Here is a 57,671-nt window from a genome sequence, read left to right on the forward strand (position 1 = left end):
AAAAAGAAAATTATTCCTGCTCTTACCGTATCAACATGTATAGTGCTTTATCCAGTCATACTCAAGTTACAGAATTATAATTGGGATGCCATATTTGCATATATTCAGTGCTGTTTTTTAAATATAGAATCTACGATCGAACTATGGGATACTAAAGGCAAGGTGATCCCAGTACGTTGTGTAGATATCTTAAACAATACTGAGTATATAAAAGCCATCTATTCGGGCATAATATTGTTAATATTAACACTACTTGCTATATGTATTATGCCAATGATTGTACTTACAACAGTCTTTCTAATCCATATGATCATCTCAGTGCTCACGATATAATAAATAAGATTATCAGTATTATAATTAATAAACATGGCTTATTATTGGACTAAAGATCATAAATATTATAGATTAACTACTCAAGACAATCTCTTTGGTACTACTGATCTTATATGTAGCTGGGGCACTCTGTACTCTAATCAAGGTAATTATAAAGTGATTCATTGTAACTCACAATATGAAATAGATACGCATATTAAACGTATTACTAAAATAAGAAAAGCAAGAGGGTATATCCTCATACATACAAATAAAGCATAAAATCTCCTAGAGTTTTAAATAAAACTATATGAATAAACAGGATGTTAATGAATATATATCCGGCATTATAGAACGTATTACTTATCATAATCCTGATAATGGATTTTGTGTGTTACGTATTAAGATAAAAGGTCATAGGGATTTAATCACCGTTACAGGTAATGTACCTTCTATACTAGTAGGGGAATATATAAAATGCAGTGGTATTTGGTATAACGATAGAAATCATGGTAAACAATTTAAGGCACATTTCATCAAAGCTTTGCCACCTAATACACTAGAAGGTATAGAAAAATATCTTGGCTCTGGATTGATTAAAGGCATAGGACCATATTTTGCTAAGAAATTAGTATTAGCATTTAAAGATAGAGTGTTTGAAGTTATTGAACATGAGCCATACCTTTTATCTACTGTAGAAGGAATAGGCAAGGTAAGAGCTAATCGCATTTGTAACAACTGGCAAGCACAAAAAGTTATTCGTGAAATAATGGTATTTTTACAATCACATGGAGTTGGTACTACTAGGGCAACTAGAATCTACAAAACATATGGAGATAAAGCGATTGAAATTGTATCAAATAATCCTTATCAATTAGCTAAAGATATCAGAGGTATTGGATTTATTTCAGCAGATACCATAGCTCGTAATTTAGGTATCGATAAGAATTCTTTAATCAGGGCCAAAGCAGGCGTAACCCACGCATTACTTGAAGCAACGTCAAATGGGCATTGTGGCTTACCTAAAAAGATATTACTGCAAAATATTCAAAAATTACTTGAGATAGAACAGGAAATAGTTGAGCAGGCTATAATAGAAGAAGTAGCATCAAATTCATTAATAATTGATACTATTAATGATGTAGAATCCATTTTCTTAACTAGTTATTACATATATGAGAAAAATATCGCTAAAATATTAGTCAATTTAACAAAAACTGCTGTTACTTGGGGCGAAGTAGATACCGATTCTGTTTTACCAATAGAGCAAGATCTAGGCATCACGCTTGCAACAAGTCAAAAAACTGCTATAGAGAAAGCATTGCAACATAAGGTAATGGTTATTACGGGTGGACCAGGAACAGGAAAAACCACATTAGTAAATTCATTACTGAAGACACTTACAACAAAGAAATTAAATATTAAACTATGTGCTCCAACTGGTAGAGCAGCTAAACGCTTAAGTGAAAGCACAGGGCTCGAGGCAACTACTATACATAGATTGCTTGAAATTGATCCTGCTTACGGCGGATTTAAGCGTAGCGAGGAATCGCCATTGTTGTGTGATTATTTGGTAATAGATGAAGCGTCAATGGTAGATATATCACTATTTCATGCATTATTAAAAGCCATTCCACCACACTCAGCATTACTAATAGTCGGGGATGTAGATCAACTGCCTTCTGTAGGTGCTGGGCAAGTACTCAAGGATATTATTAATTCTAAGGTTATACCGACGGTCAAGTTAACTGAAATATTTAGGCAAGCAGCAACAAGTAAGATTATTATTAATGCTCACCAAGTTAATAATGGTATTTTACCTGATCTTACATCTCCCAAAAAAGAATCAGACTTTTATTTTATAGAAGCAGAACATGGAGAAGATATCATTAATAAAATTATTATAATGATAAAGGATCGTATACCAAATAAATTTAATCTTAACCCTATAAATGATATTCAATTATTATGTCCTATGCAAAGAGGCGGGGTGGGAGCTAGATCATTAAATATTGAATTACAAAAGATACTTAATCCTAACTACAGTAGTGGCATAACTAAATTCGGTCAAATTTTTGCTATTGGAGACAAGGTTATGCAAACAGAAAATAATTATGACAAAGAAGTTTATAATGGAGATGTAGGGGTTATTAATAATATTAATGATCATGACCAAGAAATCACAATAAACTTTTATAACCGTGATGTGGTTTATGATTATAGTGATCTTGATCAAATTACCTTAGCATATGCTACTACGATACATAAATCTCAAGGTTCAGAATATCCTGCGGTAATCATTCCATTAACTATGCAAAGTTATATGATGCTTAAACGTAATTTAATTTACACTGCCATCACTCGCGGTAAGAACTTAGTAATAATAATTGGACAAAGAAAAGCACTAGCCATTGCCATTAAAGATAATAAAACTTCTTTACGTTATTCAAAACTGCAGGAATGGTTAATAACTTATTAAATGCAGAAGTTAAGATTTAATACTTAAAAGAAACTATGCAGGCTCCTGAGCAAGATAGCGATAAATAGTGGCTTTTGATAAATTAAATTCTTGCATCAGATTTTTGATTTTAATACCTTGTTCTCGTTTCTCGGAGGTGTCAGAAAGTTTGTGTAAGTTATAAAAATAGTTAAGAATAAAATTAATTAAAACAACTTACATGAGGCTAATATGAAGAATAATTTGGCAAAGAAGGAATATTTCAGGAAATTAAAAAGCAGATAGTAAATAAGATTTTAGAAAAAGAAATGGAATCTCATATAGGTTATGAGAAGCATTCTAAGAATACCAAGGAGTCAGATAATAGACGTAATGGCAATTATGAAAAGACTCTAATAGATCCCGAGGGTCATAAATTGATAGTAGAAGTACCAAGGGATCGGGAAGGAGAATTTGAACCTCAACTAATTCCAAAAGGAGTAAGGAGATTTGAAGGATTTGATGATAAAGTAATATCTTTATATGCTAGGGGAATGACTATTCGAGAAATACAAGGGCACTTAGAAGAACTATATGCCACCAAAGTATCATCTGAGTTAATATCAAAGGTAACTGATGGCATTTTAGAGGAAGTTACTGCGTGGCAGAATAGAGCACTTGATAGTGTATATCCTATAATGTAGATTGTATTCATGTTAAGGCAAGAGACAATCATATAATAATAAATAAAGCAGTTTATCTAGCTATTGGCGTGAATATAGAAGGCAAGAAGGAACTATTAGGTATTTGGATAGGCAAGAATGAAGGATCTAAATTTTGGATGCAAGTAGTAACAGAACTGAAGAATCGTGGTGTAGAACAAATATATGTTGCGTGTGTTGATGGTCTTAAAGGTTTTCCAGAAGCAATAAATAGCATTTTCCCAAAAACCACAGTACAACTGTGTATTGTTCATATGGTAAGAAACTCTGTAAAATACGTATCATATAAAGATTTAAAATTGGTAACAGCTGATTTAAAGGCAGTTTATTCTGCAATAAATGAAGCAGAGGGATTAAGAGAATTACAAAATTTTGCTAAAAAATGGGATGAAAAATATCCAGTTATTTTTGATATATGGCAGAGAAATTGGTCTGGAATAGCTCCGTTCTTTAGCTTTCCGGAAGACATTAGAAAGGCGATTTACACTACTAATGCTATTGAATCAACTAACCGTCAAATTCGTAAAATTATAAAAAATAAGGGGGTATTTCCAGATGATAAATCGATTCAGAAAATAATCTTTTTAGCATTGACAAATGCTTCTAAAAAATGGACAATGCCTATTAAGAATTGGGCCATGGCTTTAAATCAATTTGCTATACTTTGTGATACTAATTTACAAAATTGGGCAAATGGAGAAATCGTACTTACATAAAAAATCTGACAGACCCCGTTTCTCTTTCAAATTCCTTAATTGTTCATGTGTTAAGTATTGCTTCTTCCCAAACTTTACACCTCTCTCCTTTGCTTTTAAGATTCCATCCATTTGCCTATCGGCTCTAATCTCAGTTTCAAATTGTCCTATTGCTCCTAATACATTAAATATTAATCGACCAGTTGCATCTTTAGTATCGATATTTTGATCTAAAACTTTCAGAGAGACAGATTTCTGTTCTAAAATCTCAGCTATTTTACATAGATGTGCTGTAGAGCGTTAGCCTATCTAGTTTTGTGACAATGAATATATCGCCTTCACGTACATAATCTAATGCATTTTTTAGCACACTTCTTGTTCCGTCAAGACCTGATTTCTTTTCTTGAAAGATTTTATCACAATCTTTTAATTTATCTAATTGTACATCTAAGGACTGTCCTGATGAACTAACTCTTGCATATCCTACTTTTGCCATATTTATGTCTCATAATATTTTAAAGGTTATAAGAATAATATAATGAGACATTAATTAAGACAATAGTTTTGTTAGTCTCTTAAAGTATACTTTATAAGAAAGGCAAATTACTTTTTTGAAAGATTTAAATATATCTGATATTTGTTGATATTATTAATATATTAATTATGTCCTTGACAAGAATATATAAATTATCATATTATATGGTACGTTTAGGAATTTAAGGTTGCATTGAATTAATCTAAACCAAATAAAAATGAGGTAAGAAATGAGCTACATTGCTAATTGGTTCAATAATTCAACTAGAGTTGTAAGTAAGGCGAAAAAAACTGTTTCCAATTTTGCCAAGTTCATTAATAAGGTTGAGGCCAAGGTTGCTCACTTAGCAACGGATCTCACATATAAACTTGCTAATGGAAATGACATATATAAAGATCATGAACTTAAAATCATTAAAGAATTAGGTGATGACTGGAAAGTTCTATGTAAATCTTCTGATGATGCTGATACCAATCAAAATGGTTATAAGTCCGTTGTATTTATAAATCAAAATACTAAACAAATACTAATTGCTACTGCTGGCACAGTTCCTACAGACATATATGACTTAAAAGATGATGCTTATATAGGGCTTTGTTCGGGAGGGTGGTAAAAGAAGCTATAAAGTATAGAGATAATGATATATAATATTTTGGATTAGATTAACAATAAATTGATAATGCCATACAAAGAAAGAGCAAGAACAGGTTTACCAAGAAAAACAGATAAGCCAAAATATAAAGTAACCAATTGGTCGCAATATAACCAGAGCTTAAGACAAAGATGGATGATCAGCCTATATTTCCCTAAAGGGGATTTAGAATCTTTATTCATTAATGCCCAACCTTACGTAAAGGGAGACTCTGGTAGAACATCAACATACCTAACCCCATATATTCATCTTATTTACACATTATATCGTTTATTTGGTTTCGTGCAGAGTCAAATAACAGGTTACTTTGAGGATCTGTGGCGAAGTAAAGATCTTAAAATTCCAGTTCCAAGCTTTGGTCATTTATGTGATTTATTTTCAAAGATTCCATTAGAGGTAAAGCAGTTTTGCAATAAACTTGCTCAACGTACCAAGAATGGTGAGTCTATATCTCTGATACTAGATAGTACAGGTCTTAGATTTAGTACGGCTAGTAACTGGTATGCAATGAAATATAATAAAATCTGTAAGAATAAGCCATGGCAGAAAATGCATATTTCTATGAATCCTGAAATGAATATTTATGATGTTGAGATTACTGATTGCCATACTTCTGATATAGAGATGCTAGAGTCTTTAATACCAGAGAATATATCGGTAGATAGAGTAATTGCTGATGGTGCTTACTATAGTATTGAAGGAGTTGAGAAATTAAGTAATTGTGGTATTACACCAGTAATGCCTCCTCCACGTAATGCTAAAATATATGGTCAAGATAACACCATATGGCATGATAGGGTTGTAGGTTATATTAGTAAGAAAGGTAACATTTATGCATTTTATAAAAAATACTGTTATGGGATTAGGGCACGAATTGAAGCTCAAATTTCAAGAATTAAGAGATGTATTAGTTCATCTCTATTAACTAAAAAAATAGCATCACAAAAACGTGAAGCAATTGTTATTGCCAATATTATAAATTTATGGAATTCATTCGGTAAATGTGCTTCCGTAAAAATAGGATAATTCCGTCCAAAAAACCACAACAGATACCCTTCCGAACAAAGCCAATATTAAGCAGCTATTAGATGATGAGCATGTGATGGTAGGAGATAAGAAATATTCATGTCCGCTCAAATACATGAAACATGAGATACAAAATAATATACCAGGCTTTGTAGATGAGCAGCATATATAGCATAGGCAATTAAGATAGTGATATTAATAAAAGGATATGGTAAAGTAATTAGAAAATAGTTATGCCAAGTCCATATTCATATGATTTAAGAAAGGGAGTGATTCAATATATTGAGTCAGGGAAAAGAATAATAGAAGCAAGTCAAGTATTTAATATCAGCCGTAAAGTAATATATGATTGGAAGAAATTAAAGAAAGAAACAGGAGATGTTCAATTAAAAACTGGCTATCAAAAAGGGCATAGTCATAAAATAACAGATATGGAAGGATTTAAAAAATTTTTGGAATCTAATAAAGATAAAAGCAGTCGAGAGCTAGCCATCTTGTATCCTAGTAAAGTGTCAGCAAGAACTATAATAAACATGATTAGAAAAGTTGGTTACAGCTATAAAAAAACTTTTCTTCATCCCAAAAGAAATCATAAATTAAGAAATGAGTTTATAGAAAAGATAACCACCATAGACAAAGATAAACTAGTGTTTTTGGATGAATCAGGAATAGAAGATAATGCGTGTCGAGAACATGGCTGGAGCCCAAAAGGAAAAAGATGTTATGGTGAAAAAGTTTATCAGCACAAACACAGAATTAGTATGATTGCTGGCCTATTTAATAGCAATATTGTAGCACCTCTAATATTTGAAGGCAATTGTAATAAAGCTATTTTTGAGACGTATGTCAAGGATATACTCATTAAAGAATTAAGGGCAGGACAAGTCGTAGTAATGGATAATATTAATTTTCATAAAAACTCTAAGGTAAAAGAATTAATTGAATCGGTAGGGGCAAGTATTTTATTCCTTCCTACTTACAGTCCTGACCTTAATCCTATAGAACATTATTGGTTTAAAATTAAACATCAAATTAGAAAAGATACTAGTAACTTTACATATTTTTTTGATGCTGCTTATCACGTATTACAAAAAGTAACTACCTTACCTGCTTAAGCTATACCAGCAACTATTTCTAAGGTCAAAGCAGAAGTAAAAGAGCTGTGCTTAGAGAAAGAGTTAGAACATACAATGACTATGAGGTTATAAGGATTTGCAAGCATGACTAATAAAGAGCATAATCAACAACAGCAGCAAACAGACTTAGAAAATAGTGGCTCTAATGAGAGACCAAAACATGATGAGTTATTTAAAAAGGTTATAAGTGAACCTGTAGCTGCTCGTGAGTTTCTAGAACATTATTTGCCGGTTTCATTTAAGAACAAGATTAATCTAAATAGCGTAACAATAGAAAAAGAAAGCTTCGTTACTGATGATTTAAGAAAAAGACTCAGTGATGTTGTTTATTCTGTTTCTTTGAAAAATGATAATGTTAAAGGTAGTACTTCTGATAATGTAGATAATGACAAAGGCTTACGTATACGTACTTATAGAGCACCAGTCTAGTAGTGATTACTGGATAGCTTTCAGGCTTTGGCAGTATATGCTTCTTTTATGTGAGAGACATAAGGATGCAAAAAATAAGAATAATCAACAAGACACAGGTAAGTTACCTCTAATATGTCCTATAGTAGTATATGCAAATGATAAACCTTATAATGCACCTAGAAGCTTTTGGGAGTTATTTGAGGATAGTAAAACCGCTAAAGCTTTAATGTCAGATGAATACTTACTTGTTGATTTACAAAAACAAAGTGATGATGAGATAGAGAAAAAGAAACATCTTGGTATGATGGAGTATATGCTTAAACATATCAAGGCTCGTGATATCTTAAATCTTTGGCAAAGTTTACTTGAGAGATTTGAAAGTAGTATTGAAATAGATAAGGCAAATGGCTACATTTACATTAAGTGGTTATTGTGGTATAGTGATGCTAAGGTAGATGAAGATAAACAGCTAGAGCTTGCTCAGATCATAGCAAAGCATTTAAATAAAGCAGACCAAGAGGGACTTATGAGAACTATTGCTGATAAATATATTGATGAGGGCGTGCAAAAAGGAATGGTACAAGGCATGCAGATTGGAGAAGCTAGAGGCATGCAGATTGGTAGAAACGAAGGCATGCAGATTGGGGAAGCTAAGAGAACTATAGAAGTAGCTAAAAATATGCTTTCTAATAATTACTCTATTCCTGAGGTTGCACGTATTACCGGTTTGTCTATTTCTGAAATCAACGACCTCTTGAAATCCTAATTCTTAAGTCAAAGGGGCTTACCCCGGGTCTATCAGATTCATTGTGTAAGTAAGATTTCGCCATTTGGCCCAACTTTGTAAATTTGTATCACAAAGTATAGCAAATTGGTTTAAAGCCACTGCCCAATTCTTAATAGGCATTGTCCATTTTTAGAGGCATTTGTCAATGCCAAAAAGATTATTTTTTGAATCGATTTATCATCTGGAAATACTCCTTTATTTTTAATAATTTTACGAATTTGACGGTTAGTTGATTCAATAGCATTAGTAGTGTAAATCGCCTTTCTAATGTCTGCTGGAAAGCTAAAAAATGGAGCTATACCAGACCAATTTCGTTGCCATATATCATAAATAACTGGATATTTTCTATCCCATTTTTTGGCAAAATTTTGTAATTCTCTTAATCCCTCTGCTTCATTTATTGCAGAATAAATTCTCTTTAAATCAACGATTACCGCTTTTAAATCCTTATATGATACGTATTTTACAGAGTTTCTTATCATATGCACAATACACAGCTGTACTATAGTTTTTGGAAAAATACTATTTATCGCCTCTGGAAGACCCTTAAGACCATCAACACACGCAACATATATTTGTTCTACTATTAGCAACGGAAGTAAAATGATACAGAGCAACGGATAAAAATTGATACAGTATTAAAATACACGAGTTTCGTATTAATAGAGGAACTGAATAGCTGATAGTAACTGGGTTACGAGGATATTAGTAATATTGTTTTTGTTATAAAATGTACTTAAAACTGCATAAATTTTTAGTAAATTGTCTTTTTTGACTATAACTATTAAATTGTAAAACTTGTCACACCTCTTACAAACCTTGAAAGGATAAGCATTATAGCATATTCATTAACCATAATTTAGGCATCTTAATACGAAACTCGCGTTAGATAGTACAGGTCTTAGATTTAGTACGGCTAGTAACTGGTATGCAATGAAATATAATAAAATCTGTAAGAATAAGCCATGGCAGAAAATGCATATTTCTATGAATCCTGAAATGAATATTTATGATGTTGAGATTACTGATTGCCATACTTCTGATATAGAGATGCTAGAGTCTTTAATACCAGAGAATATATCGGTAGATAGAGTAATTGCTGATGGTGCTTACTATAGTATTGAAGGAGTTGAGAAATTAAGTAATTGTGGTATTACACCAGTAATGCCTCCTCCACGTAATGCTAAAATATATGGTCAAGATAACACCATATGGCATGATAGGGTTGTAGGTTATATTAGTAAGAAAGGTAACATTTATGCATTTTATAAAAAATACTGTTATGGGATTAGGGTGCGAATTGAAGCTCAAATTTCAAGAATTAAGAGATGTATTAGTTCATCTCTATTAACTAAAAAAATAGCATCATAAATAAAGCAGTTTATCTAGATATTGGCGTGAATATAGAAGGCAAGAAGGAACTATTAGGTATTTGGATAGGCAAGAATGAAGGATCTAAATTTTGGATGCAAGTAGTAACAGAACTGAAGAATCGTGGTGTAGAACAAATATATGTTGCGTGTGTTGATGGTCTTAAAGGTTTTCCAGAAGCAATAAATAGCATTTTCCCAAAAACCACAGTACAACTGTGTATTGTTCATATGGTAAGAAACTCTGTAAAATACGTATCATATAAAGATTTAAAATTGGTAACAGCTGATTTAAAGGCAGTTTATTCTGCAATAAATGAAGCAGAGGGATTAAGAGAATTACAAAATTTTGCTAAAAAATGGGATGAAAAATATCCAGTTATTTTTGATATATGGCAGAGAAATTGGTCTGGAATAGCTCCGTTCTTTAGCTTTCCGGAAGACATTAGAAAGGCGATTTACACTACTAATGCTATTGAATCAACTAACCGTCAAATTCGTAAAATTATAAAAAATAAGGGGGTATTTCCAGATGATAAATCGATTCAGAAAATAATCTTTTTAGCATTGACAAATGCTTCTAAAAAATGGACAATGCCTATTAAGAATTGGGCCATGGCTTTAAATCAATTTGCTATACTTTGTGATACTAATTTACAAAATTGGGCAAATGGAGAAATCGTACTTACACAAAAAATCTGACAGACCCGGTTTTGGACGGAATTATCCTATTTTTACGGAAGCACATTTACCGAATGAATTCCATAAATTTATAATATTGGCAATAACAATTGCTTCACGTTTTTGTGATGCTATTTTTTTAGTTAATAGAGATGAACTAATACATCTCTTAATTCTTGAAATTTGAGCTTCAATTCGCACCCTAATCCCATAACAGTATTTTTTATAAAATGCATAAATGTTACCTTTCTTACTAATATAACCTACAACCCTATCATGCCATATGGTGTTATCTTGACCATATATTTTAGCATTACGTGGAGGAGGCATTACTGGTGTAATACCACAATTACTTAATTTCTCAACTCCTTCAATACTATAGTAAGCACCATCAGCAATTACTCTATCTACCGATATATTCTCTGGTATTAAAGACTCTAGCATCTCTATATCAGAAGTATGGCAATCAGTAATCTCAACATCATAAATATTCATTTCAGGATTCATAGAAATATGCATTTTCTGCCATGGCTTATTCTTACAGATTTTATTATATTTCATTGCATACCAGTTACTAGCCGTACTAAATCTAAGACCTGTACTATCTAACGCGAGTTTCGTATTAAGATGCCTAAATTATGGTTAATGAATATGCTATAATGCTTATCCTTTCAAGGTTTGTAAGAGGTGTGACAAGTTTTACAATTTAATAGTTATAGTCAAAAAAGACAATTTACTAAAAATTTATGCAGTTTTAAGTACATTTTATAACAAAAACAATATTACTAATATCCTCGTAACCCAGTTACTATCAGCTATTCAGTTCCTCTATTAATACGAAACTCGCGTTATCTAGTATCAGAGATATAGACTCACCATTCTTGGTACGTTGAGCAAGTTTATTGCAAAACTGCTTTACCTCTAATGGAATCTTTGAAAATAAATCACATAAATGACCAAAGCTTGGAACTGGAATTTTAAGATCTTTACTTCGCCACAGATCCTCAAAGTAACCTGTTATTTGACTCTGCACGAAACCAAATAAACGATATAATGTGTAAATAAGATGAATATATGGGGTTAGGTATGTTGATGTTCTACCAGAGTCTCCCTTTACGTAAGGTTGGGCATTAATGAATAAAGATTCTAAATCCCCTTTAGGGAAATACAGGCTGATCATCCATCTTTGTCTTAAGCTCTGGTTATATTGCGACCAATTGGTTACTTTATATTTTGGCTTATCTGTTTTTCTTGGTAAACCTGTTCTTGCTCTTTCTTTGTATGGCATTATCAATTTATTGTTAATCTAATCCAAAATATTATATATCATTATCTCTATACTTTATAGCTTCTTTTACCACCCTCCCGAACAAAGCCGTTTTCTGATAGAGTAAGAGTTTAGTAAATTAAGTTCCTAATCTTAACTTCTCGTTATTAATAATTTTACTTATTTTTTCATAAGCTAATTCTAATTCATCAGTAGTGATTGAATATGGAGGTAATAGATAAATAGTATTACCTAGAGGTCTGATTAATAATCCTGCTTCCAAAAATTTTAGTTTAAGCAATTGATTAAAATTGCTATAGCTACTTTTTAAGGCAAATGCACTAATAGTGCCGAGTACTCTTGAATATTCAATATTTGGACAATTTGCTTTTAAGTATGAAATTCCTTTTTTATGAGCTTGGTAGATAGAATGCACCGCATTTTGCGTTTTTTCTTGCCCCAGCAATTTTAATGACGCCAAAGCTGCGGCACACGCCAAAGGATTAGCCGTATATGAATGTCCATGTGCAAAAGCATAGCTCCATTCATTACTAAGGAAAGCATGATAGATATCATCACTTGTAACTGTAAGTGCAAGAGGTAAAAATCCTCCTGTTATTCCTTTCGAAAGACATAAAAAGTCTGGTGTTAAGCTAACTTGCTCTAGTGCAAAATAAGTTCCTGTGCGTCCAAATCCTGTCATTACTTCATCAAAAATTACCAAAATATCTTTTTTTCTAACTTGTTCTATAACAGTTCGAATAAATTCAGGTCTACACATACGCATACCGCTTGCACCTTGTACTAAAGGTTCAATAATAAGAGCTGCAATTTTATGACTATGCTCATTTAAATATTCATTCAAGACAGATAAAGCATAATCCTCTTTGGATCTTACATTTAAATCTTCATCCCAAGTTTCAGGATATGGAATAGTTAATACCTTAAAAAAGAGGCCAGAGAAAAGGTTATGAAATCCTGAGCGTACTCCTACAGACATTGCTCCAAATGTATCGCCATGATATCCACCTTCAAAGCTTAAGAATAATGTTCGCTCAACTTGATTTTGATTGTGCCAATATTGATAAGCCATTTTTAAAGCGACTTCTACAGAAGTTGAGCCATTATCAGAAAAGAAAAACCTATTTAATTCTTTAGGTAATAATTCACTTAAATTTTCGCATAACTCAACGGCAGGTGCATGGGTAAAGCCTGCAAAAATAACATGCTCGAGTTTTAAAGCTTGATCATAAATACTGCGAGCAATATCGGGATGAGCATGACCATGTAGATTAACCCACCAACTGGAGATAAGGTCAAGATATGCTTTGTTATACTCATCATAAATATAAGAGCCTTCAGCCTTTTTAATAGCAACATTTAGAAAGGCTGTTTTTTCTTGAGTAAAAGGATGCCAAATAATTTTTTTATCACGAGCAGAAAGAGAGGTCATTATCAAATTTTCAATATTTGTTGTAAATTCTGTGTTAAAGGTATTTTTCTTAAAACATCCTTATTAATTTCAGGTAAATAAGGAAACTGAATTAAAATTTTTGTTGCGCCGTAAAACTCTATCGCATCACAATTATATTGATTTAACTTACCGCTGACAACACATCCTAGTATTTCTATATTTCTGCTTTTTAAAGCCTCTAAACTTAATAAAGTATGGTTAATAGTGCCAAGCTCGGAACTTGCAACAAGAATAACAGGTATAGAAAGAAGCTTTATTAAGTCAATCATTAAATAATTCCGGTTAATAGGAACTAATAATCCGCCTGCACCCTCTATAATTAAATTCTTAGTTTTTGGTAACTGAATTTTGCTTATATCAATTTCTTTATTCTCAAACATTGCAGCCAGATGAGGTGATAATGGTTCTTGATAAAGATATGTTTCTTTATGTATCTTGCTATCTGTAAAACGGGATATAGTATTACTATCAGTGCCTTCATAACATCCAGTTTGAATCGGTTTAAAATATTCGTACCCAGTATGTAGACATAGCCAACTAGATATAAAAGTTTTACCTATGTTTGTATCTGTACCTGTAATAAAAACTTGCATTATAACCTTTTCATTATTCCAAAAAATATTTTATACGTTATGCTAAATTCCTGATCATGATTTTTAATGAGATTTTTTATTTTATTTAGAGGTATTGTTGTAGAGCTTGTGCCAGCACCTAAGTTTTGTAAATATTTTACAAAGAAATAAGCATTTTTGAATGTTAGCTGAAAATCTTTGATGCTAAAATGATAATTACTTAGTTCAAAATTTAATAAAAAACTGACTAAATTTTTTTCAATCGGATATTGTTTAAGCACTGTAGGTAACCCATAATCTTTTAGAATATCCTGCCACTCTTTAAAAGTTCCATCAAGTAAGCAAGAAAAAGAAAATATTTTTGACTGCGCATAGAATTTTTGAAGTGTCGCCTCTAGATTACTCACCCATTGCAGTGCAAAATTACTAATGATAAGATCATGATTCTGAAAATCTCCATATTCCATATCACTTATATAAAAATTAAACTTCTTAAGTTTACAAAATTTATTCTGCACTATTTTTATCATGTTTGGTGCAATATCATTAAGTGTATACGAAGACTCAGAATAATATGATAATAAATCTTCCGTTACGTATCCTGTGCCTGTTCCTAAATCTAGAATCGTTTCCGGATAGAATTTGTGGTCAAATTCATACAATTTTGTAACTAAAATATGTGCGCTTTCTTTTTGAACATTTGCTACATTATCATAAGAATTACTTGCGGTATCAAATCTTGTCTGAATTTTTCTTTTAATCAGTACCATTTAAAAAGCTCATTATTCTTTGATAAATACTCTTTGCTTCTAACCATCCAAGTAGATGCATACCCATATCCATCATTTGGATATTAATATTAGGGTATATGTGAAAATTATCAAATAAAATTTCAGGAGGAACGATAACATCATTTTTAGAACCTATAATAAGTGTTCGTATTTCAGTCGGAATATAGAATTCATTATATAAAAATTCTAAATCATTTAAGGCTATTTGTTTATTAATATTTGCTATTCTTTCCCTTTCAAACACGCCACATCTTTTATAAAAATTTTTTAGAGTGTTAATTGGTGATGCTATAAAATGATCTGTTAAAGTTTGTAATTCATATTTTCTTACTAAATGTAATTTTTGATCATTACCAAGAAAATTTATAAAACTATTAAGTCCTATCAAATAATCAAAGTTCTTATTCAGTGTTAAAAGTTTAGCAAGTCCCAAAGAATGACCAATTCCTATCAATTCAACATTGTTAGTTTCTAAATTAGGTTCAAATTTTTCTCCAAAATATCCTAAATCTAAATATATACATTGTTCTCCTAAAAAATAGGGAGTCAAATTCTTCCAGAAATTTTTATCAAAGCCAAATCCATGGCAAAAAATAAAGCATCTTTTCATAAAGTTTTAAATACTTTAAGAAGCTGTTCTATATCTTGTTTTTTATGACTTACATTAAGCGCAATACGGATGCGTGATGATCCAGGAGGGACAGTTGGTGGTCTAATGCAAGAAGTAATAATCCCATTTCGTAACAGATTTTCTTTTGCCTTAGTCGCTAATTCTTCTGTACCTAAAATAATTGGAATAATATGCGAAGATGATAGACCAATATTAAAACCTAGATTTGTAAGACCTTCTCGCAAAGTAGCGCCTAAGGAAAATAAATACCTACGTTCCTGTTCAAAATCTTTTATCATATCCCAAGCTTTACTTGCAGCACCTATTACCATAGGAGAACTCGCAGTAGAATAAATAAAACCTGGAGCTTTGTTTATTAAATAATCTTTTAATATTTGGGTGCAAGCTATATAACCTCCACTACCTCCTAAAGCTTTGCTAAAAGTCCCCATGATAAGATGAGGAATATGTTTTATATTAATTATCGTTGATAAACCATATCCATAATGACCAATAATACCAGTAGCATGCGCTTCATCTAAATATAAAAAAGCGCGATGCTTTTCAGCTAAAGCTACTATTTCATGAATAGGCAAGATATCTCCGTCCATTCCAAAAATAGTTTCTGTGACAATAAATTTTGGCTTTTGGTCATTTTCGTGTTTATTTAGAAGAGAGGATAAATGTTCTATGTCATTATGGTGGTATCTAATAAGCTCAGCGCCACTTAAAAAAACTGCTTGATATAGACTAGAATGATTTAATTTATCAAAAAATACTAGAGGTCTTGCGTTTAGAATTTTTGAATCAAGTAAACTAGATAGAACGCTAAAATTTGTTTGAAAGCCAGAATTAAAGATAAGGGCTGCCTCTGTTTGCTTGTCTTGTGCAATTCTATTTTCTAAAGATTCAAATAATTTATTATTGCCTGAAAGCAATCTAGAACCAGTAGCTCCAGCCCCAAAATCATCTAAAGCAAGTTTTGCTGCCTTAATAATTTCAGGATGATGACTTAAAGCAAGGTAATCATTTGTAGAGAAATTTAAGTAAGATTTTTGGTCTAGATATTTTAGATCTGGTAATTTACGATATTTTTCTGTATTATATAGCGTAGATAAATATTGTTTATATAATTCATACATTTAAATTCACGCTTATGCAAAAAAAATGGACTTTACAACAGGCAAAAGAAATTTTCAATTTATCTTTAATAGAGCTTCTTTATGAAGCTCAAAAAATACACAGAGATTATTTTATTCCTGCTACAATACAAATCAGTACTCTTTTAAATATAAAAACAGGAAGTTGTCCAGAAAATTGTTCTTATTGTCCTCAGTCTGCACATTATAACACAGGTTTAAAAAAAGAGCCACTTATGAAAAAAGAAGAAGTGGTTGCTGCAGCTAAAAGAGCAAAAGATGCAGGAAGTAGTAGATTTTGTATAGGGGCTGCATGGCGTGGACCACGAGATGAAGATTTAAAAATTGTTTGCGAAATGATAACAGAAGTCAAAAAGCTAGGTTTAGAAACATGTGTAACTCTTGGGTTATTAAAAGATTCTCAGGTACTTATGCTTAAAGAATCAGGGCTTGATTTTTATAACCATAATATAGATACTTCACCTGAATTTTATGATCAAATAATTACAACTCGTACTTTTGAAGATCGCTTAAATACATTAGAATTAGTCAGAAAATCTGGTATTAAGGTTTGTTGTGGTGGTATCATAGGTATGGGTGAAACAAATGAAGATCGTATAAAAATGCTGACTCTTCTTGCAAATTTAGAGGAATCGCCAGAATCTGTTCCCATTAACAAACTGATAAAAATTCCAGGCACACCCCTTGAAAATCAAGAAGATATAGATCCTTTTGACTTTGTTCGAACAATTGCACTTGCCAGAATATTAATGCCTAAATCTTATGTTAGACTTTCCGCAGGGCGTGAGCAAATGTCTGATGAATTACAAGCTTTATGCTTTATGGCAGGAGCAAACTCTATATTTTATGGTGAAAAATTACTCACCGCGGGTAACCCTATTCCAGAGCAAGATAACCAATTGTTTGAACGACTTGGCTTAAAAAAAGCCTGATAATGCAATAGCTTATTACAGCAAAGGCAACTCTTATAATTTTTTAAAACAGTACGACGAAGCAATTAAGTGTAGTAATAAAGCAATATAATTAGATCCTAAGTATGCCCCTACATTTTGCCATAAAGGTTATGCGTTATACGGACTTAAAAAATACCAAGAAGCAATTATAGAGTATAACAAAGCCATGGCCCTAAATATGAGAATGCAATCGTAGATAAAAGGATGGTACTAGACGCTATAGCATGTCAAGCAAGAGATAAAGATTTTGAAGTATTATTAGAGAACACGCCACCATCGCCCGGAGCACGAAAAGTAGCAGAGCAGAAAATAGCAAGCTTAAAAAGTTTACAGAATGGTAGTAAACGCGAGTTTCGTATTAATAGAGGAACTGAATAGCTGATAGTAACTGGGTTACGAGGATATTAGTAATATTGTTTTTGTTATAAAATGTACTTAAAACTGCATAAATTTTTAGTAAATTGTCTTTTTTGACTATAACTATTAAATTGTAAAACTTGTCACACCTCTTACAAACCTTGAAAGGATAAGCATTATAGCATATTCATTAACCATAATTTAGGCATCTTAATACGAAACTCGCTTAAATAGTGATGTATTTGTCGATAAGAGCTTAATGATCAAAGAATTGCTGGAAGACAGCGGAGAGGTAATTTTAATCACAAGACCAAGACGCTTGGGTAAAACTTTCCCAATAGGGTGTTCTGACGTAGAACCCCAGATTTTTTTGATTTCAAGAAATTGAAATTTTTGCTTCTCGTTTTTCAATATATTCTTTAAGTGATAAATATTTGCCATATTCAAGATGGGTAGAAATAATTTTATGTAATGGCACGCCAAGTTTATACAAATGAAAGATTTTTTCTTGATCGTTATCATACATTGATTTTTGTAATGTTCCTTTAGGTTTACCAAGTTTAATGCCTTTTGCTACCCTAGCACGTAAGCCTTCTTTAGTACGCTCCGATATAAAATCACGTTCCAACTCTGCTGTCATAGAAAATACGGTGATTAAAATTTTGTTGGTAACATTATTTTTGTCTTTGGGATTTAAGTCTAGGTTTTGCTTGATAAGAATAAGCCTCGACTGTTTCTCTTGTGTAATTGTTTCAACAATATTCAAGGTTTCTTTGATTGAGCGTCCCAAACGTGATAATTCAGATGCGATTACAATATCTTTAGGTGACAATTTTTCTAATAATTCATCTATGCGTCTTTTAGCAGTAGATTGACGTGATGACATCTCAAGCTCAATCCATTCATCAACTATAAATTTATGATCCATACCATATCGGCTAATCATATTTTTCTGACTCTCTAAATTTTGTTCATGAGTGCTAACACGAACATATCCATAAATCATCCTAAAATACCTTAATTTTGATTGATTTTGTCTTAACGTATTTTATAGTACTTTCACTAAAATAATAGTTTTTCATACAATGAATCTTTTTGATATAAAAAAGATATTTATATAATGGACATTATAAGCATAATAAATACAATATGTATAACTAAAGAACCCTCAGCTATAAGCTGAGGGGTTATAAAGTGGAATCGATTAGAAATCGATCATCATTCACAGGTTCACCTTCCTGTTCATCAATATAGTGCTGTATCATTTCATCAGTTATATTACCTGAACTGACCGCCATATAGCCCCTAGCCCACAAATGATTGCCCCAAAATTGTTTTCTTAAATGAGCAAATTCTTGCAATAAAATTCTTGAGCTACTACCTTTTAAATACTGTACTAACTTGCTAAGAGATATTTGTGATTTATATGAGATAAACATATGCACGTGATCACATGATATTTTCCCTGAAATTATATATACTTCATGTTCCATACAAATCTGCCTTAGTAAATCTCTAGCCCTTTCCGCTACTTTGCCTATCAATACTCTCTTCCTATATTTTGGTATCCATATAAGATGTACTTTTAAATCATACTGACTATGACTATTCTTTCTATAACTTCTCATGTTTCTTGATATAAATTCATTGCTAAAGCAATTTCATTTTATAACAAAAACAATATTACTAATATCCTCGTAACCCAGTTACTATCAGCTATTCAGTTCCTCTATTAATACGAAACTCGCGTTTAATTGTTCGGTTGATCAGATATTAGGTAGACGCAACTTTTTACCTGCAATAAATTTGACAGTATCTTTTAATAATCTGGACTTACATGATATAAATTCTAATCTCTGTAATTTTTTAAAAGAAAAAATAGCTCAAAATGATATATCAACTTATGTTTTAAGCCTTACTACATGACAATTTTTAGAGATGTAAGGACTAAAGGATTGAATTTTGCTGATAATTCATGATGATAACAGGGAAAGAACTTGGTTTACATATGAAAGATCATTCCGCCCCTCTAGTCGAATTATTACAAAAACATATTTCGCTTAATTTATCAAGAGCAAAATGTTTAGGATTATTTATCATTTCAATGCTTAACAGCAGGACAGTAAACATGTCATTGTTATGCAATAGAATGCCATCTGGGATTAAAGCAGCTTCATGGTATAGAAGGATGCAAAGATTTATCTCTGAAATCTCAATATCATGGAGAGTATTACCTGTTATGTTAGTCATGATGACTGGGTTTGAGCAGGAGCAAAAATGGGTATTGTGTTTAGATAGAACGAATTGGAAATTTGCTTACTACATGACAATTTTTCATTTTATCATCTTTGGATATTGGAATATCAAGGACAACAGCTGTATCCAACGTACTAATTGAGTAGAAATATTATACAAGATATTAACCAATGTATCTAATCCAACACGAAATATACTATTTTGCCTATAACCATGTTTTTTAATAACTATTGGTTTATCTAAAACTATAATCTCTCCAGTTTGATAAGCTAGGCAAAATGCAATAGACAATATTTGCATCAATGTATCTAATCGTAAATCATTAGTAATATGAGTTGCTTCACAGTTGAATCCTGCTGATTTAAAAGCTTTGAACATTGTTTCAATTTGCCATCTTTGAGCATATATCTCAGCAGGATTTTTGATCTCATCACTATGTATTAAGACTGCAAGTTCACTCTTCTTATTTCTGATCCCTACTACATTAAATATTTCACCTTTTGTATCAATTCTACGTTGTGACAAACTCACATGCGATCCTATGGCTAGAGGGCGAAATAACTCTTGTATTTTAACCATTTTTCCCCTTACATTACTGATATATTGTCCATTTTCTCTAACTCGAAAAACGTATCTTATTTGAATTTTTGCTCCTGCTCAAACCCAGTCATCATGACTAACATAACAGGTAATACTCTCCATGATATTGAGATTTCAGAGATAAATCTTTGCATCCTTCTATACCATGAAGCTGCTTTAATCCCAGACGGCATTCTATTGCATAACAATGACATGTTTACTGTCCTGCTGTTAAGCATTGAAATGATAAATAATCCTAAACATTTTGCTCTTGATAAATTAAGCGAAATATGTTTTTGTAATAATTCGACTAGAGGGGCGGAATGATCTTTCATATGTAAACCAAGTTCTTTCCCCGTTATCATCATGAATTATCAGCAAAATTCAATCCTTTAGTCCTTACATCTCTAAAAATTGTCATGTAGTAAGGTTTTAAGCAAAAATATTGGTTTTAGTAAAACAACAATACATTGTTTTTTAAAAGCAAACTCTCATCATAAAATGCTTAGCACTAATGTCATTATAGCAATTGCTGATTATTTTAATGTCTCTGTGGATTACATAATAGGACGCTATCCTACAAACAACCAATAACTTTCATTATGTATTACAAGTGTATTATTATTTTGCTAATCTTTATTACTTTAAATTATCACTTATGTATCACAATTGTATGTAACTTACTAATTGTTATCTAGACAATAATTTAATTTTGTGGTACGTGTGTATTACACTTGTATCACATGGAGATTGTGTATGTCATCTAAAATTATTGCAATAATAAATCAAAAAGGCGGTGTCGGTAAATCTACTATTGCTGTTAATCTTTCCTTTGGTTTATATAAGAAAACATCGCGCGTACTACTTATAGACCTTGATCCTCAGGCTCATTCTAGTTGTATATATTGCCCGGAAACAGTTTCATATGATAAAACAATTGCTACTGCTTTTATTAATAAGAAGATAGATATTAATAATCTAATATTAGAAGCAATAGTACATAATGAAAAATTAAATAATTTAAAAATTATTCCTTCTAATATAAAACTTGCAACTGTTATTGAGCAAATTAGTAGTACTGTTTACAGAGAGAGAATATTACAAAATCACTTAAATAATATAAAAAAAGATTATGATTACATAATTCTAGATTGCCCACCAACGCTAGGAATTTTAGCCGTAAATGCTATATATTGTGCAAATTCAATAATTATTCCTACAAATTATGGGAGGTATTCACTAGATGGAATGGCTGACTTATTAACAGCGATACAGGAAATAAAGGAGGATCATGATTATAAATTTTTTATTTTAAAAAATTTATATGAACAAAAAAATTCTCAAACTAATAGGTACATTAATGAACAGTTAAATGCTCTGGATGAACATTTATTAACGACTATTATTAGAAAAAATGAAGCGATTAACCAAGCCCAAATTAATAACCTTCCTATACAAATATTTAATAATTCTTCAAAAGGTGCACAAGATTTTAGTTTACTAGTAGAAGAGGTAATACATTATGCATAAATCTAAAATAAATCCATTAGCAGAAAGTAAACTTTCAAAAACTGTTGCAAAAATAATTGCAGAAAAACCTATAGAAAAAAGTGGATTTATTACCTCATCCAATAATAAAACAACGCATTATAAGACAAAAACCTTTCGTTTAAGACAACTAGATGCAGAAAATCTTATAAAAATTGTTAAAGTAGTTAATAATCATAATTATAGAAAAATGTATTCAGATTCTGAAGTTATTAGAGGTTTAATTAATTTTATATCAGATAATTTAGATTCTAATATAAAAAAACTAACTAGCTATATCAATTCCTCTTCATAACAAGATAATATTACCTGTGTATTACTAATGTAATACGTATATTATAAAATATAGTTAAAAATATTACAAAACATATAAATAAATAATATTTTTTGTTGTATTATAAAAATAACTGCTGTAGTGTATATTAACGCGAGTTTCGTATTAATAGAGAAACTGAATAGCTGATAGTAACTGGGTTACGTGGATCTTGATAATACTGTTTTTGTTATAAAATGTACTTAAAACTGCATAAATTTTTAGTAAATTGTCTTTTTTGACTATAACTATTAAATTGTAAAACTTGTCACACCTCTTACAAACCTTGAAAGGATAAGCATTATAGCATATTCATTAACCATAATTTAGGCATCTTAATACGAAACTCGCGTATATTAAAGTCTAATTTAAAATGATGTATCTAAGTGAACAAAAAATCTACTTCTGATAGAAAAGTTAAAATTTCAATTAACATACCCGAAAGGTTATTAATAGAATTAGATAATTATAGGACTCAGGAAAATCAAGACAGATCTATTTGGATTACTAGTGCTATAATGGAAAAATTAGCATCTATAAAACTACAGAAGCATAAGGAATAAAATAGAGGAGTTAAGTTTCTAAATATATAGAAACCCAACACCCACAAGAATGAAGATATTTTAAATAAAATGCATCCAACATTTTGCTATCTACATTTGTATGTGTATCACTTTTTTATAAAAAAGTCAAGGGTTTTAGGTACTTAGCTCCATAAAAGGAGCATAGAATGCAATTATTTTATCCACTTGGCCACCCAAGTGAGGATATAGGTATACATAAATACCTTAATACCACAAAGAATCAATCATACATACCAATAACTGGATGTATCTTATCGCACATATTATCAAGCAAAGAGTTATCTTCTCAAGAGAAGATGTATTATATCTTAGCTGATTCTCTTTCTTGTATTAACTCATCTAAAGGACTCAATAGATCTATATCACTACCTGCTAAAAGCTGGGCAGAAAGATTATTTTGCTCTAAATCTGAAATATTTGTATTACAGAAATCCCTTGAAGATAAAGGGTATTTCCTTATATATAGAGATAAGAACGATAAAGGACAAAATAATCGTAATACTATCACTACAACTATTCCTACTCAGGTTTTTAATGATCTTAAATATGAACCTGATAGATTTGATTTAGGTATTGCGGATGATATAGATGATAAAGTTATTGATAACTCTCAGTCAGATAATATTGATTCTATAGATAAAACATTCATACCTACCTTAGAAGGAAAGAGACAACATCTTGAAAAAACTAAGATGTTTATTAGAGTCCCTTATCAGTTCTTAAAACAATTAAATTCTAATTGTAGTATTTCTGCAACATCTAAAGTGATCATGATTTATCTTTTTACGAAGATTTATAAATTTTCTGTTAATAAGTACGATTATGACGATTCTGATAGTGCTTTAACTCATAATTCCTACTCTATTGTTATATCATATCAAGAACTACAGAAAGAGCTTAAATTACATCGAAATAGTATTTCTAAAGCATTAAAGGATTTAGAATATAATAATCTTATCAATAGATATCAGATAGTTATAAAAAGCGATGATGATTATAACAGCAGAGCCGATAAATCTTTATGGAAAATATCTCTTCTAAATGTATCTCGTGTAACTAATCACAATAATCTACATGAACAAAAAGGGAAGGAAGAGCAGGAAGAACAAATTGATCAGCAACAAATAGTACAAAGTACTACAAGCACAATAATCAAGACTTATGATCAAGCAAGTGATGTATGTATAAATCGCGCCCTGGAATCCTTGCAAGAAAAGGGATGCACCAAATATGACCCTCCTTGCACTGATTCTGGTCAATTATATATTAAAAACTTTGTAATAAAAAATAGTATTATTGAAAATATAGATGCAAATTATCTGAATTATAAAAATTTATCTGTAGATAATTCTTCAGAGACTCTTCAATTAAAAGAAAATGCTAAAAAAGAGTTTTTAGAAAACGAGCAAAGCTCGTTTCCATCTGTATCTTATAATAATTATTTTGAAGATTCTATTGGTGCTAAACAACCTTGTTCTAATATACACCCCAAAGCTGTTACAAGAATAATTAAAAATATATCTGAAAATAGATACTTCTACCCTCTATCAGAAAAAGACATAAGTACGCTTAACTTTAGAGCAAATAGGGAATTTAGTAATAACTTCGTAAATCAGTTACTGTTAAAGCTCTATATCAAATATCCTGAGAAGAGATTTAAGAACAAATTCATATTCTTAAGCTATATGGTGAAGATACTAGCAAATGAGAAGCATCAAGAACCGCTTGTCAATCATACTAGCTTCAGATTTGGCTGTAACATAAATGCCGAAGAGAAAGATAAGTTAGAATATGAGAAATATTTAAGTGCAATAGAGGGCTCATTTGATACCAGCAAAGAAATGCAAGTCAGGAAGAAGATAGCCGGAAGATATGGTACAGAAACAGCATATAAAATATTAACACAGGTAGAGTTTAAGACAAACCAATACAATAGCTTTGTTACTGCATTAGTTCCGAACAGTTTGGATTTAAGCGAGCGACAAATAGAAATATTAAGCCAGCAGCTAGAAGCAGTATATGGCATTAATGGGTATTACGTGGATATAGTTGAGGATTCAGAAAAAGAGTTAGAGAAAGGAGAAGAACCAAAAACAAGCAACGAATTAGCTAAAGGAAAAAAAATAAAAATAAAAGACCGAGTTAATGTATCTAAAACTCCTATTTTTTCTAAAATACCGGAAGGTGTATCATTAAGTGCTATTCCATCAAACACAGCATGGCACACTATCAGGCAAGGCTTAATTGAGGAGTTAGGGGAAGATATAGATAGGGCATGGTTTTCAAGAGCTGTAGCTGTGGAATGCAAAGAAACTAGCACACTAATACTTACCATGCCAACAAGGTTTATGGCTGATTGGGTGCGAAATAACTATTCACATGTGATACGAAGATTTGCAGATAGTGTAGGGGTTAAGATGGTGGAGTATGGATATATGTATGATATTTTATAGTATTTAAAGATTATAGAAAAGAATAAAATCCTAACACGCTTCCTCCAACTTATCAAACCAAAGGAAAGATTAACAGCAATAGTAGATTTACCGACACCGCCTTTTTGATTTATTATTGCAATAATTTTAGATGACATACACAATCTCCATGTGATACAAGTGTAATACACACGTACCACAAAATTAAATTATTGTCTAGATAACAATTAGTAAGTTACATACAATTGTGATACATAAGTGATAATTTAATTGGCAAGGTTTTCATATTTATCTAGAACTCCAGATAAAATAACGGAGTTATAGTAAATAATCGCATTAGCAAGCAGTCTACCGCATAATTTCTACATCAATATCTGTTTTACCATGTAATTGTTTTTTACCACCAACTTTTGCAATAGCAGCTCGTAATTGGTGATATGATTCAATTCTATTTTGTGATTTGCGTACAGTTTTCTGTAATTGGCTATCCATCAGATATTTTAGTGTATAGATACTTCTTACTAATTTATCGTACTCAAAAACAGCTCTCCGCAAAGCATTTTCTGGTGATAAGTGACATAATTTTTTAATCAAATTAGCTTGATTCATTTCTTTTAGTGCCAAGGTGGCAACAAGTTGATCAATACTACTTTTTTGTTCAATAATAACTTGGATATCAATCTGAGCAATGGGTTTAATTAAGCAATGTGCGTATTCTTTAATATCATCCCCGCAATACAGATTTTTTAGTTGATCATTGAGGTTGGTGAATCTTGGATTTAACCCAGCTCCAAACCACTTCATGATTGCAAAGTTTGCTTTGTTGATAACATGCATATCACCAGTTATCACTCCTGGAATAATTTCTGAGGTATTGTTATGCCAAATATCAAACACAAAGTAACTTTAATATTCATGTGTGCCAATAAGCTCACATTGCAATGGTATATGATTTGCAAGAATAGTGTAAGCACTAACACCTTGACCTTCTCGCAAATACTTACGTGAATAACGTGCTTTGATATTGGGCGTATCCAGTTCAAATTTCTGACCATCAACGCTGCTATAAAGTAATTCTAAATCTAAAGAATAATACGGAAAAATCTTAAGCTTTGAGATAGCATTGCTTATTATGTCGTTTGCTTCTTTCAATGTTGATAACCGTAAATACTGCTGATAACTTGTTTCAAGTGTGCGGTATGAAATATCACTAATTTGAGACATTTTATAATTGCCGTGGTTAAAAGCTTGAGCAAGAATTGTAGCGATTAGTTTATCCTTATTGTTTGGTTCTTGTTTAGCATAACGAGGCTGCAAAGTGGTAAAAGCTGATAAAAAATTGCAATTGTTATTCACAAAGTTTAATACTTCGCTAATTTCACAAAACGGTAATTGTTTGAAGAATTTGTTTTGTATTTTTTCATCCTTACTTGTAACTTTTCTGAGCTTTATCAATTTGTTGCCACTTAAATTCTTGCTTGCGGTGCAGCTTATTAAGCATCTTTTGCCCAAGAACTTGAATATCTTCTTGAGACATAATTTTAAAAGCATGATCACGTACTTTGACAAATAACGTCGTATCGTTAAATTGCTCATCCACATAAAGCAATAGTAGGTTTCCTATTTTTTCTTGTGATTCTGTTGCTTCATCGACAAAATGAGTTTTTACTTTGTCTCGAATAGTTTTTTCAAATCTCTTTACTTGGTAGATAAAGGCTTCTACTAAATTATCACTTAATTGCTGATAGCGTTTAAGCACGTAACATAAAATATATAAATAATCCTGGTTGTACCGCAACTTACGTAAGTTACTAATACTGTAATAATGAGCAAGATTGACATAACTATCAATATTCTGCCTTGAAATATCTAATTTTAGTATCACGTCTATAGCAGTGCTATATAGAGGTTCTAAGGTGCTATATTTTTGTCGTTCCTTTAGCATCATTTTAAAGCCAAAATTTTTAGCATCTTGCTTAAACCCGGCTAGTGTTGAAATAGTATTTTCACTTACCATCAATTGATCTAGAGCCTCTTTATGTTCACTCTTTAGCTCTCTATCTAGTATAGCACTGATACGTTTACGTTCCGCAGTAAGACTTTTACTGACTATAGCTTGTAGAGTAGTATAAGCTGGGCGTACCACTTTGATGTTATTTAAAAAAGCAATTAGCTCACGTGCTATAAAATTAGGCGAAATATCACGTTTTATTATTTGAGTTGCTTGGTTTAGGAGTACCTGCAGGAAGTCTTTAGTCCAGAATCGGTAACCAAAGAAACCTATAATTTCTTTACGTTGAGTGTAATATTCATGATTAGTGATAGAAATTTTAGATAAATTTTTATCATCAAAATAATGGTATATAATAAACTGCAAGTCCTCTTGTGGAATATTTTCCCATGAGAGTTGAAAAAATATCTTTTTTGCTTTAAAATAGCCAAGTTGTAATGCATAAAAAACATTGATATGGGTGTGTAGACTGCTTGTAATATTTACAATCTCACTTTCAGAAAAACTAAAATATTCTCTTCGTTGTTTATTATTAAAATCCGGTATTCCATACAAAGCAAATTTTCCACTTCGGAAAAAAATAGCTAAATTTTTATCTTGGGTCATAATTAATGTCCCCCTTCGGGGATAAGAAATCCCTCGCCTTCAGGCGAAGGGAAGATATAATGAAATTGCTTTAGCAATGAATTTATATCAAGAAACATGAGAAGTTATAGAAAGAATAGTCATAGTCAGTATGATTTAAAAGTACATCTTATATGGATACCAAAATATAGGAAGAGAGTATTGATAGGCAAAGTAGCGGAAAGGGCTAGAGATTTACTAAGGCAGATTTGTATGGAACATGAAGTATATATAATTTCAGGGAAAATATCATGTGATCACGTGCATATGTTTATCTCATATAAATCACAAATATCTCTTAGCAAGTTAGTACAGTATTTAAAAGGTAGTAGCTCAAGAATTTTATTGCAAGAATTTGCTCATTTAAGAAAACAATTTTGGGGCAATCATTTGTGGGCTAGGGGCTATATGGCGGTCAGTTCAGGTAATATAACTGATGAAATGATACAGCACTATATTGATGAACAGGAAGGTGAACCTGTGAATGATGATCGATTTCTAATCGATTCCACTTTATAACCCCTCAGCTTATAGCTGAGGGTTCTTTAGTTATACATATTGTATTTATTATGCTTATAATGTCCATTATATAAATATCTTTTTTATATCAAAAAGATTCATTGTATGAAAAACTATTATTTTAGTGAAAGTACTATAAAATACGTTAAGACAAAATCAATCAAAATTAAGGTATTTTAGGATGATTTATGGATATGTTCGTGTTAGCACTCATGAACAAAATTTAGAGAGTCAGAAAAATATGATTAGCCGATATGGTATGGATCATAAATTTATAGTTGATGAATGGATTGAGCTTGAGATGTCATCACGTCAATCTACTGCTAAAAGACGCATAGATGAATTATTAGAAAAATTGTCACCTAAAGATATTGTAATCGCATCTGAATTATCACGTTTGGGACGCTCAATCAAAGAAACCTTGAATATTGTTGAAACAATTACACAAGAGAAACAGTCGAGGCTTATTCTTATCAAGCAAAACCTAGACTTAAATCCCAAAGACAAAAATAATGTTACCAACAAAATTTTAATCACCGTATTTTCTATGACAGCAGAGTTGGAACGTGATTTTATATCGGAGCGTACTAAAGAAGGCTTACGTGCTAGGGTAGCAAAAGGCATTAAACTTGGTAAACCTAAAGGAACATTACAAAAATCAATGTATGATAACGATCAAGAAAAAATCTTTCATTTGTATAAACTTGGCGTGCCATTACATAAAATTATTTCTACCCATCTTGAATATGGCAAATATTTATCACTTAAAGAATATATTGAAAAACGAGAAGCAAAAATTTCAATTTCTTGAAATCAAAAAAATCTGGGGTTCTACGTCAGAACACCCTATTGGGAAAGTTTTACCCAAGCGTCTTGGTCTTGTGATTAAAATTACCTCTCCGCTGTCTTCCAGCAATTCTTTGATCATTAAGCTCTTATCGACAAATACATCACTATTTAAGCGAGTTTCGTATTAAGATGCCTAAATTATGGTTAATGAATATGCTATAATGCTTATCCTTTCAAGGTTTGTAAGAGGTGTGACAAGTTTTACAATTTAATAGTTATAGTCAAAAAAGACAATTTACTAAAAATTTATGCAGTTTTAAGTACATTTTATAACAAAAACAATATTACTAATATCCTCGTAACCCAGTTACTATCAGCTATTCAGTTCCTCTATTAATACGAAACTCGCGTTTACTACCATTCTGTAAACTTTTTAAGCTTGCTATTTTCTGCTCTGCTACTTTTCGTGCTCCGGGCGATGGTGGCGTGTTCTCTAATAATACTTCAAAATCTTTATCTCTTGCTTGACATGCTATAGCGTCTAGTACCATCCTTTTATCTACGATTGCATTCTCATATTTAGGGCCATGGCTTTGTTATACTCTATAATTGCTTCTTGGTATTTTTTAAGTCCGTATAACGCATAACCTTTATGGCAAAATGTAGGGGCATACTTAGGATCTAATTATATTGCTTTATTACTACACTTAATTGCTTCGTCGTACTGTTTTAAAAAATTATAAGAGTTGCCTTTGCTGTAATAAGCTATTGCATTATCAGGCTTTTTTTAAGCCAAGTCGTTCAAACAATTGGTTATCTTGCTCTGGAATAGGGTTACCCGCGGTGAGTAATTTTTCACCATAAAATATAGAGTTTGCTCCTGCCATAAAGCATAAAGCTTGTAATTCATCAGACATTTGCTCACGCCCTGCGGAAAGTCTAACATAAGATTTAGGCATTAATATTCTGGCAAGTGCAATTGTTCGAACAAAGTCAAAAGGATCTATATCTTCTTGATTTTCAAGGGGTGTGCCTGGAATTTTTATCAGTTTGTTAATGGGAACAGATTCTGGCGATTCCTCTAAATTTGCAAGAAGAGTCAGCATTTTTATACGATCTTCATTTGTTTCACCCATACCTATGATACCACCACAACAAACCTTAATACCAGATTTTCTGACTAATTCTAATGTATTTAAGCGATCTTCAAAAGTACGAGTTGTAATTATTTGATCATAAAATTCAGGTGAAGTATCTATATTATGGTTATAAAAATCAAGCCCTGATTCTTTAAGCATAAGTACCTGAGAATCTTTTAATAACCCAAGAGTTACACATGTTTCTAAACCTAGCTTTTTGACTTCTGTTATCATTTCGCAAACAATTTTTAAATCTTCATCTCGTGGTCCACGCCATGCAGCCCCTATACAAAATCTACTACTTCCTGCATCTTTTGCTCTTTTAGCTGCAGCAACCACTTCTTCTTTTTTCATAAGTGGCTCTTTTTTTAAACCTGTGTTATAATGTGCAGACTGAGGACAATAAGAACAATTTTCTGGACAACTTCCTGTTTTTATATTTAAAAGAGTACTGATTTGTATTGTAGCAGGAATAAAATAATCTCTGTGTATTTTTTGAGCTTCATAAAGAAGCTCTATTAAAGATAAATTGAAAATTTCTTTTGCCTGTTGTAAAGTCCATTTTTTTTGCATAAGCGTGAATTTAAATGTATGAATTATATAAACAATATTTATCTACGCTATATAATACAGAAAAATATCGTAAATTACCAGATCTAAAATATCTAGACCAAAAATCTTACTTAAATTTCTCTACAAATGATTACCTTGCTTTAAGTCATCATCCTGAAATTATTAAGGCAGCAAAACTTGCTTTAGATGATTTTGGGGCTGGAGCTACTGGTTCTAGATTGCTTTCAGGCAATAATAAATTATTTGAATCTTTAGAAAATAGAATTGCACAAGACAAGCAAACAGAGGCAGCCCTTATCTTTAATTCTGGCTTTCAAACAAATTTTAGCGTTCTATCTAGTTTACTTGATTCAAAAATTCTAAACGCAAGACCTCTAGTATTTTTTGATAAATTAAATCATTCTAGTCTATATCAAGCAGTTTTTTTAAGTGGCGCTGAGCTTATTAGATACCACCATAATGACATAGAACATTTATCCTCTCTTCTAAATAAACACGAAAATGACCAAAAGCCAAAATTTATTGTCACAGAAACTATTTTTGGAATGGACGGAGATATCTTGCCTATTCATGAAATAGTAGCTTTAGCTGAAAAGCATCGCGCTTTTTTATATTTAGATGAAGCGCATGCTACTGGTATTATTGGTCATTATGGATATGGTTTATCAACGATAATTAATATAAAACATATTCCTCATCTTATCATGGGGACTTTTAGCAAAGCTTTAGGAGGTAGTGGAGGTTATATAGCTTGCACCCAAATATTAAAAGATTATTTAATAAACAAAGCTCCAGGTTTTATTTATTCTACTGCGAGTTCTCCTATGGTAATAGGTGCTGCAAGTAAAGCTTGGGATATGATAAAAGATTTTGAACAGGAACGTAGGTATTTATTTTCCTTAGGCGCTACTTTGCGAGAAGGTCTTACAAATCTAGGTTTTAATATTGGTCTATCATCTTCGCATATTATTCCAATTATTTTAGGTACAGAAGAATTAGCGACTAAGGCAAAAGAAAATCTGTTACGAAATGGGATTATTACTTCTTGCATTAGACCACCAACTGTCCCTCCTGGATCATCACGCATCCGTATTGCGCTTAATGTAAGTCATAAAAAACAAGATATAGAACAGCTTCTTAAAGTATTTAAAACTTTATGAAAAGATGCTTTATTTTTTGCCATGGATTTGGCTTTGATAAAAATTTCTGGAAGAATTTGACTCCCTATTTTTTAGGAGAACAATGTATATATTTAGATTTAGGATATTTTGGAGAAAAATTTGAACCTAATTTAGAAACTAACAATGTTGAATTGATAGGAATTGGTCATTCTTTGGGACTTGCTAAACTTTTAACACTGAATAAGAACTTTGATTATTTGATAGGACTTAATAGTTTTATAAATTTTCTTGGTAATGATCAAAAATTACATTTAGTAAGAAAATATGAATTACAAACTTTAACAGATCATTTTATAGCATCACCAATTAACACTCTAAAAAATTTTTATAAAAGATGTGGCGTGTTTGAAAGGGAAAGAATAGCAAATATTAATAAACAAATAGCCTTAAATGATTTAGAATTTTTATATAATGAATTCTATATTCCGACTGAAATACGAACACTTATTATAGGTTCTAAAAATGATGTTATCGTTCCTCCTGAAATTTTATTTGATAATTTTCACATATACCCTAATATTAATATCCAAATGATGGATATGGGTATGCATCTACTTGGATGGTTAGAAGCAAAGAGTATTTATCAAAGAATAATGAGCTTTTTAAATGGTACTGATTAAAAGAAAAATTCAGACAAGATTTGATACCGCAAGTAATTCTTATGATAATGTAGCAAATGTTCAAAAAGAAAGCGCACATATTTTAGTTACAAAATTGTATGAATTTGACCACAAATTCTATCCGGAAACGATTCTAGATTTAGGAACAGGCACAGGATACGTAACGGAAGATTTATTATCATATTATTCTGAGTCTTCGTATACACTTAATGATATTGCACCAAACATGATAAAAATAGTGCAGAATAAATTTTGTAAACTTAAGAAGTTTAATTTTTATATAAGTGATATGGAATATGGAGATTTTCAGAATCATGATCTTATCATTAGTAATTTTGCACTGCAATGGGTGAGTAATCTAGAGGCGACACTTCAAAAATTCTATGCGCAGTCAAAAATATTTTCTTTTTCTTGCTTACTTGATGGAACTTTTAAAGAGTGGCAGGATATTCTAAAAGATTATGGGTTACCTACAGTGCTTAAACAATATCCGATTGAAAAAAATTTAGTCAGTTTTTTATTAAATTTTGAACTAAGTAATTATCATTTTAGCATCAAAGATTTTCAGCTAACATTCAAAAATGCTTATTTCTTTGTAAAATATTTACAAAACTTAGGTGCTGGCACAAGCTCTACAACAATACCTCTAAATAAAATAAAAAATCTCATTAAAAATCATGATCAGGAATTTAGCATAACGTATAAAATATTTTTTGGAATAATGAAAAGGTTATAATGCAAGTTTTTATTACAGGTACAGATACAAACATAGGTAAAACTTTTATATCTAGTTGGCTATGTCTACATACTGGGTACGAATATTTTAAACCGATTCAAACTGGATGTTATGAAGGCACTGATAGTAATACTATATCCCGTTTTACAGATAGCAAGATACATAAAGAAACATATCTTTATCAAGAACCATTATCACCTCATCTGGCTGCAATGTTTGAGAATAAAGAAATTGATATAAGCAAAATTCAGTTACCAAAAACTAAGAATTTAATTATAGAGGGTGCAGGCGGATTATTAGTTCCTATTAACCGGAATTATTTAATGATTGACTTAATAAAGCTTCTTTCTATACCTGTTATTCTTGTTGCAAGTTCCGAGCTTGGCACTATTAACCATACTTTATTAAGTTTAGAGGCTTTAAAAAGCAGAAATATAGAAATACTAGGATGTGTTGTCAGCGGTAAGTTAAATCAATATAATTGTGATGCGATAGAGTTTTACGGCGCAACAAAAATTTTAATTCAGTTTCCTTATTTACCTGAAATTAATAAGGATGTTTTAAGAAAAATACCTTTAACACAGAATTTACAACAAATATTGAAAATTTGATAATGACCTCTCTTTCTGCTCGTGATAAAAAAATTATTTGGCATCCTTTTACTCAAGAAAAAACAGCCTTTCTAAATGTTGCTATTAAAAAGGCTGAAGGCTCTTATATTTATGATGAGTATAACAAAGCATATCTTGACCTTATCTCCAGTTGGTGGGTTAATCTACATGGTCATGCTCATCCCGATATTGCTCGCAGTATTTATGATCAAGCTTTAAAACTCGAGCATGTTATTTTTGCAGGCTTTACCCATGCACCTGCCGTTGAGTTATGCGAAAATTTAAGTGAATTATTACCTAAAGAATTAAATAGGTTTTTCTTTTCTGATAATGGCTCAACTTCTGTAGAAGTCGCTTTAAAAATGGCTTATCAATATTGGCACAATCAAAATCAAGTTGAGCGAACATTATTCTTAAGCTTTGAAGGTGGATATCATGGCGATACATTTGGAGCAATGTCTGTAGGAGTACGCTCAGGATTTCATAACCTTTTCTCTGGCCTCTTTTTTAAGGTATTAACTATTCCATATCCTGAAACTTGGGATGAAGATTTAAATGTAAGATCCAAAGAGGATTATGCTTTATCTGTCTTGAATGAATATTTAAATGAGCATAGTCATAAAATTGCAGCTCTTATTATTGAACCTTTAGTACAAGGTGCAAGCGGTATGCGTATGTGTAGACCTGAATTTATTCGAACTGTTATAGAACAAGTTAGAAAAAAAGATATTTTGGTAATTTTTGATGAAGTAATGACAGGATTTGGACGCACAGGAACTTATTTTGCACTAGAGCAAGTTAGCTTAACACCAGACTTTTTATGTCTTTCGAAAGGAATAACAGGAGGATTTTTACCTCTTGCACTTACAGTTACAAGTGATGATATCTATCATGCTTTCCTTAGTAATGAATGGAGCTATGCTTTTGCACATGGACATTCATATACGGCTAATCCTTTGGCGTGTGCCGCAGCTTTGGCGTCATTAAAATTGCTGGGGCAAGAAAAAACGCAAAATGCGGTGCATTCTATCTACCAAGCTCATAAAAAAGGAATTTCATACTTAAAAGCAAATTGTCCAAATATTGAATATTCAAGAGTACTCGGCACTATTAGTGCATTTGCCTTAAAAAGTAGCTATAGCAATTTTAATCAATTGCTTAAACTAAAATTTTTGGAAGCAGGATTATTAATCAGACCTCTAGGTAATACTATTTATCTATTACCTCCATATTCAATCACTACTGATGAATTAGAATTAGCTTATGAAAAAATAAGTAAAATTATTAATAACGAGAAGTTAAGATTAGGAACTTAATTTACTAAACTCTTACTCTATCAGAAAACGGCTTTGTTCGGGAGGGTGGTAAAAGAAGCTATAAAGTATAGAGATAATGATATATAATATTTTGGATTAGATTAACAATAAATTGATAATGCCATACAAAGAAAGAGCAAGAACAGGTTTACCAAGAAAAACAGATAAGCCAAAATATAAAGTAACCAATTGGTCGCAATATAACCAGAGCTTAAGACAAAGATGGATGATCAGCCTGTATTTCCCTAAAGGGGATTTAGAATCTTTATTCATTAATGCCCAACCTTACGTAAAGGGAGACTCTGGTAGAACATCAACATACCTAACCCCATATATTCATCTTATTTACACATTATATCGTTTATTTGGTTTCGTGCAGAGTCAAATAACAGGTTACTTTGAGGATCTGTGGCGAAGTAAAGATCTTAAAATTCCAGTTCCAAGCTTTGGTCATTTATGTGATTTATTTTCAAAGATTCCATTAGAGGTAAAGCAGTTTTGCAATAAACTTGCTCAACGTACCAAGAATGGTGAGTCTATATCTCTGATACTAGATAACGCGAGTTTCGTATTAATAGAGGAACTGAATAGCTGATAGTAACTGGGTTACGAGGATATTAGTAATATTGTTTTTGTTATAAAATGTACTTAAAACTGCATAAATTTTTAGTAAATTGTCTTTTTTGACTATAACTATTAAATTGTAAAACTTGTCACACCTCTTACAAACCTTGAAAGGATAAGCATTATAGCATATTCATTAACCATAATTTAGGCATCTTAATACGAAACTCGCGTTAGATAGTACAGGTCTTAGATTTAGTACGGCTAGTAACTGGTATGCAATGAAATATAATAAAATCTGTAAGAATAAGCCATGGCAGAAAATGCATATTTCTATGAATCCTGAAATGAATATTTATGATGTTGAGATTACTGATTGCCATACTTCTGATATAGAGATGCTAGAGTCTTTAATACCAGAGAATATATCGGTAGATAGAGTAATTGCTGATGGTGCTTACTATAGTATTGAAGGAGTTGAGAAATTAAGTAATTGTGGTATTACACCAGTAATGCCTCCTCCACGTAATGCTAAAATATATGGTCAAGATAACACCATATGGCATGATAGGGTTGTAGGTTATATTAGTAAGAAAGGTAACATTTATGCATTTTATAAAAAATACTGTTATGGGATTAGGGTGCGAATTGAAGCTCAAATTTCAAGAATTAAGAGATGTATTAGTTCATCTCTATTAACTAAAAAAATAGCATCACAAAAACGTGAAGCAATTGTTATTGCCAATATTATAAATTTATGGAATTCATTCGGTAAATGTGCTTCCGTAAAAATAGGATAATTCCGTCCAAAACCGGGTCTGTCAGATTTTTTGTGTAAGTACGATTTCTCCATTTGCCCAATTTTGTAAATTAGTATCACAAAGTATAGCAAATTGATTTAAAGCCATGGCCCAATTCTTAATAGGCATTGTCCATTTTTTAGAAGCATTTGTCAATGCTAAAAAGATTATTTTCTGAATCGATTTATCATCTGGAAATACCCCCTTATTTTTTATAATTTTACGAATTTGACGGTTAGTTGATTCAATAGCATTAGTAGTGTAAATCGCCTTTCTAATGTCTTCCGGAAAGCTAAAGAACGGAGCTATTCCAGACCAATTTCTCTGCCATATATCAAAAATAACTGGATATTTTTCATCCCATTTTTTAGCAAAATTTTGTAATTCTCTTAATCCCTCTGCTTCATTTATTGCAGAATAAACTGCCTTTAAATCAGCTGTTACCAATTTTAAATCTTTATATGATACGTATTTTACAGAGTTTCTTACCATATGAACAATACACAGTTGTACTGTGGTTTTTGGGAAAATGCTATTTATTGCTTCTGGAAAACCTTTAAGACCATCAACACACGCAACATATATTTGTTCTACACCACGATTCTTCAGTTCTGTTACTACTTGCATCCAAAATTTAGATCCTTCATTCTTGCCTATCCAAATACCTAATAGTTCCTTCTTGCCTTCTATATTCACGCCAATATCTAGATAAACTGCTTTATTTATTATTATATGATTGTCTCTTGCCTTAACATGAATACAATCTACATTATAGGATATACACTATCAAGTGCTCTATTCTGCCACGCAGTAACTTCCTCTAAAATGCCATCAGTTACCTTTGATATTAACTCAGATGATACTTTGGTGGCATATAGTTCTTCTAAGTGCCCTTGTATTTCTCGAATAGTCATTCCCCTAGCATATAAAGATATTACTTTATCATCAAATCCTTCAAATCTCCTTACTCCTTTTGGAATTAGTTGAGGTTCAAATTCTCCTTCCCGATCCCTTGGTACTTCTACTATCAATTTATGACCCTCGGAATCTATTAGAGTCTTTTCATAATTGCCATTACGTCTATTATCTGACTCCTTGGTATTCTTAGAATGCTTCTCATAACCTATATGAGATTCCATTTCTTTTTCTAAAATCTTATTTACTATCTGCTTTTTAATTTCCTGAAATATTCCTTCTTTGCCAAATATCTCAGATGGATCACTTTGTGATAGTATTTCTGATACTACTTTTTCTATAGTCGGATTTGATACTTTACTCTTATTCTTCATATTAGCCTCATGTAAGTTGTTTTAATTAATTTTATTCTTAACTATTTTTATAACTTACACAAACTTTCTGACACTCCCAATTTTGCTAAAAAATGGGATGAAAAATATCCAGTTATTTTTGATATATGGCAGAGAAATTGGTCTGGAATAGCTCCGTTCTTTAGCTTTCCGGAAGACATTAGAAAGGCGATTTACACTACTAATGCTATTGAATCAACTAACCGTCAAATTCGTAAAATTATAAAAAATAAGGGGGTATTTCCAGATGATAAATCGATTCAGAAAATAATCTTTTTAGCATTGACAAATGCTTCTAAAAAATGGACAATGCCTATTAAGAATTGGGCCATGGCTTTAAATCAATTTGCTATACTTTGTGATACTAATTTACAAAATTGGGCAAATGGAGAAATCGTACTTACACAAAAAATCTGACAGATCCCGATTCCACTTTATAACCCCTCAGCTTATAGCTGAGGGTTGTTTAGTTGCCTATGCTATACGTTCTGAAAATCCTGCTTTAGCTGATGAAATGCTTGGTTTTAAACCTGCTTTTCTTAATGTCATATATACCTTTGCTTGTTGGTGTGTTATTCTTTTCCCAGACATCTTTGCAATTAATTAAATTATTTTAGATGTCTATTTTATTACCGGCAAAGAAAACTGTCACCCCTAGGCAATTATATCTGTCATTTCATAGACAATGGCAATTAGCAACATAAAATCTTTTTTATGACCGATACAGTAGTATCAATATTCTTATAGCTTATATCCTTATGAGTTATAACTCTGATCTTATCCAATATGATAGGCATCCTTATTCCATATTCTTGTATCAATATATCTACTAGTTGTTTTTCAGATACAGAAGTATTAACTAATGTAAAATATGCTATGTTAGTTTTATACAAATTTGGATCTATAGCAATTTGTTCTATGTTACTTAAACATTCTACTAAATAATTTGTTTTTTTATGATCTTCTTCTAAGGAATTTATATTATTTTTTAAGCCATACAAGCATCCAGCTGCAATAATACCGGCTTGGTGCATTCCACCACCAATTTGAAATTTATAGTACCAGGCTTGCTCTATAAATTTTTCACTACCAGCTAGTACAGCACCCATAGGTGCCCCCAGTCCCTTACTAAAATCAACAAACACAGAATCAAAATAATCTGCATATTCTTTTGGAGAAATCTTAGTATAAGCACAAGCATTAAATAACCTAGCTCCATCTAAATGAGTTAAGACATTATTTGCTCTACATAATTTGGAAATATCTTTAATATATTCTAAAGGCCATATAGCACCACCACCAAAGTTTGTGGTTTGTTCAATTGATACTAATCTAGCTTTTGGTATGTTTCTTAAGTTAGGACGAATAACAAACTCTCTAATTTGATCTACCGTAAATATACCTCTATTTCCTTTTATTGGTAATGGAGTGGCATGTGCTTGACCGGCAATGAGACCAGATTGTACTAATAATGGGTGTGATGTTTCATCAAGTATTAAATAGTCTCCTGGGTTTTTAATATGAGTTTTATATGCAATTACATTACACATTGTACCTGAAACTAAAAATATTCCAGCAGGTTTGCCTAATATTTTACAGGTTTCTTTTATTAATGCATTTACAGTTGGATCTTCGCCTGCGACTTCATTACCAACTTCAGCTCTTGCCATAGCCCTTCTCATTTCAACAGAAGGATTAGTATTTGTATCGCTGAAAAAATCAATTTTTATTTTCATATTATTTTTGGTTGTGTTTGTAAAATAAAACTACTTTTTGGATGCTATCAATAGCATTTACAACGTCTGATCGAGTTATACCTAGATGAATCACTGCTCTAATATGATACTGGAGCCAAGGAAATAATAGCAAGCCATAAGCTTGACATTCATTTAGAAACACATCGTTGGTAATATTTAATTCTTTTATGCTAAAGGTTACTATATTGGTTTCAGGATATGGAGAGATCAAGTTTATATGTTTAATTTTTTTAATACCATCTGCAAATAATTTAGCAAGTTTATTATCTTCTTTAAGCCGGGATATATTATGCTGAAGAACATATTTTGCTGCATTAGCATAATAGCCAATTTGGTGATATCCGCCACCTAGCCAAACTTGTAATTTTCTAGCTTTCTCAATAATTTCATTTTTTCCTAGTAGCATTGATCCAAATGGAGCTCCTAATCCTTTAGAAAAACAAAAACTTAAAGTATCTGTATATTTTGCATAATCTGCTAGAGCAATATTTGTTTCAACGTGGCTATTAAATAACCTAGCTCCATCTAAATGAAGATTTATGTTATGAGACTTTAAATATTTATATAACTCCACTTGTTTTTCAAATGGATAAATTTTGCCATTAAAACCATTAATGCTATTTTCTATGGTAACTAGTTTAACTTGAGCAAAAATTTTATACCTTGGCTTAGAATTAATAGCATATTCTATGTCCTTGTCTTCCAAAATCCCATTAGTATTATTTATACAATTAAATACAATATTACTTACTTTTGCATTACCAGCACTATCAAAAAAATTTATATGATAATTATAATGAGTAATTATCTCATCTCCAGGATTTGTTTGACTGGCAATGGCTAATCTATTTGCAAGCATACCGCTCGTAACAAATAATGCATCTTCTACTTTAAATAAGCGTTTGCAATATTCAGTTAAATCGTTGCAACTTTTATCTTCACCATAAGCAAAATCTCCTGCAACGGCTGTATTCATTGCTTTTATCACTTCTGGGGTTTGTAAAGTCACAGTGTCACTCCTTAAATCTATGATTTTTACTTTTTGCATGATTACTATAATTATTATTAGTTAATAACGTAATATATAATCTGTTTGCGTATTCCATAGATTTTGATAAAATCCATTCTGTGCAACCAACTCAGAATGACTGCCATCTTGAACTATCGTACCATTATCAAATACTAAAATACGATTCATATACAGAAGAGTAGAAAGGCGATGAGCTATGACAATTGCAGTTTTATGTTGCATTAACTTAAATAAACTTTCTTGGATTTCTTTTTCTGTTATTGAATCTAACTGATTTGTTGCCTCATCAAGAAGTAATATCGGAGCATTTTTAAGAAAAGCTCTAGCAATTATTATTCTTTGCCTCTCACCTCCTGACAATTTCACACCTTTTTCGCCTACTATAGTATGATAACCTTTAAGTAAACTATTGATAAACTTATGAATGCCTGCAAATTTAGCAGCTTGCACTACTTCTTGCTCAGTTGCCTCATTATTGCCATAGCGAATATTTTCTAAAATAGTATCATGAAATAACATTAAATCTTGAGGTACAACAGCTATTTTTTGCCTTAGAGAACTTTGAGTAACATCAACTATAGATTGATTATCAATTTGTATAATTCCTGCTTTAACCTCAAATAATCTTAAGATTAAATTTATAAAGGTAGATTTACCACTACCAGAGTAACCTACTATACCTACTTTTTCCTTAGGATTAATAGTAACTGAAAAATCTTTAAATAAAGGTTTTTTATTAGGGTAAAAAAATAAAACTTGCTGGAATTTTATTTCTCCCTTGTTGATTTCAAGTTCTATTGCATTTTCTTTATTTATAATTTCCAATTTAGTATTTATAGAAGACAAAGCATCCGAAACTCTAGCAAAATGAGTTGAAAATTGAGTCAAATCTCTAGTAAGTTGGTTCAAAAACTCCACTATTGCTATATTAATACCAAGTACAAGGGCTATATCTCCAATTCCTATCTTTCCTGATTGATAGCCATAAATTAACAAGTACAGGCTTATAGCTTGTAATAATTCAAATGAATAGCCATATATGAACCAAATCCAGAAATATGCCCATTGCATTCTTTTTTCTGCGTCTATTTTTTTCTGGTAAATCTGCGCAAATTTAAACCTCTGATAAGTTTGTTTAGCAAATAGACGTATTGTTGTTATATTTGATAAACTATCAGCTAGATTTGCAGTAGTTTTAGTAGTGTTATTTGAATAGTGATTAGCTAAATTACTTAGTTTTTGAAAATATAAAATTGAAACTAATATAAAAATACTTACCCAAATTAAAGTAGCTATAGCAAATTTTATGTTTGCTAACGATAAAATATAAATAGCAAAAACTAATGCTAAGATATAAGCAAAAAAACGATCTATAGATAGTTTAATTAATTCTATTGTACTATCAACTAGATTATTTACTTTATGCGTTAGATCACCTGGAAAATTATTTATGAAGTAAGAATGGCTTTGGTTTAATAACGCATCAAAAGCTCTGCCAGCTATTTTCTCTTTAAGTAAAGGCACCATTCTGATGTCTACAAAATAACCATAAAGCCTAAAAATAGTAGTAATAAACAACGCCATAAAAATATAAATACTTATAGGTAAAAAAAGATGTTCAACAACATTATTGTCTTTATATTTTACCGCTGTATCTAAAACATCTTTTACCACGTATTTTCTCAAAGATAAATCAATAGCCCACATTAAAGCTACCAAAAACATTATTGCTATATTTACCTTGAATTGAGATAATATATTTAAGATAAATAGAAGAACTTTCTTAAAATTATGCAATGTAGTGTTATTCATTATAATTTCAGATTTTTACTACTTGGACTTTTGCATTTAGAAAATTGAGCAAAGAAAACCATAGATTTCTATGTATTTTTCCAGCAATATCTCCAGCGTTATGCAGTGTAGCAGCTTGATTCAGAATAAGTAATTTTGATAGATCTTTACTAGCTTTAATAATATCAATTTCAGAAATATCAGAATTATTTTCTAGATAAGATAACCAAGTTTTTATAAGTTCTTCTTTGCTATTTTCCTTTATATCATGGTACTTATTAAAATATAATAAAGACTTTTTAAGTATTTCTTCTGTTAATGAACCACAATTAAACATCCCAAAAACTAATGGCTTAGGTTTTGGGATGACAGGAAATTCTTTATCCTTTATAACCCATCGTGTAACATAAGCAAACCTATCTTTAGCGTTTAAATTTTCTCCACTACCATGCCATAATTTTGAATTAAAAACTATAGCCTCCCCTGCTGAAATAGGTAATGTTATAGTTTGTTGATTAGTTAATTTATTTGAATATTTATCGATAAAATATGGTGACCAAAAATCAACAGCTGGCTTTATCTTCCAATTATGGCTATTTTTTATAATTTGCAAAGCACCTGAAGCTTCATATACATCATTTAACGCAAGCCATACGGAAAAGTGATAAGGATTATCAGGATTGTAAGAAATATCTTGGTGGAAAGGCACAGCATCAACTAGATCAGCAGTTTTACATATAACATTTGATTTTTTATTTACTATTTGACATTGCAATAATTTTTCAAGCTTATCTTTAATGATATCATTTAATAAATCTGAAATAGTTCTAGTAATTTGTGATGGAGCAACCCATCTGCCAGTACAATTTAGATAATCTGAAACAGATATACCAAATTCTTCTGCTGATCCAGCGATTTTGTTTTTAATATCGTTTAAATGCCAAGTAACCAAGTCTAAAGAAATAAGATTCTTTATAATAAAAAAACCATCATCTTGTAATTTTTCCATATTACTGATACCTGATATCAATAACTGATAAATAATCAGTTAAAGGTAACACATCAGATATTTTTAAATCACCTACTTGTGTTAATATTGCTTCCCAATCATTCAATTTTCTTAATTTTCCACCTGTTTCAACCATTATATTGATATCTACAGCACCCCCAATTGGTGAATTATCAGTTAAAATAGTTTCAATTAGTAAAATACGCGTTATTTTCTTATCTTTTGCAAGTCTTAAATAAAATATTACTTTCTCATCATCATGATTTTGCAAGAAACGACAAAATATGCTTAAGTCATAATTTTTGGCTAAATTATCTTGAGTAATCAAACTAACATTATAGTTTTTTATTAATTCCTCTGGAATTTCTTGATCGTTATAATAATTTAAGTTTATAGAGTTCTTATCTTTATTACTTAAGGTTTCAATTAAAGCTAAAGAATGTATGCCAAATAGTAATATATTTGTATTGTCTGCTATATTTATTTTGTTATAAAATTCCCTAGTATCAAGTTTAGTGTAACCTATCAAGGCTTGATAAAATTCTATTTTTAAAGCAGTTTCTTGTTCCTTAAAAGACGCAAATGAATATATAGTTTTTTGTTTTAATAAGCCTGTTATTTTTAACCAATTTTTTTCAGTAGCAACTCTTGCCCACATTTTTGTTGCCTGAGGCAAAAATGAACTATTTTTTAGAAATTCTCCTTTTGGTAAAACTTGCCACAAATCCTTATTTTGGTTATATGATATTAATTCTATTTCCCACAGAGCTCTGAGTAATCTTTGTAAATTTGGCTCAATAATACCTAATTGCTTAGATAATAATTCCGTAGTTGCTGGTAAGATATTTAATAAATCAAGCTCAATGGCGACATTTATCAAATAGGTTTTCCAAAAACCGGCAAGCTCTGCAGAAATTTTATGTATTTGAGCTTCTAGCTCTGGTAAAGAAATAACAAATTTTATATTGCCTGTGGTATCAATTTGTCCTAAAGTATCGTCGTAAGCCTTAACCATAGCAAGTCCATTATAAAATGGCTCAATTGTTTTATATCTTTGTAGGTAAATTGCATTACCTACTATATCTACATGAAACCAACCATTATTATCTTCTGCTATAGCAAATCCTTTATGAAAAATACCTAGCTGTTTATACCACTTATTATGTATTAATTTTCCTTGAGGATTAATATGAGTAGACTTACCATCCTTATAAACTACAGCAATATCATCTTTGAAATCTCCAACATAATCATATGCTTCCTGGTAAAGTTTATTACCATGTAAATCAATATGGTAAAATTTATTAGATTTTCTTACTACACAAATATTTTCTTGGTAGTTTCCAACCCATTGGTATGATTGCTTGTATACTCTGTTAGCATGAGAATCTATATGGTAGCACCTAGCTTCATCTTCTACCGCCGCTCTTCCACAATAAAATCCATGGGTCTTACTAAACCTTTTAGTATAAGCTGCTTCTCCTTTTAAATTAATATGATAAGCTCCTGTTTTATCATACACAGGAGCAAGTCCTGGTTCATGAAATTTCTCTACATGAAGAAATCTTGTTGTATATAATGGTTTTTCCTCCAATGTGTGGAATTGCTTGCAAGGTGAAATTTTAATAAGCTTTAAACTATTAAGGTTATTACTCTCTGTTAACTGATCAACGGTTTTCTCATATTGCATGTCTTGCATAACTCATGATTAAAATAGTTTTTTTGTAAGTCTTTATATTGGTTACTCTGCCATATATCTTCTAATTTTACTTCATTTACATTACCAAAATTTCCTAGCGTTTTTCGTAACTCATCAGGAGCACAACAAGGGCTAAATTTTCCTTCAGGATTAACCCACGCTTCTTTACCTAAAAATGGACATGGACCACCTGGAGCTAAATCTTCTACTCCTTCTTTAGCAAGGATAGTAAAATTTTCTAATATTATCTTCTTGCCATTTGGCAATAACATAGCATCTCTTAATTCATATAATCTTTTTACTTCAGTATTCCATCTATTTATTGATGTTTCATCTCTTCTCATTGATAAATCTTTAATTTCTTCAAAATGTGCCCACAGATGATGTCCTTTAACTCTATCAATACCTAACCCTATAGCCATTTTCACTATATCATACAACTCTAGTAGGTTACTTTCTAAAAATGTTAATTGCAAAGTAACACTACACCGTTTTTTTGTTTTAGAAAAATACTCATCTCGTACGTCAAGAAAGGTTTTTAAATTTTTTGTTACAGCTTCCCATTTTGAGCCAATCATAATCTTCTCATTTACTTCTTTACTAGCCCCATTCCAGGAAATTTTTATATCTGATAAAATCGGTACTAATAACTCTGCCCATTTCTGAGCTCCCTTCGCAGGAAAAGATCCATTAGTTGTTAGATTCAATTTTAATCCATATTCATGACATATGTTTATTATTTCATTAAAGTGTTTATACATTAGAGGCTCTCCCATAGTAGAAGGGATGATTTCTCTTAAAGGAGTCCCAGCCGCTTCTTGAATTACCTTTCTAATAGTTGCAATTGGCATTATTTTAGGTTTAATTCCTTCAGCTCTTTTGTTTTCTTTGACTTTACTATAAGGGGAAAAACATTCACACATTATACAAGCATAATTACAATAATCTGGATTAGTATCGAAAGTGATCCTCCAAGGTCCAGGCTTTGTAGATACTGATTTCTTCTTGTTTGCAATGATATTAAAATAAATTTTTTCAAGTTCCATAGTATGTTCGCTTATAGAAGGTACGTTACCATCATTGGAGTAAAGGTAACCCTTTTTAGTAAGTTTAGTATATAGATTTTTATCTATATTTAAATTTTCCATCTTCTCTGATAAACTTTCTATGTCTCTGTGCTTAAATAATAATCCGTTTATTCCATCTTGGACATATTCTGCCATACCACCATAATCAGCAGTAATGACAGGTATTCTTAATTGCTCAGCCTCATGAATCACTAACGGAGAATTTTCCCCCCAGATTGATGGAACAACAATAGCATCAACCTTATTAAATACTTCTGTAACTATATTTTCATTCTCGTAATTTCCCATCCATTCTATTTTATCTTTGACCTTTTGTGGAAAGTGATTAGCTATGGCTTTAAGTCCAGCAGTTTCTTGGTTTAACGCTCCCCAAATTCTAAGCTTAGCCTTTGCTGATAAACTGGAAAAAGCTTTAAGCAGCAAATCTATACCTTTTTCTGGAGTGTGAGTGCCAATATAACCAAAAATAAAATCTTCTTCTGGTATTCTATTTTTGTCCTTTAGACGATTTAAATCAAAACCATAATCAAGATAAGAAATTTTTGTATGTGGGATATTAAATTCTTTAACAAACTTATTCATCAAGAATTTTGATGGAGCAACAAAATGATCAACATACTCAACTATTTTTTTGGTTTGTTTCATTCTAGTAGAAACCCATTGTTGCCAATAAGTTATCTCTGCATTTAACAATCCTTCATCTCCTGTAAAATATCCTTTATAACACTCTGTTGCACATTTTTTATCTTCCTGACCATCACAAAGTTGTAGTAATTCCTTAGAATTTCGTTGAATGAATCTTCCTCTTGGACACATTAACCAAAAGTCATGTAAAGTATATACTATTGGTATACCTCTTTTTGTGGCAATTTCAGGTAAATTTAACGATAAATGGTTTAGATGACCAAAATGAATAAGATCAGGTCTGAAATCGTCTATTATTTTTTCAAATCTTATATTTACTTCTTCATTAATAAATTTATAACGGTATTTAGTTATAGGTATATTAATCAAATGTAATAAAATTCTAGGATCTCCATAATCTAAGACTGTACTGTAGTGAAAGCTGGGTAAAAAGCTATTTTCATGCCTAGCAAAAACTTGTATCTCATGGTTGTCAGATAGTTTGCGAGCAAGAGTTTGACTATATACTTCAGAACCAGCCCTATAATAGGGCGGGTAGCCATGAATAACTTTTAATATTTTCATATATTACCATATCTAAATTCTTAGGACATTCTTTCTTACCATTCTTAAGATTTTCTATGAATTTGTTTAAGCCTTCTTCTAAAGAATGTTTTGGTGACCAATTAAGTAATTCTTTAGCTCTACTAAAATCACCATAAAAACGGCTTACATCAAAATTTCTTGAAGGATAAATATCAACTTTGGAATTACTATTAGTTAGTTTTAATATTATGTTTGCTAATTCTCCTAAACTACAAGGTCTATTAGCGGTAAAATGCATTGGCGGTAATGAAGACTTTACATTTTGCAAATGATTCACAGCTAAAGATATACCATTTACTACATCTTCTAAATAAGTAAAATCAAACACACATTCCTTACCTTCTATTCTTATAGGTTCGTTTTTTAATGCATTAATACAAAATGCAGGCACTACTCTACTATCATGATCTAATAAACCACCATATACATTTGAAAATCTTAAAACTGCTACATTAAAACCAGTATTTTCTAAATCTACTATAAACTTTTCTATTAATACTTTGCCATTAGCATAATTATTTACTGGGTTTAAAGAAGCAGATTCTGTTACTGGTAATTTGCTTTGTGCCCCGTATACTTCTCTGCTACTTCCATAAATAAACCAAGGTTTATGAGGCATGACCTTACATAGTTCTAAAAATTTTATTGTTTCTGCAACATTAACCTTATTACATAAATCTGGATATTGCTCTCCATGAATAACTCTTGAAATTCCTGCAAGATGGATAATACCACTGCATTCATTAAGCAATGGTATTATCTGTTCAGAATAAAAACTTAGTGGATTATCCCTTAACCTTATATCACAGGAAATTATTTCATAATCATGCTTTTCTAATCTCTCTACTAAAGTTGATCCAATTAAACCAGCTGCTCCTGTTATCAATATTTTATTCATGCTATGACTCAAGTTTTTAAATCTTTAACCCCAACTGTGGAAGACACTAGCTGAACAGCTGAAGCTATTAGGATATTTTAGAGTTTTTAACCAAAAAATATTACCCTAATAGACTTCTTTCGAAACTCCTGTAAGATTTAAGATCACAATATGAGCTAAAAATCTGAGTAACATAGACAAAAAGATTTGTTTTTGGGCTTAGTTGCTAGATATAATTTTAGTTTCAAATAATTAGTTTCGAAAGAAGTCTAATGAATATAGATTACCATAGTTTATTCTGTTTCGTCGATGATTTTTATAAAGAATTTGAGCCATGGTATAAAAGTTTCTACCACCTTGCAAAATAAATGTCACTGTCAATTATAGAAAGATGGTTCTGTTGCATCTAAACATGGATCGTGCTAGGAAGAGCAACTGTATCAATTTTTATCCGTTGCTAACAATAGGCCTCTTATTTTAAATTTTTTATACCATGTTGCCTTTAGAGTTATAGATTTATTAATACAATCACTTGTACGCTGGATCATTAATATATGAGTATAATAGAAGAATTTAGTTGCAAAAGTTATTTAGTCCATCCTGATCTGTCAACACTTTTCTGGATAGTTTGTTATGTACATTTTTGTATTTCTTCGTATTTTACTGGTGATAGATAATCGTTAGCAGAATGCATTCTTATACGATTATAAAATACCTCTATATATTCAAATATGGCATGTTTTGCTTCCTCCCTAGTTTTAAATTTATGTTGATACACTAATTCTGTTTTTATAGTATGAAAGAAACTTTCAGCAACAGCGTTATCCCAGCAATCTTGCGTGCTTTGTTGAACGCTCCAGTCATTCCGACAGCTGTAAACTGGTTGTTATCTCCAACAAGCACTAACTTTGCCTTAACTCTGAGTACCTCATGGGCTAAATAGTCCATATTAGCAAGCTCTATCATACTTGCCTCATCAACAATCAGTACTGTTTTACTATCCAGCACATCTTGACGCATAAAGTTAAATACTGAATCACATCCAAGAGATTTGAAATATTCCTCTTCCTCATAATATTTGCTGCTTAAATCTATCTTAAAGTTTGCTCCTTTAGATTCTGTGATTTTCTTACGAAGCAAACTCGTATTATCGGCTTTAATTCCAGCATTTCTGCTAACTACCTTGGCAGATACACTACTTGGTCCAGTACCTACCACCTTAAATCCTTCCTTCTTGTACTGCCGTACTATCTCTCTCATTACAAAAGTCTTACCAGCTCCAGGATTTCCTTCGAGTACGCTGATATCTGAGCCGTTGCAGACAGACAAGATTGCGTCAATCTGCTCACTACTGAACACGTAGTTCTTACTGCCAAATACATTAAGCTTTAAGCCTAAACTACCTCCTATTTTATCGTTAAATTTATTTTGTAGGTTTGCTCCTACTACATTTACCAAATCGCCTATTTGTTCTTTGAGACTATTTCTTTCTAAACTCTCAGCGTTAATATTAAGATTATGCTCTTCCTTAGCATTTAACTCTTCTATAGCAGATATATAACGACGCTCTAAATTTACTCTAGATTTTAAGGAGTATAGCGTTCTTCCCATCAAATCTTTTTGATCCATCAGCTCTATCTTGTCAGATATCAATAGCTGATTATAGAGTCTTAAGAACTCTTCTCCGTATTCTTTGTTCAGATGCTCGATAGCTGGGTTGTTAGCTCTACTATCTGCTTGGTCGTTAGCCGTATTTGCTACTGAATTATTCTCTATATTTTGTGACGCATTTTCACTACTACTACACTCCTGAACGAGTCCCTTACCAAACTCTCTAATAGCTTCTTGTTCCTTAGCAACATTACTGCCTTTCGATACTAGATGCACCATCAAAGCATCTGATAATGCTATAGCTATATCTTCTTTAGTAAACACTGGCTTTGTATATGAAATACGACCAAATACTATCTCAGGATTTTCATATATCTTCTTTGCATTCTCAGCTATTATTTCTTTGTTTTTTTCTTCTAACTCCGTGCCTTGCATATGATTAGTTACTCCTCTATGCTTGGTCGGCTCTTGATCTATACCAAGTGCTTTATATGACTTACTACTGACTCTAAATGGTAAACCTACTTCCTCATACAGCTTATTAGTTGCTATCTCACATTCTTCTCTTAGAAAATATAAGACTCTTGGACTTTCTAACTCTCTATCTTTTACCTTTCCAATTACTACTTCCCCATTCTCTAAACGCCCTAACCTTCTTGTTAAATACTGTATATGCACATGTGGATTATCAGGATTGTCATAGTGAATATTAACGTCACATACTATGCCTCGTGATACTATCCATTTTTGAACATATTCCTCAACTAATCTAATCTAATCTAATCTAATATTATCTTCCTTATTTACTTCTTTAGGCAATGCAAATTCTATCTCAGCACCAGGCCTTGAATCAGCTCTTCTCTCTCTTGCTTCAGCTGCATTCCATAATGACTCTCTATCTTTTAACCATGCTATATCCTGAAATTCTTTAGGTACAAATATCTTACTATATACTACTCCTTGTTTTTTGCTAAAATCATAAGTAATACTAATAGCTTCTCCACTTTCTTTATCTATAGTTTTATACACTAACTTTGAAGCAGAAATATACGCTGCCTTAGCAACTGCATTCTGTCCTTGGCTTCTTTGTATATGTGAACTATGAAAGTGGTATGTCGCCATTGATAAAGAGATAATCTTATTATTAATACTTTACAGATATTGTGCTACTCACTGAGCGAGTAGGAGAGGTCTTACGACCTCGTCCTCTCACACCACCGTACATGCGTTGTCGCATACGGCGGTTTTTCTTAAGCATTTAAACGATCACGTTCTTTCTGTAATGAGATAATGCCAAGCCCATGAATCCAACGATTATTGAGTGTCGCAGAGACTGGTTTAGTACTAGATAGTCTCCACCAACCTTTTCCGGATGCAGAGAGACACCACGCCTCATGTTCATTTGCACCAAGACATATACAAAGAAGCCAAGGACAGAATATGTATTAACCATTTGGCAAGTGATTTTCCTCCCTTGCGTTGTTTGAGACGGTAACATCTAACACGCCTTCTTATCCCATCTATTTCTGCATATTTATTCTTGCGCTTGTCCAAATGAAAGTAGGCCATCCATCCACATAGAATAAGATTTATATCAGCTATAACCGTATTTAATTTCCTACCCAGTGTTCTACTAGTCAGATTCCTTAGTTTAAATTTTAGCTCTTTTAAACTCTTCTCTGATGCTACAAGACTAGCTCTTCTTCCAAACTTATAACCAAGAAAAGTACATTCTGTAGCTTTAATAGCACCACTTTTGTTTGAATTTACACGTAGTTTTAGCTTATTTTCGATATAATGCTTAATTGATTCTAATACTCTTTCCGCAGCAGCTTTGCTACATACATATACATTACGGTGAATAGACCGAAGGAACCTCCCCTTCAGTCTCTCGCAGAACGGTGCGTAAACCTCTCAGCTTACACCGCTCCCATTATCCAAACCTTGATCCAAGGCCTAACCTCCAATGAACAAATAGTCTAGGTTCACGCTTTCGCACACACCCTAACCAATTCCTTGCTCGTTTCTTATAACCTTGGAATCTTTTGTATTTCCTCATTACCCAACGTGTTAGAAAACGCTCCATATTACGTAAAAATGGATACATAGCCGATTTATAATATCGTCCATAATAATTTACCCATCCTTGTACATGTGCATTAAACATCCTCGCTAGGTCAGTAATAGTTTTATCACTTCGCAGATGTATTCTCCAACTCCTTATCTCCTTTCTGATACGGTTTGCAGCTTGCTTACTAATTGCAGGTGAAAAGTTAACAAAAGTTTTACCATATTTATTCATTGATAATCGTGGTCTAAATGTATAGCCAAGAAAATCAAAGCTTTCATACTCATAAGAGCCTCCTCGATCATCATCTTTACAATACACTATTTTTGTCTTTTCTGGGTGTAGTTCAAGACCACACTCTTTTAGTCTAATCTTAATCTCCTCCAGTACTTTCTTAGCCTGCTTTTGTGAACTGCAATGTGCTAAAATATCATCTGCAAAACGCTCAAACCTTACTTCCGGATAGTGCCTTCTCATCCAATTATCAAATGCATGATGCATGAAAATATTTGCCAACAAAGGACTCGCTACTCCTCCCTGAGGAGTACCAGACTGCCTTTCTATCAGTTCTCCACTCTCCAATTGTAAAGGGGCTTTAAGCCACCGCTCCACATAAAGATGGATCCACTTCTCCTCGCTATGAAATCTTATGGCTTTCATCATTAACTGATGATCCAAACTATCGAAGAAATTCTTGATGTCCAGATCAATACACCAATCTTGCTGCCAACATCGCTGCCTTGCTACTCCAACTGCATCCAATGCTGATTTCTTAGGACGATATCCATAAGAATCTTCATGAAATTTTGGCTCCACTAATTGCTCAAGCTGATCTTTAACCACTGCTTGTGCAATTCTATCTGCCACAGTTGGAATACCTAACAAGCGTTTGCTCCCATCTGATTTTGCTATTTCTACCGCCTTTACAGGTGGAGGAAAATATGTACCAGATGACATCCGGTTCCATAACTTATAAAGGTTATCCTTTAAGTTTAATGCAAAATCTTCAATTGATTCTTCATCAACCCCATAGGAACCTTTGTTCGCTTTAACTCTTTCCCAAGCTGCCATAATACTTTTATTGGAAATACAAAATGGTTTTGTTTTATTCAATTTAGCTCCTCCCAATTCTTATTAGTTGACTAATCAATAAAACGGATAACTCAGCCCCTTTGCTCCACTGCCTTTCAACAGCTTCATCACTACTACGAGCCAATCCACCCCTATGTACTGCTTTGGTACTCAGATACTCGTGGGGCTTCCACTTGCATCGCTCCCTTTGCATCAATACACAAGTTCCCACGTTCCACATAAGAGCCTAAATCAAGTTCATGCCACCTCTATGCCGGAGACCACTTGACCAGTAAACAGGTTTCCGCCAAATTTATCCTGAGTTAACGACTACCCCTCAGTTTTGATCTCATCTATACGCTTTCGACACTTCAGCAGTGGTTTAATCGCTTCATCTCCTTAATTCTTACCTGATACCTTGCAAGATACCTTTTCTCTAACGCTCACCACCTTGGCTCTTTACCAACGCAGCTTAGAGTGGTTTGAAGCCTTTTCCTGTAAAACGGCTTCGGAAGGCCTACTTCCATCTCTTATATAGTTACGTACAAATTCAATTTACATTATATGGCTTCATGTAACTTCCTTTGCACTCGTGGCACACAATCATCTGCGTAGCGACAGAATTTGTGGCCGCGTTTCTCTAGTTCTTTATCTAGATCGTCTAACATAATGTTAGCTAATAATGGTGATAAAGCACCACCTTGTGGAGTTCCTTCGGTACGTTTTATGTATGTTTCACCATCCATAATTCCTGATCGTAAAAACTTGCCAACTATTTGCAGTAATCTCTTATCTTTTACATATTTAGCTAAACGCACCATAACCATGTCATGATTTACTCTATCGAAAAACTTTTCGATATCGATATCCACAACATATGTCCTTTTGTCAGCTACATACTCTTGGGCAGCTTTTAATGCTTGATGAGCACTTTTGCCGCTTCTAAATCCGTAACTATTGCATGAAAAATGAGGATCAATTATTGGTTCAAGTATTTGCAAGATAGCTTGCTGTACTAATCTATCTATGACTGCTGGTATACCTAGCATTCTTTGTCCACCATTAGGTTTTGGTATCATAACTTTCTTCACTGGTTGTGGAGAGTATGTACCGTCTAATAGTTTGTTAATAAGAAATTCTTTGTTCACCTTAATCCAGTTAGATAATTCATCTACTTTCATCCCATCAATCCCTGGTGCTCCTTTATTAGAGACAACTCTTTTATAAGCTCGATTCATGTTCTCTTGACTACATATCTCCTCCATTAACGTTTTCGTTAAGGCTTGATTCTGTTGCTGCGCTGGATCTACCATATGCTCCATCATAGTATTCATATAATTACGTTATATTCTTTTCCATCTGGCATCTAGGTTGCCCTATACTTTTTCATCTGCACTTTAAGTTTATCACAAGCAGTCACAGTCTACTCCTTAATCTTAACAAACTCAGGCCTTCAGTATGTTCCCATACCTACTATGCCTTCTGCTGACTTCTTATAGTTCATTAATATAAATTCCTTTATATCTAGCTGTGAAAGCAAACTATAAGATCTCTCGGGGTAAGACACTATTATTCCCGGCGATTACATAAGATCTACCCTCACTAATTACGTCTGGATATTGGGATTCTGTATCCGGCTGCTACATTCCCCATCAGTGAAAGCCTTCTATCTTATTTCTGTACGTTGCAACCAACCTTTTGCCATCAACTTCCTTCAGATTCTGAGTCGCCTCAGACACCCTTGCCTCAGCTAATGGTTCCTACCAGATAGGCCCATAAAAGACTTGAACTTTCTATAATAGTGCCATGCCCGACACACAGCGCACAGCGTTTTGTTAGCACAAAACGCGAAAGTGTATTCTTACAAGAATCTTACTACTATGCTTCACGATTTCTTCATACTATTTTTTTCTGTTTGCTGTACTAGGGGTTTTAAGGGGGCAGCAAGCCCCCTTAAAAGATCCCCCGCAATATCTGTAAAAGAAATATGTATGATGCTTTATTATCATTGACTATTGATTATTATTGCCGGTATACTAGTTTAGTATCAAACACTTGAGATTAGAGTGAATTTAAAAGTTATAGGTAATCATGGTCACTAAACCTCTCCCAACAACCACTAAACTTGCTAATTTGCAACAACTTAAAAAAGATCGTATTGCTAAAATAGAAGCTGAATTTTTAAAACAAAAAACTCAGTTACTGCAAAAACGTAAAGAGGAATTATTTAATTTGTTTCAAGCCTACAGCTCTCTAACAATAGACGACAAATCGTTAATTGGTTTCTTAAAGTTTGTAAAGAATCCTGATAATAAAAATCATCCTATTTTAAATGAATTCAAGGAGCTTAGTCAAAAAAACAAAATACCCAGTAAACCAAAATCAGACAACACCAAAACTGATTAAATCTATTGTAAAAAAACTATGGTATACTCGTATGCAATATCAAAAAGCTACCACCTTTGATCGTAAAGCAGATAGCAGAAAAAAGATTATGCTTTGGGGTTATTTGTCAAAGCAGGTCTTGATTATCTGCACCCAAATAATGCCCATATTCTCTACGGAATGCTACTCGATTGTAAAGAGCAATTAATACTTAATCCTAAAATTATTGATAAATGGAAAATCAAAGGACAATCACTCCTTATAAAATAATTATTAACTATAATTGTCAGGTTCTTATATGCAGAAATTCTTCATAATACTTGGATTACTCATAACCACCATTGGACTTATCTATCCTCTCATCCCTTATCTTAAACTTGGACGTCTACCAGGTGACTTTTTCTTTCAAAAAGGTAACTTCTCTTTTTTCTGCCCTCTAACCTCTTGCCTCCTATTTAGTATCCTCATCTCTTTACTCATATTCCTATTCGATAAATATTTCTAATCCTTAACTCTAAACATTATTGCTCTTAATAAAAAGAGTAATAAATAACCTTGAAACTAAAAAATCTTATTATTATATTTATAATTTGAATTATAAACATATATTCAACAATTTTTACCTATGATTGATTACACTACTACTACACATACTACCTCTAAAACTCATGATGAAGGTCTGAGACAATTTATGTTAAAGGTTTATAACCTTATGGCTGCAGCTCTGCTATTAACTGGTAGTACTGCTATTATCACAATTTCTTGGACACCACTTGCAAATTTGATGTTTAACACTGCTGTTGGCTCTATTATTGCTTTTGCTCCTCTAGCTATTGCTTTATATTTCTTCTTTGGCTTCTCTAAATTATCTATTCAATTGGCACAAATCTTATTCTGGATATACGCAGTGCTAGTGGGCATGTCTCTATCTTACTTATTCCTTATTTATACTGCTGTATCTATTGCTAGAACTTTCTTTATCTGTGCTGCTGTCTTTGGTATGATGAGCTTATATGGATATAACACTAATAAGGATCTTACTTCTTGGGGTTCTTTCTTTTTAATGGGACTTGTCGGTTTACTGCTTACTTCACTTATTAATCTTTTCTTACAAAGTCCTGCTGTATATTTTGCTTCTTCTTTTCTAGGAGTAATCATCTTTATTGGACTAATAGTCTGGGATACTCAAAAAATTAAATCTTTCTACTTCACTAATACTGACAATCATTTAGCACAAAAAATGTCTATTGTAGCTGCTTTTAACTTATATCTAGACTTTATTAACCTATTTCTACACCTTATTAGATTCCTCGGAGGATATAAACGTCAGCAATAATTACTTGAATTTTTCTATTCTAAAACTATATCTAAAGATATATAATTATGTTACTATTCTATAGATTCTATAAATTAACCTTATATGTTATATAGTCAAATTGAAGTAAAAGAAGATAATTATGTTATACAACAATATTAAATTATATTTAATAACTTGCATTACTGTCATTTTATTGGTCAATCCAGCAATTGCGGCTGAGGATAAAAAAACATCAAATAATAATCATTATACTATTTATTTACGTCATCCATTAGATTTTATTAATC

At 31.8% G+C, this 57,671-nt stretch carries 57 protein-coding genes and 12 pseudogenes (1 of these 69 running past the window's edge); 34 read left to right on the forward strand and 35 right to left on the reverse strand.

Going from position 1 to position 57,671, the window contains the following annotated elements; genetic code table 11:
* The first annotated feature begins 366 nt into the window (after nt 1–366).
* Together REIS_RS09515 and REIS_RS09520 are read left to right on the forward strand one after the other, a co-directional pair.
* Nucleotides 367–594 (forward strand): WGR domain-containing protein, encoded by a 228-nt coding sequence (locus REIS_RS09515; RefSeq protein WP_008581430.1) that lies wholly within the window; start codon nt 367–369, stop codon nt 592–594.
* Nucleotides 595–622: 28 nt separating this feature from the next.
* Nucleotides 623–2,791 carry an ATP-dependent RecD-like DNA helicase gene (locus tag REIS_RS09520; protein WP_008581431.1) on the forward strand — a complete coding sequence of 723 codons (2,169 nt, stop codon included), beginning with the start codon at nt 623–625 and terminating at the stop codon, nt 2,789–2,791.
* A gap of 33 nt (nt 2,792–2,824) precedes the next feature.
* Here the strand turns inward: REIS_RS09520 and REIS_RS16115 are convergent, their stop codons facing one another.
* Nucleotides 2,825–2,887, reverse strand: a complete 63-nt coding sequence (locus REIS_RS16115) for a hypothetical protein (RefSeq protein WP_083787819.1) — start codon at nt 2,885–2,887, stop codon at nt 2,825–2,827.
* A 176-nt stretch (nt 2,888–3,063) separates the two neighbouring features.
* On the opposite strand from REIS_RS16115, the gene REIS_RS17575 reads away from it, so the two are divergent.
* Both REIS_RS17575 and REIS_RS17580 read left to right on the forward strand, forming a co-directional pair.
* The gene (locus REIS_RS17575) at nt 3,064–3,453 is read left to right on the forward strand and encodes a transposase (RefSeq protein WP_371256182.1); all 390 of its coding nucleotides are present in this window, start codon (nt 3,064–3,066) and stop codon (nt 3,451–3,453) included.
* Nucleotides 3,454–3,491: 38 nt separating this feature from the next.
* The gene (locus REIS_RS17580) at nt 3,492–4,187 is read left to right on the forward strand and encodes an IS256 family transposase (protein WP_371256183.1); all 696 of its coding nucleotides are present in this window, start codon (nt 3,492–3,494) and stop codon (nt 4,185–4,187) included.
* On the opposite strand, the pseudogene REIS_RS09530 reads toward REIS_RS17580, so the two are convergent.
* Nucleotides 4,149–4,662 (reverse strand): annotated as a pseudogene (locus tag REIS_RS09530) (recombinase family protein). The gene REIS_RS17580 and the pseudogene REIS_RS09530 overlap by 39 nt on opposite strands.
* A 268-nt stretch (nt 4,663–4,930) precedes the next feature.
* Here REIS_RS09530 and REIS_RS09535 point away from each other — a divergent pair.
* The 4 genes and pseudogenes from REIS_RS09535 (at nt 4,931) to REIS_RS09555 (ending at nt 8,692) form a co-directional block, all read left to right on the forward strand.
* Nucleotides 4,931–5,314 (forward strand): hypothetical protein, encoded by a 384-nt coding sequence (locus tag REIS_RS09535; protein ID WP_008581437.1) that lies wholly within the window; start codon nt 4,931–4,933, stop codon nt 5,312–5,314.
* 66 nt (nt 5,315–5,380) lie between these two features.
* The gene (locus REIS_RS16120) at nt 5,381–6,379 is read left to right on the forward strand and encodes a transposase (protein WP_008581439.1); all 999 of its coding nucleotides are present in this window, start codon (nt 5,381–5,383) and stop codon (nt 6,377–6,379) included.
* Between the two features lie 233 nt (nt 6,380–6,612).
* Nucleotides 6,613–7,494: an IS630 family transposase gene (locus tag REIS_RS13550; RefSeq protein WP_008581441.1), complete on the forward strand. Its 882-nt coding sequence runs from the start codon at nt 6,613–6,615 to the stop codon at nt 7,492–7,494.
* A gap of 105 nt (nt 7,495–7,599) precedes the next feature.
* A pseudogene (locus REIS_RS09555) lies at nt 7,600–8,692 on the forward strand (Rpn family recombination-promoting nuclease/putative transposase).
* Between the two features lie 110 nt (nt 8,693–8,802).
* On the opposite strand, the gene REIS_RS09560 reads toward REIS_RS09555, so the two are convergent.
* Nucleotides 8,803–9,306 carry an IS256 family transposase gene (locus tag REIS_RS09560; RefSeq protein WP_050755409.1) on the reverse strand — a complete coding sequence of 168 codons (504 nt, stop codon included), beginning with the start codon at nt 9,304–9,306 and terminating at the stop codon, nt 8,803–8,805.
* 340 nt (nt 9,307–9,646) lie between these two features.
* Here REIS_RS09560 and REIS_RS09565 point away from each other — a divergent pair, with 340 nt between their 5' ends.
* Together REIS_RS09565 and REIS_RS09575 are read left to right on the forward strand one after the other, a co-directional pair.
* A complete protein-coding gene (locus REIS_RS09565) occupies nt 9,647–10,084 on the forward strand; it encodes a transposase (protein ID WP_008581450.1) in 438 nt (145 codons plus the stop codon).
* Nucleotides 10,075–10,785: pseudogene (locus REIS_RS09575) on the forward strand (IS256 family transposase); the annotation flags it as partial. The gene REIS_RS09565 and the pseudogene REIS_RS09575, both read left to right, overlap by 10 nt.
* 21 nt (nt 10,786–10,806) lie before the next feature.
* On the opposite strand, the gene REIS_RS09585 reads toward REIS_RS09575, so the two are convergent.
* From REIS_RS09585 to REIS_RS09615, 7 genes are all read right to left on the reverse strand, one after another.
* Complete coding sequence (locus tag REIS_RS09585) at nt 10,807–11,325, reverse strand: transposase (protein WP_008581452.1); 519 nt, start codon at nt 11,323–11,325, stop codon at nt 10,807–10,809.
* Nucleotides 11,326–11,575: 250 nt separating this feature from the next.
* Nucleotides 11,576–12,052: a hypothetical protein gene (locus REIS_RS09590; RefSeq protein WP_008581454.1), complete on the reverse strand. Its 477-nt coding sequence runs from the start codon at nt 12,050–12,052 to the stop codon at nt 11,576–11,578.
* Between the two features lie 118 nt (nt 12,053–12,170).
* Entirely contained in the window at nt 12,171–13,484 is a 1,314-nt protein-coding gene (gene bioA / locus REIS_RS09595; RefSeq protein WP_008581457.1) for an adenosylmethionine--8-amino-7-oxononanoate transaminase, read from the reverse strand.
* Between the two features lie 2 nt (nt 13,485–13,486).
* A complete protein-coding gene (bioD, locus tag REIS_RS09600) occupies nt 13,487–14,098 on the reverse strand; it encodes a dethiobiotin synthase (protein WP_008581459.1) in 612 nt (203 codons plus the stop codon).
* Nucleotides 14,098–14,847: a methyltransferase domain-containing protein gene (locus REIS_RS09605; protein WP_008581461.1), complete on the reverse strand. Its 750-nt coding sequence runs from the start codon at nt 14,845–14,847 to the stop codon at nt 14,098–14,100. Before REIS_RS09605 ends, bioD (REIS_RS09600) begins: the two co-directional genes overlap by 1 nt.
* A complete protein-coding gene (locus REIS_RS09610) occupies nt 14,834–15,478 on the reverse strand; it encodes a hypothetical protein (protein WP_008581462.1) in 645 nt (214 codons plus the stop codon). Before REIS_RS09610 ends, REIS_RS09605 begins: the two co-directional genes overlap by 14 nt.
* Nucleotides 15,475–16,620, reverse strand: a complete 1,146-nt coding sequence (locus REIS_RS09615; protein WP_008581464.1) for an aminotransferase class I/II-fold pyridoxal phosphate-dependent enzyme — start codon at nt 16,618–16,620, stop codon at nt 15,475–15,477. Before REIS_RS09615 ends, REIS_RS09610 begins: the two co-directional genes overlap by 4 nt.
* Nucleotides 16,621–16,634: 14 nt before the next feature.
* Between REIS_RS09615 and bioB (REIS_RS09620) the strand changes: the two genes are divergently transcribed.
* From bioB (REIS_RS09620) to REIS_RS14645, 4 genes and pseudogenes are all read left to right on the forward strand, one after another.
* A complete protein-coding gene (bioB, locus tag REIS_RS09620; RefSeq protein ID WP_008581465.1) occupies nt 16,635–17,570 on the forward strand; it encodes a biotin synthase BioB in 936 nt (311 codons plus the stop codon).
* 7 nt (nt 17,571–17,577) lie between these two features.
* Nucleotides 17,578–17,661 carry a tetratricopeptide repeat protein gene (locus REIS_RS17585; protein ID WP_081819185.1) on the forward strand — a complete coding sequence of 28 codons (84 nt, stop codon included), beginning with the start codon at nt 17,578–17,580 and terminating at the stop codon, nt 17,659–17,661.
* A 134-nt stretch (nt 17,662–17,795) separates the two neighbouring features.
* Nucleotides 17,796–17,969 (forward strand): hypothetical protein, encoded by a 174-nt coding sequence (locus REIS_RS13560; RefSeq protein WP_008581467.1) that lies wholly within the window; start codon nt 17,796–17,798, stop codon nt 17,967–17,969.
* A gap of 208 nt (nt 17,970–18,177) precedes the next feature.
* Nucleotides 18,178–18,279, forward strand: a pseudogene (locus REIS_RS14645) (AAA family ATPase); the annotation flags it as partial.
* 45 nt (nt 18,280–18,324) lie between these two features.
* Here REIS_RS14645 and REIS_RS09625 read toward each other — a convergent pair.
* Both REIS_RS09625 and tnpA (REIS_RS09630) read right to left on the reverse strand, forming a co-directional pair.
* Nucleotides 18,325–18,954: a recombinase family protein gene (locus REIS_RS09625; protein ID WP_008581469.1), complete on the reverse strand. Its 630-nt coding sequence runs from the start codon at nt 18,952–18,954 to the stop codon at nt 18,325–18,327.
* A 181-nt stretch (nt 18,955–19,135) separates the two neighbouring features.
* Nucleotides 19,136–19,576 (reverse strand): IS200/IS605 family transposase, encoded by a 441-nt coding sequence (gene tnpA / locus REIS_RS09630; RefSeq protein ID WP_008579210.1) that lies wholly within the window; start codon nt 19,574–19,576, stop codon nt 19,136–19,138.
* Between the two features lie 347 nt (nt 19,577–19,923).
* Between tnpA (REIS_RS09630) and REIS_RS13570 the strand changes: the two genes are divergently transcribed.
* On the forward strand, nt 19,924–20,346 hold the full coding sequence (locus REIS_RS13570) for a hypothetical protein (protein WP_008579489.1): 423 nt from the start codon (nt 19,924–19,926) through the stop codon (nt 20,344–20,346).
* On the opposite strand, the gene REIS_RS14650 is transcribed toward REIS_RS13570, so the two are convergent.
* Together REIS_RS14650 and REIS_RS09645 are read right to left on the reverse strand one after the other, a co-directional pair.
* Nucleotides 20,283–20,783, reverse strand: coding sequence for a transposase (locus REIS_RS14650; protein ID WP_008581471.1), 501 nt, complete (start codon nt 20,781–20,783; stop codon nt 20,283–20,285). The two genes, REIS_RS13570 and REIS_RS14650, sit on opposite strands and share 64 nt — an antisense overlap.
* Before the next feature lie 62 nt (nt 20,784–20,845).
* Nucleotides 20,846–21,151, reverse strand: a pseudogene (locus REIS_RS09645) (transposase); the annotation flags it as partial.
* Between the two features lie 388 nt (nt 21,152–21,539).
* Here REIS_RS09645 and REIS_RS09650 point away from each other — a divergent pair.
* The 3 genes from REIS_RS09650 to REIS_RS09660 all read left to right on the forward strand — a co-directional run bounded on the left by REIS_RS09650 (nt 21,540) and on the right by REIS_RS09660 (nt 25,681).
* Complete coding sequence (locus REIS_RS09650) at nt 21,540–22,313, forward strand: ParA family protein (protein WP_233466370.1); 774 nt, start codon at nt 21,540–21,542, stop codon at nt 22,311–22,313.
* Nucleotides 22,306–22,626, forward strand: a complete 321-nt coding sequence (locus REIS_RS09655) for a hypothetical protein (RefSeq protein ID WP_008581477.1) — start codon at nt 22,306–22,308, stop codon at nt 22,624–22,626. Before REIS_RS09650 ends, REIS_RS09655 begins: the two co-directional genes overlap by 8 nt.
* A 748-nt stretch (nt 22,627–23,374) precedes the next feature.
* The gene (locus REIS_RS09660; RefSeq protein ID WP_008581481.1) at nt 23,375–25,681 is read left to right on the forward strand and encodes a DnaA N-terminal domain-containing protein; all 2,307 of its coding nucleotides are present in this window, start codon (nt 23,375–23,377) and stop codon (nt 25,679–25,681) included.
* 23 nt (nt 25,682–25,704) lie between these two features.
* Here the strand turns inward: REIS_RS09660 and REIS_RS14655 are convergent.
* From REIS_RS14655 to REIS_RS11540, 3 genes and pseudogenes are all read right to left on the reverse strand, one after another.
* Nucleotides 25,705–25,818 (reverse strand): annotated as a pseudogene (locus REIS_RS14655) (ParA family protein); the annotation flags it as partial.
* A 190-nt stretch (nt 25,819–26,008) separates the two neighbouring features.
* Nucleotides 26,009–27,016: pseudogene (locus REIS_RS16125) on the reverse strand (Tn3 family transposase).
* 70 nt (nt 27,017–27,086) lie between these two features.
* Nucleotides 27,087–28,277, reverse strand: coding sequence for a DUF4158 domain-containing protein (locus REIS_RS11540; protein ID WP_008581486.1), 1,191 nt, complete (start codon nt 28,275–28,277; stop codon nt 27,087–27,089).
* A gap of 96 nt (nt 28,278–28,373) precedes the next feature.
* Between REIS_RS11540 and tnpA (REIS_RS09670) the strand changes: the two genes are divergently transcribed.
* Complete coding sequence (gene tnpA, locus REIS_RS09670) at nt 28,374–28,814, forward strand: IS200/IS605 family transposase (RefSeq protein WP_008579210.1); 441 nt, start codon at nt 28,374–28,376, stop codon at nt 28,812–28,814.
* A 181-nt stretch (nt 28,815–28,995) separates the two neighbouring features.
* The gene (locus REIS_RS09675) at nt 28,996–29,625 is read left to right on the forward strand and encodes a recombinase family protein (protein WP_008581469.1); all 630 of its coding nucleotides are present in this window, start codon (nt 28,996–28,998) and stop codon (nt 29,623–29,625) included.
* A gap of 45 nt (nt 29,626–29,670) precedes the next feature.
* On the opposite strand, the pseudogene REIS_RS14660 reads toward REIS_RS09675, so the two are convergent.
* The 4 genes and pseudogenes from REIS_RS14660 to bioB (REIS_RS09680) form a co-directional block, all read right to left on the reverse strand.
* Nucleotides 29,671–29,772: pseudogene (locus tag REIS_RS14660) on the reverse strand (AAA family ATPase); the annotation flags it as partial.
* 208 nt (nt 29,773–29,980) lie between these two features.
* Nucleotides 29,981–30,154 carry a hypothetical protein gene (locus tag REIS_RS13595; protein ID WP_008581467.1) on the reverse strand — a complete coding sequence of 58 codons (174 nt, stop codon included), beginning with the start codon at nt 30,152–30,154 and terminating at the stop codon, nt 29,981–29,983.
* A 134-nt stretch (nt 30,155–30,288) separates the two neighbouring features.
* A complete protein-coding gene (locus REIS_RS17590; RefSeq protein ID WP_081819185.1) occupies nt 30,289–30,372 on the reverse strand; it encodes a tetratricopeptide repeat protein in 84 nt (27 codons plus the stop codon).
* A 7-nt stretch (nt 30,373–30,379) separates the two neighbouring features.
* The gene (gene bioB / locus REIS_RS09680; protein WP_008581465.1) at nt 30,380–31,315 is read right to left on the reverse strand and encodes a biotin synthase BioB; all 936 of its coding nucleotides are present in this window, start codon (nt 31,313–31,315) and stop codon (nt 30,380–30,382) included.
* Nucleotides 31,316–31,329: 14 nt separating this feature from the next.
* On the opposite strand from bioB (REIS_RS09680), the gene REIS_RS09685 reads away from it, so the two are divergent.
* The 7 genes from REIS_RS09685 to REIS_RS09715 all read left to right on the forward strand — a co-directional run bounded on the left by REIS_RS09685 (nt 31,330) and on the right by REIS_RS09715 (nt 37,143).
* A complete protein-coding gene (locus tag REIS_RS09685; RefSeq protein WP_008581464.1) occupies nt 31,330–32,475 on the forward strand; it encodes an aminotransferase class I/II-fold pyridoxal phosphate-dependent enzyme in 1,146 nt (381 codons plus the stop codon).
* Nucleotides 32,472–33,116, forward strand: coding sequence for a hypothetical protein (locus tag REIS_RS09690; protein WP_008581462.1), 645 nt, complete (start codon nt 32,472–32,474; stop codon nt 33,114–33,116). The genes REIS_RS09685 and REIS_RS09690 overlap by 4 nt, the downstream gene beginning before the upstream one ends.
* A complete protein-coding gene (locus REIS_RS09695; RefSeq protein WP_008581461.1) occupies nt 33,103–33,852 on the forward strand; it encodes a methyltransferase domain-containing protein in 750 nt (249 codons plus the stop codon). The genes REIS_RS09690 and REIS_RS09695 overlap by 14 nt, the downstream gene beginning before the upstream one ends.
* Nucleotides 33,852–34,463, forward strand: coding sequence for a dethiobiotin synthase (gene bioD, locus REIS_RS09700; protein ID WP_008581459.1), 612 nt, complete (start codon nt 33,852–33,854; stop codon nt 34,461–34,463). Before REIS_RS09695 ends, bioD (REIS_RS09700) begins: the two co-directional genes overlap by 1 nt.
* Nucleotides 34,464–34,465: 2 nt before the next feature.
* The gene (gene bioA / locus REIS_RS09705) at nt 34,466–35,779 is read left to right on the forward strand and encodes an adenosylmethionine--8-amino-7-oxononanoate transaminase (RefSeq protein ID WP_008581457.1); all 1,314 of its coding nucleotides are present in this window, start codon (nt 34,466–34,468) and stop codon (nt 35,777–35,779) included.
* A 118-nt stretch (nt 35,780–35,897) separates the two neighbouring features.
* Nucleotides 35,898–36,374: a hypothetical protein gene (locus REIS_RS09710; RefSeq protein WP_008581454.1), complete on the forward strand. Its 477-nt coding sequence runs from the start codon at nt 35,898–35,900 to the stop codon at nt 36,372–36,374.
* A 250-nt stretch (nt 36,375–36,624) separates the two neighbouring features.
* Nucleotides 36,625–37,143, forward strand: a complete 519-nt coding sequence (locus tag REIS_RS09715; RefSeq protein ID WP_008581452.1) for a transposase — start codon at nt 36,625–36,627, stop codon at nt 37,141–37,143.
* A gap of 21 nt (nt 37,144–37,164) precedes the next feature.
* Here the strand turns inward: REIS_RS09715 and REIS_RS11545 are convergent.
* Nucleotides 37,165–38,432, reverse strand: a pseudogene (locus tag REIS_RS11545) (IS256 family transposase).
* A 123-nt stretch (nt 38,433–38,555) separates the two neighbouring features.
* On the opposite strand from REIS_RS11545, the pseudogene REIS_RS17595 reads away from it, so the two are divergent.
* Nucleotides 38,556–38,699: pseudogene (locus REIS_RS17595) on the forward strand (transposase); the annotation flags it as partial.
* 33 nt (nt 38,700–38,732) lie between these two features.
* Complete coding sequence (locus REIS_RS17600; protein WP_008579572.1) at nt 38,733–38,867, forward strand: hypothetical protein; 135 nt, start codon at nt 38,733–38,735, stop codon at nt 38,865–38,867.
* 275 nt (nt 38,868–39,142) lie between these two features.
* Here the strand turns inward: REIS_RS17600 and REIS_RS09735 are convergent, their stop codons facing one another.
* The 13 genes and pseudogenes from REIS_RS09735 to ltrA (REIS_RS09785) form a co-directional block, all read right to left on the reverse strand.
* Entirely contained in the window at nt 39,143–40,186 is a 1,044-nt protein-coding gene (locus REIS_RS09735; protein ID WP_008581489.1) for a threonine aldolase family protein, read from the reverse strand.
* A 1-nt stretch (nt 40,187) separates the two neighbouring features.
* Nucleotides 40,188–41,255 carry a threonine aldolase family protein gene (locus REIS_RS09740; RefSeq protein ID WP_008581490.1) on the reverse strand — a complete coding sequence of 356 codons (1,068 nt, stop codon included), beginning with the start codon at nt 41,253–41,255 and terminating at the stop codon, nt 40,188–40,190.
* Between the two features lie 21 nt (nt 41,256–41,276).
* Nucleotides 41,277–43,049: an ABC transporter ATP-binding protein gene (locus REIS_RS09745; RefSeq protein WP_008581491.1), complete on the reverse strand. Its 1,773-nt coding sequence runs from the start codon at nt 43,047–43,049 to the stop codon at nt 41,277–41,279.
* 7 nt (nt 43,050–43,056) lie between these two features.
* A complete protein-coding gene (locus REIS_RS09750) occupies nt 43,057–44,037 on the reverse strand; it encodes a phytanoyl-CoA dioxygenase family protein (RefSeq protein ID WP_040614869.1) in 981 nt (326 codons plus the stop codon).
* Between the two features lies 1 nt (nt 44,038).
* The gene (locus REIS_RS09755; RefSeq protein WP_008581493.1) at nt 44,039–45,736 is read right to left on the reverse strand and encodes a WG repeat-containing protein; all 1,698 of its coding nucleotides are present in this window, start codon (nt 45,734–45,736) and stop codon (nt 44,039–44,041) included.
* Entirely contained in the window at nt 45,697–48,033 is a 2,337-nt protein-coding gene (locus REIS_RS09760; protein WP_008581494.1) for a glycosyltransferase, read from the reverse strand. Before REIS_RS09760 ends, REIS_RS09755 begins: the two co-directional genes overlap by 40 nt.
* A complete protein-coding gene (locus REIS_RS09765) occupies nt 47,990–48,952 on the reverse strand; it encodes an NAD-dependent epimerase/dehydratase family protein (RefSeq protein ID WP_008581495.1) in 963 nt (320 codons plus the stop codon). The genes REIS_RS09760 and REIS_RS09765 overlap by 44 nt, the downstream gene beginning before the upstream one ends.
* 610 nt (nt 48,953–49,562) lie before the next feature.
* Nucleotides 49,563–49,766: pseudogene (locus REIS_RS13615) on the reverse strand (IS3 family transposase); the annotation flags it as partial.
* Nucleotides 49,721–50,977, reverse strand: coding sequence for an AAA family ATPase (locus REIS_RS09770; protein WP_371256184.1), 1,257 nt, complete (start codon nt 50,975–50,977; stop codon nt 49,721–49,723). The gene REIS_RS09770 and the pseudogene REIS_RS13615, both read right to left, overlap by 46 nt.
* Nucleotides 50,978–51,040: 63 nt before the next feature.
* Nucleotides 51,041–51,664, reverse strand: a pseudogene (locus REIS_RS17605) (MobA/MobL family protein); the annotation flags it as partial.
* Nucleotides 51,665–51,940: 276 nt separating this feature from the next.
* Nucleotides 51,941–52,429: a group II intron maturase-specific domain-containing protein gene (locus tag REIS_RS17610; RefSeq protein WP_152540778.1), complete on the reverse strand. Its 489-nt coding sequence runs from the start codon at nt 52,427–52,429 to the stop codon at nt 51,941–51,943.
* A 46-nt stretch (nt 52,430–52,475) separates the two neighbouring features.
* Nucleotides 52,476–53,723, reverse strand: coding sequence for a group II intron reverse transcriptase/maturase (ltrA, locus tag REIS_RS09775; RefSeq protein WP_037214589.1), 1,248 nt, complete (start codon nt 53,721–53,723; stop codon nt 52,476–52,478).
* Between the two features lie 518 nt (nt 53,724–54,241).
* Entirely contained in the window at nt 54,242–55,006 is a 765-nt protein-coding gene (ltrA, locus tag REIS_RS09785; RefSeq protein WP_241760969.1) for a group II intron reverse transcriptase/maturase, read from the reverse strand.
* A 766-nt stretch (nt 55,007–55,772) separates the two neighbouring features.
* Here ltrA (REIS_RS09785) and REIS_RS09790 point away from each other — a divergent pair.
* The 5 genes from REIS_RS09790 to REIS_RS09805 form a co-directional block, all read left to right on the forward strand.
* Nucleotides 55,773–56,087, forward strand: a complete 315-nt coding sequence (locus REIS_RS09790; RefSeq protein ID WP_008581504.1) for a hypothetical protein — start codon at nt 55,773–55,775, stop codon at nt 56,085–56,087.
* A 93-nt stretch (nt 56,088–56,180) separates the two neighbouring features.
* Nucleotides 56,181–56,336, forward strand: coding sequence for a conjugal transfer protein TraD (locus REIS_RS09795; RefSeq protein WP_008581506.1), 156 nt, complete (start codon nt 56,181–56,183; stop codon nt 56,334–56,336).
* A gap of 28 nt (nt 56,337–56,364) precedes the next feature.
* Nucleotides 56,365–56,571, forward strand: a complete 207-nt coding sequence (locus REIS_RS13625; RefSeq protein ID WP_081819187.1) for a DUF2905 domain-containing protein — start codon at nt 56,365–56,367, stop codon at nt 56,569–56,571.
* Nucleotides 56,572–56,691: 120 nt separating this feature from the next.
* A complete protein-coding gene (locus tag REIS_RS09800; protein ID WP_008581398.1) occupies nt 56,692–57,402 on the forward strand; it encodes a Bax inhibitor-1/YccA family protein in 711 nt (236 codons plus the stop codon).
* Nucleotides 57,403–57,538: 136 nt separating this feature from the next.
* Nucleotides 57,539–57,671, forward strand: partial view of an Hsp20/alpha crystallin family protein gene (locus REIS_RS09805; protein WP_371256181.1) — the 5' portion only. Its footprint extends 380 nt past the window's final position; the window shows 133 of its 513 coding nt (coding positions 1–133); its start codon is at nt 57,539–57,541; the stop codon falls past the right edge of the window.

This window comes from Rickettsia endosymbiont of Ixodes scapularis, from assembly GCF_000160735.1.
Classification (GTDB): Bacteria; Pseudomonadota; Alphaproteobacteria; order Rickettsiales; family Rickettsiaceae; genus Rickettsia; species Rickettsia tamurae.

Coding starts and splice junctions, on each gene's coding strand:
- REIS_RS09515 (WP_008581430.1), top strand. CDS start 367: ATGGCTTATTATTGGACTAAAGATCATAAATATTATAGATTAACTACT.
- REIS_RS09520 (WP_008581431.1), top strand. CDS start 623: ATGAATAAACAGGATGTTAATGAATATATATCCGGCATTATAGAACGT.
- REIS_RS09535 (WP_008581437.1), top strand. CDS start 4,931: ATGAGCTACATTGCTAATTGGTTCAATAATTCAACTAGAGTTGTAAGT.
- REIS_RS16120 (WP_008581439.1), top strand. CDS start 5,381: ATGCCATACAAAGAAAGAGCAAGAACAGGTTTACCAAGAAAAACAGAT.
- REIS_RS13550 (WP_008581441.1), top strand. CDS start 6,613: ATGCCAAGTCCATATTCATATGATTTAAGAAAGGGAGTGATTCAATAT.
- REIS_RS09565 (WP_008581450.1), top strand. CDS start 9,647: ATGAAATATAATAAAATCTGTAAGAATAAGCCATGGCAGAAAATGCAT.
- REIS_RS09585 (WP_008581452.1), bottom strand. CDS start 11,325: ATGAAATATAATAAAATCTGTAAGAATAAGCCATGGCAGAAAATGCAT.
- REIS_RS09590 (WP_008581454.1), bottom strand. CDS start 12,052: ATGCCATACAAAGAAAGAGCAAGAACAGGTTTACCAAGAAAAACAGAT.
- bioA (WP_008581457.1), bottom strand. CDS start 13,484: ATGACCTCTCTTTCTGCTCGTGATAAAAAAATTATTTGGCATCCTTTT.
- bioD (WP_008581459.1), bottom strand. CDS start 14,098: ATGCAAGTTTTTATTACAGGTACAGATACAAACATAGGTAAAACTTTT.
- REIS_RS09605 (WP_008581461.1), bottom strand. CDS start 14,847: ATGGTACTGATTAAAAGAAAAATTCAGACAAGATTTGATACCGCAAGT.
- REIS_RS09610 (WP_008581462.1), bottom strand. CDS start 15,478: ATGAAAAGATGCTTTATTTTTTGCCATGGATTTGGCTTTGATAAAAAT.
- REIS_RS09615 (WP_008581464.1), bottom strand. CDS start 16,620: ATGTATGAATTATATAAACAATATTTATCTACGCTATATAATACAGAA.
- bioB (WP_008581465.1), top strand. CDS start 16,635: ATGCAAAAAAAATGGACTTTACAACAGGCAAAAGAAATTTTCAATTTA.
- REIS_RS13560 (WP_008581467.1), top strand. CDS start 17,796: ATGGTACTAGACGCTATAGCATGTCAAGCAAGAGATAAAGATTTTGAA.
- REIS_RS09625 (WP_008581469.1), bottom strand. CDS start 18,954: ATGATTTATGGATATGTTCGTGTTAGCACTCATGAACAAAATTTAGAG.
- tnpA (WP_008579210.1), bottom strand. CDS start 19,576: ATGAGAAGTTATAGAAAGAATAGTCATAGTCAGTATGATTTAAAAGTA.
- REIS_RS13570 (WP_008579489.1), top strand. CDS start 19,924: ATGATGATAACAGGGAAAGAACTTGGTTTACATATGAAAGATCATTCC.
- REIS_RS14650 (WP_008581471.1), bottom strand. CDS start 20,783: ATGGTTAAAATACAAGAGTTATTTCGCCCTCTAGCCATAGGATCGCAT.
- REIS_RS09650 (WP_233466370.1), top strand. CDS start 21,540: ATGTCATCTAAAATTATTGCAATAATAAATCAAAAAGGCGGTGTCGGT.
- REIS_RS09655 (WP_008581477.1), top strand. CDS start 22,306: ATGCATAAATCTAAAATAAATCCATTAGCAGAAAGTAAACTTTCAAAA.
- REIS_RS09660 (WP_008581481.1), top strand. CDS start 23,375: ATGCAATTATTTTATCCACTTGGCCACCCAAGTGAGGATATAGGTATA.
- REIS_RS11540 (WP_008581486.1), bottom strand. CDS start 28,277: ATGACCCAAGATAAAAATTTAGCTATTTTTTTCCGAAGTGGAAAATTT.
- tnpA (WP_008579210.1), top strand. CDS start 28,374: ATGAGAAGTTATAGAAAGAATAGTCATAGTCAGTATGATTTAAAAGTA.
- REIS_RS09675 (WP_008581469.1), top strand. CDS start 28,996: ATGATTTATGGATATGTTCGTGTTAGCACTCATGAACAAAATTTAGAG.
- REIS_RS13595 (WP_008581467.1), bottom strand. CDS start 30,154: ATGGTACTAGACGCTATAGCATGTCAAGCAAGAGATAAAGATTTTGAA.
- bioB (WP_008581465.1), bottom strand. CDS start 31,315: ATGCAAAAAAAATGGACTTTACAACAGGCAAAAGAAATTTTCAATTTA.
- REIS_RS09685 (WP_008581464.1), top strand. CDS start 31,330: ATGTATGAATTATATAAACAATATTTATCTACGCTATATAATACAGAA.
- REIS_RS09690 (WP_008581462.1), top strand. CDS start 32,472: ATGAAAAGATGCTTTATTTTTTGCCATGGATTTGGCTTTGATAAAAAT.
- REIS_RS09695 (WP_008581461.1), top strand. CDS start 33,103: ATGGTACTGATTAAAAGAAAAATTCAGACAAGATTTGATACCGCAAGT.
- bioD (WP_008581459.1), top strand. CDS start 33,852: ATGCAAGTTTTTATTACAGGTACAGATACAAACATAGGTAAAACTTTT.
- bioA (WP_008581457.1), top strand. CDS start 34,466: ATGACCTCTCTTTCTGCTCGTGATAAAAAAATTATTTGGCATCCTTTT.
- REIS_RS09710 (WP_008581454.1), top strand. CDS start 35,898: ATGCCATACAAAGAAAGAGCAAGAACAGGTTTACCAAGAAAAACAGAT.
- REIS_RS09715 (WP_008581452.1), top strand. CDS start 36,625: ATGAAATATAATAAAATCTGTAAGAATAAGCCATGGCAGAAAATGCAT.
- REIS_RS09735 (WP_008581489.1), bottom strand. CDS start 40,186: ATGAAAATAAAAATTGATTTTTTCAGCGATACAAATACTAATCCTTCT.
- REIS_RS09740 (WP_008581490.1), bottom strand. CDS start 41,255: ATGCAAAAAGTAAAAATCATAGATTTAAGGAGTGACACTGTGACTTTA.
- REIS_RS09745 (WP_008581491.1), bottom strand. CDS start 43,049: ATGAATAACACTACATTGCATAATTTTAAGAAAGTTCTTCTATTTATC.
- REIS_RS09750 (WP_040614869.1), bottom strand. CDS start 44,037: ATGGAAAAATTACAAGATGATGGTTTTTTTATTATAAAGAATCTTATT.
- REIS_RS09755 (WP_008581493.1), bottom strand. CDS start 45,736: ATGCAAGACATGCAATATGAGAAAACCGTTGATCAGTTAACAGAGAGT.
- REIS_RS09760 (WP_008581494.1), bottom strand. CDS start 48,033: ATGAAAATATTAAAAGTTATTCATGGCTACCCGCCCTATTATAGGGCT.
- REIS_RS09765 (WP_008581495.1), bottom strand. CDS start 48,952: ATGAATAAAATATTGATAACAGGAGCAGCTGGTTTAATTGGATCAACT.
- REIS_RS09770 (WP_371256184.1), bottom strand. CDS start 50,977: ATGCAAGGCACGGAGTTAGAAGAAAAAAACAAAGAAATAATAGCTGAG.
- ltrA (WP_241760969.1), bottom strand. CDS start 55,006: ATGATGGAGCATATGGTAGATCCAGCGCAGCAACAGAATCAAGCCTTA.
- REIS_RS09790 (WP_008581504.1), top strand. CDS start 55,773: ATGGTCACTAAACCTCTCCCAACAACCACTAAACTTGCTAATTTGCAA.
- REIS_RS13625 (WP_081819187.1), top strand. CDS start 56,365: ATGCAGAAATTCTTCATAATACTTGGATTACTCATAACCACCATTGGA.
- REIS_RS09800 (WP_008581398.1), top strand. CDS start 56,692: ATGATTGATTACACTACTACTACACATACTACCTCTAAAACTCATGAT.